The 55,054-nt window shown below is 65.9% G+C and carries 60 protein-coding genes (2 of these 60 cut by a window edge); 38 read left to right on the plus strand and 22 right to left on the minus strand.

Annotated features, from left to right (window positions below; all coding sequences use genetic code 11):
• Together MO486_RS14485 and hemF are read left to right on the plus strand one after the other, a co-directional pair.
• A protein-coding gene (locus tag MO486_RS14485) for a hypothetical protein (RefSeq protein ID WP_242909221.1) crosses the window boundary here: on the plus strand, positions 1 to 547 show its 3' portion. It extends 542 nt beyond the left edge of the window; only the last 547 of its 1,089 coding nucleotides appear in the window; the start codon falls outside the window, past its left edge; its stop codon occupies positions 545 to 547.
• Between the two features lie 85 nt (positions 548 to 632).
• Positions 633 to 1,550 carry an oxygen-dependent coproporphyrinogen oxidase gene (hemF, locus tag MO486_RS14490; protein WP_242909223.1) on the plus strand — a complete coding sequence of 306 codons (918 nt, stop codon included), beginning with the start codon at positions 633 to 635 and terminating at the stop codon, positions 1,548 to 1,550.
• Positions 1,551 to 1,619: 69 nt separating this feature from the next.
• On the opposite strand, the gene MO486_RS14495 is transcribed toward hemF, so the two are convergent.
• Both MO486_RS14495 and polA read right to left on the minus strand, forming a co-directional pair.
• Complete coding sequence (locus MO486_RS14495) at positions 1,620 to 2,090, minus strand: YetF domain-containing protein (RefSeq protein WP_242909225.1); 471 nt, start codon at positions 2,088 to 2,090, stop codon at positions 1,620 to 1,622.
• A 385-nt stretch (positions 2,091 to 2,475) separates the two neighbouring features.
• Positions 2,476 to 5,286 (minus strand): DNA polymerase I, encoded by a 2,811-nt coding sequence (polA, locus tag MO486_RS14500; RefSeq protein ID WP_242909227.1) that lies wholly within the window; start codon positions 5,284 to 5,286, stop codon positions 2,476 to 2,478.
• 87 nt (positions 5,287 to 5,373) lie between these two features.
• Between polA and MO486_RS14505 the strand changes: the two genes are divergently transcribed.
• The 4 genes from MO486_RS14505 (at position 5,374) to MO486_RS14520 (ending at position 6,656) form a co-directional block, all read left to right on the plus strand.
• On the plus strand, positions 5,374 to 5,670 hold the full coding sequence (locus MO486_RS14505) for a DUF2782 domain-containing protein (RefSeq protein WP_242909241.1): 297 nt from the start codon (positions 5,374 to 5,376) through the stop codon (positions 5,668 to 5,670).
• A gap of 23 nt (positions 5,671 to 5,693) precedes the next feature.
• A complete protein-coding gene (locus MO486_RS14510) occupies positions 5,694 to 5,885 on the plus strand; it encodes a hypothetical protein (RefSeq protein WP_242909243.1) in 192 nt (63 codons plus the stop codon).
• A 92-nt stretch (positions 5,886 to 5,977) separates the two neighbouring features.
• The gene (locus MO486_RS14515) at positions 5,978 to 6,220 is read left to right on the plus strand and encodes a hypothetical protein (protein ID WP_242909245.1); all 243 of its coding nucleotides are present in this window, start codon (positions 5,978 to 5,980) and stop codon (positions 6,218 to 6,220) included.
• A 67-nt stretch (positions 6,221 to 6,287) separates the two neighbouring features.
• The gene (locus MO486_RS14520; RefSeq protein WP_242909247.1) at positions 6,288 to 6,656 is read left to right on the plus strand and encodes a DUF6404 family protein; all 369 of its coding nucleotides are present in this window, start codon (positions 6,288 to 6,290) and stop codon (positions 6,654 to 6,656) included.
• 16 nt (positions 6,657 to 6,672) lie between these two features.
• On the opposite strand, the gene uvrD is transcribed toward MO486_RS14520, so the two are convergent.
• Positions 6,673 to 8,847, minus strand: a complete 2,175-nt coding sequence (gene uvrD, locus MO486_RS14525) for a DNA helicase II (protein WP_242909249.1) — start codon at positions 8,845 to 8,847, stop codon at positions 6,673 to 6,675.
• 77 nt (positions 8,848 to 8,924) lie between these two features.
• Between uvrD and MO486_RS14530 the strand changes: the two genes are divergently transcribed.
• On the plus strand, positions 8,925 to 9,839 hold the full coding sequence (locus tag MO486_RS14530) for a hypothetical protein (RefSeq protein ID WP_242909251.1): 915 nt from the start codon (positions 8,925 to 8,927) through the stop codon (positions 9,837 to 9,839).
• 32 nt (positions 9,840 to 9,871) lie between these two features.
• Here the strand turns inward: MO486_RS14530 and MO486_RS14535 are convergent, their stop codons facing one another.
• The 3 genes from MO486_RS14535 to MO486_RS14545 all read right to left on the minus strand — a co-directional run bounded on the left by MO486_RS14535 (position 9,872) and on the right by MO486_RS14545 (position 14,154).
• On the minus strand, positions 9,872 to 10,516 hold the full coding sequence (locus MO486_RS14535; protein WP_242909253.1) for a TIGR00645 family protein: 645 nt from the start codon (positions 10,514 to 10,516) through the stop codon (positions 9,872 to 9,874).
• A gap of 149 nt (positions 10,517 to 10,665) precedes the next feature.
• Positions 10,666 to 11,712 (minus strand): saccharopine dehydrogenase NADP-binding domain-containing protein, encoded by a 1,047-nt coding sequence (locus tag MO486_RS14540; protein ID WP_242909255.1) that lies wholly within the window; start codon positions 11,710 to 11,712, stop codon positions 10,666 to 10,668.
• A gap of 111 nt (positions 11,713 to 11,823) precedes the next feature.
• Complete coding sequence (locus MO486_RS14545) at positions 11,824 to 14,154, minus strand: S9 family peptidase (protein WP_242909256.1); 2,331 nt, start codon at positions 14,152 to 14,154, stop codon at positions 11,824 to 11,826.
• 142 nt (positions 14,155 to 14,296) lie between these two features.
• Here MO486_RS14545 and MO486_RS14550 point away from each other — a divergent pair, with 142 nt between their 5' ends.
• From MO486_RS14550 to MO486_RS14570, 5 genes are read left to right on the plus strand one after another with little or no spacing between them, the layout of a single operon-like run.
• Positions 14,297 to 15,475 (plus strand): beta-ketoacyl-[acyl-carrier-protein] synthase family protein, encoded by a 1,179-nt coding sequence (locus MO486_RS14550; protein WP_242909258.1) that lies wholly within the window; start codon positions 14,297 to 14,299, stop codon positions 15,473 to 15,475.
• Entirely contained in the window at positions 15,472 to 16,305 is an 834-nt protein-coding gene (locus tag MO486_RS14555; RefSeq protein ID WP_242909260.1) for a beta-ketoacyl synthase chain length factor, read from the plus strand. Before MO486_RS14550 ends, MO486_RS14555 begins: the two co-directional genes overlap by 4 nt.
• Complete coding sequence (locus tag MO486_RS14560) at positions 16,298 to 17,104, plus strand: glycosyltransferase family 2 protein (RefSeq protein WP_242909262.1); 807 nt, start codon at positions 16,298 to 16,300, stop codon at positions 17,102 to 17,104. Before MO486_RS14555 ends, MO486_RS14560 begins: the two co-directional genes overlap by 8 nt.
• On the plus strand, positions 17,101 to 18,732 hold the full coding sequence (locus MO486_RS14565) for a tryptophan 7-halogenase (protein ID WP_242909264.1): 1,632 nt from the start codon (positions 17,101 to 17,103) through the stop codon (positions 18,730 to 18,732). Before MO486_RS14560 ends, MO486_RS14565 begins: the two co-directional genes overlap by 4 nt.
• 15 nt (positions 18,733 to 18,747) lie before the next feature.
• Complete coding sequence (locus tag MO486_RS14570; RefSeq protein WP_242909266.1) at positions 18,748 to 19,989, plus strand: cation:proton antiporter; 1,242 nt, start codon at positions 18,748 to 18,750, stop codon at positions 19,987 to 19,989.
• On the opposite strand, the gene fabG is transcribed toward MO486_RS14570, so the two are convergent.
• The 8 genes from fabG to MO486_RS14610 form a co-directional block, all read right to left on the minus strand.
• Positions 19,986 to 20,720: a 3-oxoacyl-ACP reductase FabG gene (gene fabG, locus MO486_RS14575; RefSeq protein ID WP_242909273.1), complete on the minus strand. Its 735-nt coding sequence runs from the start codon at positions 20,718 to 20,720 to the stop codon at positions 19,986 to 19,988. The genes MO486_RS14570 and fabG overlap by 4 nt on opposite strands.
• On the minus strand, positions 20,713 to 21,159 hold the full coding sequence (locus MO486_RS14580; RefSeq protein ID WP_242909275.1) for a phosphotransferase: 447 nt from the start codon (positions 21,157 to 21,159) through the stop codon (positions 20,713 to 20,715). Before MO486_RS14580 ends, fabG begins: the two co-directional genes overlap by 8 nt.
• The gene (locus MO486_RS14585) at positions 21,146 to 23,488 is read right to left on the minus strand and encodes an MMPL family transporter (RefSeq protein ID WP_242909277.1); all 2,343 of its coding nucleotides are present in this window, start codon (positions 23,486 to 23,488) and stop codon (positions 21,146 to 21,148) included. Before MO486_RS14585 ends, MO486_RS14580 begins: the two co-directional genes overlap by 14 nt.
• A gap of 10 nt (positions 23,489 to 23,498) precedes the next feature.
• Positions 23,499 to 24,140, minus strand: a complete 642-nt coding sequence (locus MO486_RS14590) for a LolA-related protein (protein ID WP_242909279.1) — start codon at positions 24,138 to 24,140, stop codon at positions 23,499 to 23,501.
• On the minus strand, positions 24,085 to 25,032 hold the full coding sequence (locus MO486_RS14595) for an acyltransferase (protein WP_242909281.1): 948 nt from the start codon (positions 25,030 to 25,032) through the stop codon (positions 24,085 to 24,087). Before MO486_RS14595 ends, MO486_RS14590 begins: the two co-directional genes overlap by 56 nt.
• 13 nt (positions 25,033 to 25,045) lie before the next feature.
• Complete coding sequence (locus MO486_RS14600; protein ID WP_242909284.1) at positions 25,046 to 25,321, minus strand: hypothetical protein; 276 nt, start codon at positions 25,319 to 25,321, stop codon at positions 25,046 to 25,048.
• Between the two features lie 305 nt (positions 25,322 to 25,626).
• Positions 25,627 to 26,316, minus strand: coding sequence for a ketosynthase (locus MO486_RS14605; protein WP_242909286.1), 690 nt, complete (start codon positions 26,314 to 26,316; stop codon positions 25,627 to 25,629).
• Positions 26,313 to 26,582, minus strand: coding sequence for a phosphopantetheine-binding protein (locus MO486_RS14610; protein ID WP_242909288.1), 270 nt, complete (start codon positions 26,580 to 26,582; stop codon positions 26,313 to 26,315). Before MO486_RS14610 ends, MO486_RS14605 begins: the two co-directional genes overlap by 4 nt.
• Before the next feature lie 99 nt (positions 26,583 to 26,681).
• Here MO486_RS14610 and MO486_RS14615 point away from each other — a divergent pair, with 99 nt between their 5' ends.
• From MO486_RS14615 to hemB, 13 genes are all read left to right on the plus strand, one after another.
• Positions 26,682 to 28,025 (plus strand): NAD(P)/FAD-dependent oxidoreductase, encoded by a 1,344-nt coding sequence (locus tag MO486_RS14615; protein WP_242909290.1) that lies wholly within the window; start codon positions 26,682 to 26,684, stop codon positions 28,023 to 28,025.
• Complete coding sequence (locus tag MO486_RS14620; protein WP_242909292.1) at positions 28,022 to 29,038, plus strand: pteridine-dependent deoxygenase; 1,017 nt, start codon at positions 28,022 to 28,024, stop codon at positions 29,036 to 29,038. The genes MO486_RS14615 and MO486_RS14620 overlap by 4 nt, the downstream gene beginning before the upstream one ends.
• Before the next feature lie 43 nt (positions 29,039 to 29,081).
• Entirely contained in the window at positions 29,082 to 29,330 is a 249-nt protein-coding gene (locus tag MO486_RS14625; RefSeq protein WP_242909294.1) for a hypothetical protein, read from the plus strand.
• A gap of 172 nt (positions 29,331 to 29,502) precedes the next feature.
• Complete coding sequence (locus MO486_RS14630) at positions 29,503 to 29,898, plus strand: hypothetical protein (RefSeq protein WP_242909296.1); 396 nt, start codon at positions 29,503 to 29,505, stop codon at positions 29,896 to 29,898.
• Positions 29,895 to 31,550 carry a PA domain-containing protein gene (locus tag MO486_RS16450; RefSeq protein WP_305037380.1) on the plus strand — a complete coding sequence of 552 codons (1,656 nt, stop codon included), beginning with the start codon at positions 29,895 to 29,897 and terminating at the stop codon, positions 31,548 to 31,550. Before MO486_RS14630 ends, MO486_RS16450 begins: the two co-directional genes overlap by 4 nt.
• Before the next feature lie 160 nt (positions 31,551 to 31,710).
• Positions 31,711 to 32,181: an Rrf2 family transcriptional regulator gene (locus tag MO486_RS14640; protein ID WP_242909298.1), complete on the plus strand. Its 471-nt coding sequence runs from the start codon at positions 31,711 to 31,713 to the stop codon at positions 32,179 to 32,181.
• On the plus strand, positions 32,178 to 32,399 hold the full coding sequence (locus tag MO486_RS14645; RefSeq protein WP_242909300.1) for a YezD family protein: 222 nt from the start codon (positions 32,178 to 32,180) through the stop codon (positions 32,397 to 32,399). Before MO486_RS14640 ends, MO486_RS14645 begins: the two co-directional genes overlap by 4 nt.
• A 65-nt stretch (positions 32,400 to 32,464) precedes the next feature.
• On the plus strand, positions 32,465 to 33,928 hold the full coding sequence (locus MO486_RS14650; RefSeq protein ID WP_242909302.1) for a porin: 1,464 nt from the start codon (positions 32,465 to 32,467) through the stop codon (positions 33,926 to 33,928).
• A gap of 19 nt (positions 33,929 to 33,947) precedes the next feature.
• Positions 33,948 to 34,955, plus strand: coding sequence for a sulfate ABC transporter substrate-binding protein (locus MO486_RS14655; RefSeq protein ID WP_242909305.1), 1,008 nt, complete (start codon positions 33,948 to 33,950; stop codon positions 34,953 to 34,955).
• A gap of 204 nt (positions 34,956 to 35,159) precedes the next feature.
• Positions 35,160 to 36,029, plus strand: coding sequence for a sulfate ABC transporter permease subunit CysT (gene cysT / locus MO486_RS14660; protein ID WP_242909307.1), 870 nt, complete (start codon positions 35,160 to 35,162; stop codon positions 36,027 to 36,029).
• Positions 36,026 to 36,892, plus strand: a complete 867-nt coding sequence (gene cysW, locus MO486_RS14665) for a sulfate ABC transporter permease subunit CysW (protein ID WP_242909309.1) — start codon at positions 36,026 to 36,028, stop codon at positions 36,890 to 36,892. Before cysT ends, cysW begins: the two co-directional genes overlap by 4 nt.
• A 115-nt stretch (positions 36,893 to 37,007) precedes the next feature.
• Positions 37,008 to 38,057 (plus strand): sulfate/molybdate ABC transporter ATP-binding protein, encoded by a 1,050-nt coding sequence (locus MO486_RS14670; RefSeq protein WP_242909311.1) that lies wholly within the window; start codon positions 37,008 to 37,010, stop codon positions 38,055 to 38,057.
• Positions 38,058 to 38,367: 310 nt separating this feature from the next.
• The gene (gene hemB, locus MO486_RS14675; protein ID WP_242909313.1) at positions 38,368 to 39,357 is read left to right on the plus strand and encodes a porphobilinogen synthase; all 990 of its coding nucleotides are present in this window, start codon (positions 38,368 to 38,370) and stop codon (positions 39,355 to 39,357) included.
• A gap of 33 nt (positions 39,358 to 39,390) precedes the next feature.
• On the opposite strand, the gene MO486_RS14680 is transcribed toward hemB, so the two are convergent.
• Positions 39,391 to 40,266 (minus strand): TolB-like protein, encoded by an 876-nt coding sequence (locus MO486_RS14680; RefSeq protein WP_242909315.1) that lies wholly within the window; start codon positions 40,264 to 40,266, stop codon positions 39,391 to 39,393.
• An 82-nt stretch (positions 40,267 to 40,348) separates the two neighbouring features.
• Between MO486_RS14680 and aroE the strand changes: the two genes are divergently transcribed.
• On the plus strand, positions 40,349 to 41,191 hold the full coding sequence (gene aroE, locus MO486_RS14685) for a shikimate dehydrogenase (protein ID WP_242909317.1): 843 nt from the start codon (positions 40,349 to 40,351) through the stop codon (positions 41,189 to 41,191).
• Between the two features lie 80 nt (positions 41,192 to 41,271).
• The gene (locus MO486_RS14690; RefSeq protein ID WP_242909319.1) at positions 41,272 to 41,526 is read left to right on the plus strand and encodes a YkgJ family cysteine cluster protein; all 255 of its coding nucleotides are present in this window, start codon (positions 41,272 to 41,274) and stop codon (positions 41,524 to 41,526) included.
• 4 nt (positions 41,527 to 41,530) lie between these two features.
• Here MO486_RS14690 and MO486_RS14695 read toward each other — a convergent pair whose 3' ends face one another.
• The 3 genes from MO486_RS14695 to MO486_RS14705 are packed head-to-tail and all read right to left on the minus strand — an operon-like array spanning position 41,531 to position 44,093.
• Positions 41,531 to 42,067, minus strand: a complete 537-nt coding sequence (locus tag MO486_RS14695) for a GDYXXLXY domain-containing protein (protein ID WP_242909321.1) — start codon at positions 42,065 to 42,067, stop codon at positions 41,531 to 41,533.
• Positions 42,064 to 43,101, minus strand: a complete 1,038-nt coding sequence (locus MO486_RS14700; RefSeq protein ID WP_242909323.1) for a DUF4401 domain-containing protein — start codon at positions 43,099 to 43,101, stop codon at positions 42,064 to 42,066. The genes MO486_RS14695 and MO486_RS14700 overlap by 4 nt, the downstream gene beginning before the upstream one ends.
• Complete coding sequence (locus MO486_RS14705) at positions 43,098 to 44,093, minus strand: DUF2157 domain-containing protein (protein ID WP_242909326.1); 996 nt, start codon at positions 44,091 to 44,093, stop codon at positions 43,098 to 43,100. Before MO486_RS14705 ends, MO486_RS14700 begins: the two co-directional genes overlap by 4 nt.
• Before the next feature lie 56 nt (positions 44,094 to 44,149).
• Here MO486_RS14705 and MO486_RS14710 point away from each other — a divergent pair, with 56 nt between their 5' ends.
• Positions 44,150 to 44,851: a hypothetical protein gene (locus MO486_RS14710; RefSeq protein WP_242909328.1), complete on the plus strand. Its 702-nt coding sequence runs from the start codon at positions 44,150 to 44,152 to the stop codon at positions 44,849 to 44,851.
• 47 nt (positions 44,852 to 44,898) lie between these two features.
• Here the strand turns inward: MO486_RS14710 and MO486_RS14715 are convergent, their stop codons facing one another.
• The gene (locus MO486_RS14715; protein ID WP_242909330.1) at positions 44,899 to 45,432 is read right to left on the minus strand and encodes a gamma carbonic anhydrase family protein; all 534 of its coding nucleotides are present in this window, start codon (positions 45,430 to 45,432) and stop codon (positions 44,899 to 44,901) included.
• A 505-nt stretch (positions 45,433 to 45,937) separates the two neighbouring features.
• Here MO486_RS14715 and xth point away from each other — a divergent pair.
• Positions 45,938 to 46,729: an exodeoxyribonuclease III gene (gene xth, locus MO486_RS14720; RefSeq protein WP_242909332.1), complete on the plus strand. Its 792-nt coding sequence runs from the start codon at positions 45,938 to 45,940 to the stop codon at positions 46,727 to 46,729.
• A 116-nt stretch (positions 46,730 to 46,845) separates the two neighbouring features.
• Here the strand turns inward: xth and MO486_RS14725 are convergent, their stop codons facing one another.
• A complete protein-coding gene (locus MO486_RS14725) occupies positions 46,846 to 47,112 on the minus strand; it encodes a GlsB/YeaQ/YmgE family stress response membrane protein (RefSeq protein WP_242909334.1) in 267 nt (88 codons plus the stop codon).
• A gap of 123 nt (positions 47,113 to 47,235) precedes the next feature.
• Positions 47,236 to 48,597, minus strand: coding sequence for an AMP-binding protein (locus MO486_RS14730; protein WP_242909336.1), 1,362 nt, complete (start codon positions 48,595 to 48,597; stop codon positions 47,236 to 47,238).
• A gap of 84 nt (positions 48,598 to 48,681) precedes the next feature.
• On the opposite strand from MO486_RS14730, the gene MO486_RS14735 reads away from it, so the two are divergent.
• The 9 genes from MO486_RS14735 (at position 48,682) to rpmG (ending at position 54,534) form a co-directional block, all read left to right on the plus strand.
• Entirely contained in the window at positions 48,682 to 49,257 is a 576-nt protein-coding gene (locus MO486_RS14735) for a 4'-phosphopantetheinyl transferase superfamily protein (protein WP_242909487.1), read from the plus strand.
• Between the two features lie 23 nt (positions 49,258 to 49,280).
• Positions 49,281 to 49,961, plus strand: coding sequence for a 16S rRNA (guanine(527)-N(7))-methyltransferase RsmG (gene rsmG / locus MO486_RS14740; protein WP_242909338.1), 681 nt, complete (start codon positions 49,281 to 49,283; stop codon positions 49,959 to 49,961).
• Positions 49,962 to 50,021: 60 nt separating this feature from the next.
• The gene (locus tag MO486_RS14745; RefSeq protein ID WP_242909345.1) at positions 50,022 to 50,840 is read left to right on the plus strand and encodes an AAA family ATPase; all 819 of its coding nucleotides are present in this window, start codon (positions 50,022 to 50,024) and stop codon (positions 50,838 to 50,840) included.
• Positions 50,837 to 51,739: a ParB/RepB/Spo0J family partition protein gene (locus MO486_RS14750; protein ID WP_242909348.1), complete on the plus strand. Its 903-nt coding sequence runs from the start codon at positions 50,837 to 50,839 to the stop codon at positions 51,737 to 51,739. Before MO486_RS14745 ends, MO486_RS14750 begins: the two co-directional genes overlap by 4 nt.
• A 51-nt stretch (positions 51,740 to 51,790) precedes the next feature.
• Complete coding sequence (locus MO486_RS14755; RefSeq protein ID WP_242909350.1) at positions 51,791 to 52,756, plus strand: SDR family NAD(P)-dependent oxidoreductase; 966 nt, start codon at positions 51,791 to 51,793, stop codon at positions 52,754 to 52,756.
• On the plus strand, positions 52,753 to 53,493 hold the full coding sequence (locus MO486_RS14760) for a glycosyltransferase family 2 protein (RefSeq protein ID WP_242909352.1): 741 nt from the start codon (positions 52,753 to 52,755) through the stop codon (positions 53,491 to 53,493). Before MO486_RS14755 ends, MO486_RS14760 begins: the two co-directional genes overlap by 4 nt.
• A gap of 3 nt (positions 53,494 to 53,496) precedes the next feature.
• Complete coding sequence (locus tag MO486_RS14765) at positions 53,497 to 53,838, plus strand: lipid-A-disaccharide synthase N-terminal domain-containing protein (RefSeq protein WP_242909354.1); 342 nt, start codon at positions 53,497 to 53,499, stop codon at positions 53,836 to 53,838.
• A 284-nt stretch (positions 53,839 to 54,122) separates the two neighbouring features.
• Complete coding sequence (gene rpmB, locus MO486_RS14770; RefSeq protein WP_242909356.1) at positions 54,123 to 54,359, plus strand: 50S ribosomal protein L28; 237 nt, start codon at positions 54,123 to 54,125, stop codon at positions 54,357 to 54,359.
• Positions 54,360 to 54,369: 10 nt separating this feature from the next.
• Positions 54,370 to 54,534, plus strand: coding sequence for a 50S ribosomal protein L33 (gene rpmG / locus MO486_RS14775; RefSeq protein ID WP_242909358.1), 165 nt, complete (start codon positions 54,370 to 54,372; stop codon positions 54,532 to 54,534).
• 81 nt (positions 54,535 to 54,615) lie between these two features.
• Here the strand turns inward: rpmG and MO486_RS14780 are convergent, their stop codons facing one another.
• Positions 54,616 to 55,054: the 3' portion of an AraC family transcriptional regulator gene (locus tag MO486_RS14780; RefSeq protein WP_242909360.1), read on the minus strand. It continues 323 nt past the right edge of the window; the window shows 439 of its 762 coding nt (coding positions 324–762); its start codon lies beyond the right edge, outside the window — the gene reads right to left on this strand; it ends in the stop codon at positions 54,616 to 54,618.

The following is a 55,054-nucleotide window of genomic DNA, read 5'->3' on the forward strand; positions in this document are numbered from 1 at the left end:
CATTGTCGTCTCCATGCTCGTGTCCATCGTGCTCTCCGAAGTCGAAAGAATGTCGCAACCGCGACTTCCGGGACAGATTCTGTTCTTGGGTGTCGATCTCCTGTTGTGGGCGGTTGGATTGTTAGTGGGCGCATGCGTGTTGACCGCATGGTTGAAGCGGTCCCGATGGGGCAGCCTGTGGAACGACATGAAGGGATCGCTTAACGCGCATCACTTGTTCCCACTCGCAGCGAGCGACATCGTGGTGAGCTTCGGGCTGCTCATCCTCGTCGCACCTCCGGTACTTGTCGGCGCGATCAACAACATCTTCATCGCTCCCCAGATCAATGAACTGTTTGAGGCGAAAGGGCTTGCGCTACCGGCATACTTGTCCTACTACGCTGCCGCATCTCGCTGGCTAACGAGCTGGTGGTGGTTGTGCTCCATCGTGATTGGCCTTTGGCTCGGCGGAGCGATGGCGCGCAGCCTCAAACTGACCGGCGCACTAGACGAACGGCGAGTCAGGGAAGGCTCCGCTGTCATCCAGCCCCCGCCTTCGCGAGACTGACGACAAAGGGTAGGCGGACCTGTCGCCCGCCTTCGGCTCTTCTCCCCGCGGCGGAAGGGAGGCAGGGCAAAGCTAGAATGGACGCATGACCGACTTCGACCGCGTCCGCGATTACCTCACCGGCCTGCAGGACCGTATCTGCGCGGCGATCGAAACCGCCGATGGTGGTGTCCGCTTCACCGAGGATGCATGGACGCGTGAGGAAGGTGGTGGCGGGCGCACGCGGATCCTGCGCAATGGCGGTGTGTTCGAGCAGGCGGGGGTCGGTTTCTCCGACGTCTCGGGCACGAAGTTGCCGCCCACGGCGACCGCCGCGCGGCCGGAACTGGCAGGCGCTTCCTGGCGCGCCGTCGGCGTATCGTTGGTGCTGCACCCGAAGAATCCGTACATCCCCACCACCCATGCCAACGTGCGCCATTTCCGTGCGTTGAAGGATGGCGAGACCGTGGCGTGGTGGTTCGGTGGCGGCTTCGACCTGACCCCGTTCTATCCGTTCGACGAGGACGTACTGCACTGGCACCGCACCGCGCGGGCGCTGTGCGAACCGTTCGGGGGCGCCGCGCGTTACGCAGCGCACAAGCAATGGTGCGACGACTATTTCCTGCTCAAGCACCGCGGTGAAACCCGCGGCGTCGGCGGCTTGTTCTTCGACGACCTGCACGAGAACTTCGAACGCGACTTCGCCTACCAGCGCGCGGTCGGCGACGGGTTCCTCGACGCTTACCTGCCGATCGTCGAGCGCCGTCGCGACACGCCGTTCGACGAACGCGAGCGGCAGTTCCAGCTGTACCGGCGCGGTCGCTATGTCGAGTTCAACCTCGTGTTCGACCGCGGCACCTTGTTCGGCCTGCAGTCGGGCGGGCGCACCGAATCGATCCTGATGAGCCTGCCGCCGCTGGTGCGGTGGGAGTACGGCTACGTGCCGGAACCGGGTTCGGCGGAGGCACGGCTCGCCTATTACCTGCGGCCGCGCGATTGGTTGAACGAATTGGGGGGGCGGTAGCGGGCTTACAACCGCGGGTCGTTCGCACGCGTGCAAAAGCTCGCGGCTGTAAGCGCTCCTACACATGCATTAGCGTTTGATGATGCTGATCCTGCCGTTGGTTTCCAGCAGGGCGATGCGGATCTCGTCGACTCGCTCACAGTCCGCTTCGCGCATGGCTTCCTCGAAATCGGCCTCGCTGATGTTTTCGCGCTGCAACACCTGCCGGTAGACCTCGCCATCGCGCGCCAGCAGCACGGGCACGCCGGCGAAGAGCCGGTCCATGCGCTGGCTGCGCGAACTCAACAGGCCGACCAGCCAGTTCAGTCCGATCAGCGTCGCCGCCAGCAGCAGGCCACCGAATAGCGAGACGTCCTTGCCGAGCAACGAGTTCTGCACCGCGTTGCCGAGCAGCACCACCAGGATCAGGTCGAACGGTGTGTACTGGCCTACTGCGCGCTTGCCGGACAGACGCACCATCGCCAGCAACACGAAATAGACCACACCGGCGCGCAGCACGAATTCCCACCACGGCATCGCGAGCGCGAACAGATCGGTCACTGGCGTCTCCCTTCGATTGCACGATTGTCAGCCGGCGCCGTGATGAGCGCACAGCGGGGCCCAAGGTTTGCGCAGCAAATCTCGGGTTTTTATTGCCTGCGCAAAAAGCGCAGGCAATAAAAAGCCCCGCAGGCCAGGGGGGGACCAGCGGGGCCGGGGAGCGAGAACTTGGGGAGGAGTCTCGCTCCTGGATCGCTCCAGGGGAGGGAGAGATCGTGCGACAGACGTTGCATCTGTCGCGGGTTATATGACCACCCTGTGCATTGATAGTTCGTGAAGATGGAAGTTAAAAAACTGTTGAGTTCAGGAATGATTCATTCCTACGGCCAGACTGGATTCTTGCAGAGCGTCCTCAGGCGCGGAATTTGTTTTGCGCCGCAAGTTCCTAATGCGCCTCATCCCAGTTATCGCCGACACCGGAATCCACCACCAGCGGGACTCTCAATTCGGCCGCAGCGGCCATGCGCTGGCCGACTTCACCCAACAGGGTGTCTACGAAGCCGGTCTCGACTTCGAACACCAGTTCGTCGTGCACCTGCAGGATCATCAGCGCCTGCGCGTGCAGCGGCGCCAGCCAGCCGTGGATCGAAACCATCGCGCGCTTGATGATGTCGGCGGCGGTGCCCTGCATCGGCGCGTTGATCGCGGCGCGTTCGGCGCCGGCGCGCAGCCCTTGGTTACGCGCGCTGATGTTTTCCAGATATAGGCGACGGCCGAACACGGTTTCGACGTAGCCCTGCTCGCGCGCCTGCTGGCGCGTGCGTTCCATGAAGTCGCGCACGCCGGGATAGCGCGAGAAGTACAACGCGATGTAGTCCTGCGCCTCGCCGCGGCCGATGCCGAGCTGCTTGGCCAGGCCGAATGCGCTCATGCCATACATCAGGCCGAAGTTGATCGCTTTCGCCGCGCGACGTTCGTTGCCCGAGACGGTGTCGATGGTCTTGCCGAACACTTCCGCCGCGGTGGCGCGATGGATGTCGGCGCCGCTCTCGAACGCGCGCAGCAGGCCGGCGTCCTCCGACAGGTGCGCCATGATCCGCAGTTCGATCTGCGAGTAGTCGCAGGCGACGATCTTGCGGCCCGATGGGGCGATGAACGCCGTGCGGATACGGCGACCGTCTTCGGTGCGGATCGGGATGTTCTGCAGATTGGGATCGTTCGACGCCAGGCGACCGGTCGCAGCGCCCGCCTGGTGGTAGCTGGTGTGCACGCGTCCGGTGTCGGGATTGATCATCTCCGGCAACTTGTCGGTGTAGGTGCTGCGCAGCTTGGCCAGCCCGCGGTACTCGAGGATCACGCGCGGTAGTTCATGCAGCTCGGCGATTGCTTCCAGTGCTTCCTCGTTGGTCGACGGTTGCCCACTCGGTGTCTTCACCATCGCCGGCAGTTTCAACTCGTCGAACAACAACTGGCCCAGCTGCTTGGGCGAATCGAGGCTGAAGGTGCGCCCGGCGAGTTCGGTCGCCTGTTGCTGCGCGGCGAGCATGCGCTTGCCGAGGTCGGCCGACTGCCGGCGCAACTCGTTGCCGTCGATCAGCACGCCGTTGGCCTCGATGCGCTCCAGTACCGGCACCAGCGGCATCTCGATCTCGCGATAGACCTTCTGCAGTGACGGTTCCGTGGCGAGCTTGGCCGACAGCACGCGATGCAGGCGCAGGGTGACGTCCGCGTCTTCGGCGGCGTAACAGGTGGCATCGTCGAGCGCGACCTGGGAGAACGGAATGGCTTTCGCGCCCTTGCCGGCGACCTGCTCGTACTTGATGGTGTCGTAGCCGAGATAGCGCATCGCCAGCGAATCCATGTCGTGGCGCGTGGTGGTGGCGTTGTAGACGAAGCTCTCGAGCATGGTGTCGTCGGCGTAGCCGTTGACCTCGACGCCATGGCGACGCAGCACGTGCAGGTCGTACTTGCCGTGCTGGCCGATCTTCTTCTTGTTCGCATCGGCGAACAGCGGTTGCAGCGCGGCCAACACGTCGCTGCGCTGCAGCTGCGGCGGCGCACCAGGATAGTTGTGCCCGAGCGGCACATAGGCGGCCTTGCCGGGTTCGACAGCGAAGCTGACACCCACCAGGCTGGCGCGCATCGGGTCGAGCGCATCGGTTTCGGTGTCGAACGCGAAGGCCTCGGCGGCTTGCAGCTGCGCTATCCATGCATCCAGTTGCATCCCAGTGAGCACGCATTCGTAGGCGCCGGGCAGGGACAACGCGGGATCGAGGTCGGCATCCGGTTTCGCCACTGCGCGCGCGTAACCGGCTTCGGTGCCGCGTACGCTGATCTTGTCGCCCCGAGTCTTGTCACCCATGGGCGTCGCCGGCGTTGCGCCGCCCTGCTCCGAACCGCCCTGCAGTTCGCGCAGCGCCTGGGTGAAGCCGTAGCGCGAATACAGCGCGCGCAAGGCTTCGGTATCGCGTGCACGCAGCTTCAGTTCGCTCGCCGGAAGTTCCAACGCGACATCGGTCTTGATCGTCACCAATTCGCGATTCAGCGGCAATCGCGGCAGCGCCGCGCGCAGGTTCTCGCCGATCTTGCCGCCGATGCGCTCGGCATTGGCGATCACGCCATCGAGGCTGCCGTATTCCGCCAGCCACTTGGCCGCGGTTTTCGGTCCGCACTTCTCCACCCCGGGGACGTTGTCGACCGCGTCGCCCATCAGTGCCAGCAGATCGATCACCTGCGAGGCATGCACGCCGAACTTCGCGAACACCGCCTCGTCGGTATCCAGCATGCTGCCGCTCATGGTGTTGACCAGGGCAATGCCCGCGCCGTTATCGAGCCGGCGTACCAGTTGCGCGAAATCCTTGTCGCCGGTGGAAATGGTCACCTCGGCGCCATCGCTGGCCGCTTGCAGGGCCAGCGTGCCGATCACGTCGTCGGCCTCGACGCCGTCGATGCGCAGGATCGGGAACCCGAGCGCTTGCACGATCTCGCACATCGGCTGCACCTGTGCACGCAGGTCGTCCGGCATCGGCGGGCGGTTGGCCTTGTATTGGGGATACAGCGCGTCGCGGAAGGTCGGCCCGGGCGCGTCGACCACGAACGCGGCACAATCCGGCTGCTCCTTCAGGTGCGCGCGCAGCATGTTGACCACGCCGAACAGTGCGCCAGTGGGTTCGCCAGCGGCGTTGCTCAGTGGTGGCAGCGCATGGAAAGCGCGGTAGAGGTAGGAAGAACCGTCGATCAGGACTAGTCGTGGCATCCGCCGATTCTACGCCGCGACCTGCACACCGGATCGCGACAGGGGGCTGGCGCATAATCGCGCCAAACCCGCAGCCGGAGGTGCGTCATGCGAACGTCATGTATTCGAGCGTCATGGATCCCCGCGATCTTGCTGCTCTCTGCCTGTGCCACCCTCAACGGCGAACCCGCGGTTCCCGCCGGCGCCGTCGAAAGCACCCGCACCGAGTCCAACGGCGATGTGATTTCCGAATACCGCGTCGGCGGCCAACTGACCATGGTCAAGATCACACCCGCGCGCGGCCCGACCTACTACCTGATGGATACTGACGGCGACGGCCGCCTTGACCGCACTAAAGGCGGCGGCCGCGATGTGCCGGTGTACTACAAGCTCTACAGCTGGTGAATTGATCCCAACAGGAGCACGACATGACCAAACTCGACAAACCCCTGCGTCGCGAAGTGGACATCGGCGACAAGGCCTACACGCTGACGATCGCGCCCGAGGGGCTGAAGCTGGTGGAGAAAGGCCATCGCAAGGGCATCGAGTTGGCGTGGTCGGCCCTGGTCGGTGGCGATGCGTCGTTGGCTGCGGCGTTGCAGGCGTCTGTCGCTCCCTAGATCCGCGGCAACCCATTCTTGACGTGATCGAGTGCGCGCCGGAACATCCGGCGTTGCACCGAGTCCGGATGCTGCGCGTCAGGGGGCAGGGAATGATCCAAGTTCTCTTCGGCATCACTGTGGCGATTGCCGGTGTTGCGATGCTGCTTGAGCGCAGCTGGGTGCCCGGTGTTGCATTGCTCGTCGTCGGGGGAGCGCTCGCCAATGGCGCACAACACGGGGTCTGGCTTTCCTTCCACTTCGGCGGCTCTGACGGCGGGTCCACCGACGATTGGGGTGGCGATGGCGATGGCGATGGCGATGGCGACGGCGGCGGCGATGGTGGTGGCGACTGACGCATGCCCCCGGCATCTATTCCAACCAACGCCGCTTCGCGGCGCTTGATCGAGGGTAGGTATCGCAATGACACACGCGCAGAAGCTGCAACGCATGCACCAGCATCTACCCATGCTCGGCATTCCGGAGAGCGTTTTTGCGCCACCGCTTTACGCCATGTTCTGGAAACTCGGGATGCCGCTCGCACCGCCGCTCTTCGCCAGTTTCTGGTCGCTGACGCTGCTCTTCAGCATCATCGGCGCACTGGCATTCGCGCTCCTGCAGGCGTTTGTTCCCTTGCCGATCGAGGAGCAGGTAGCCGCAGCCGCCGGGGCCCATGCGTTGCCGCTCGCGCTGGGACTGATCGTCGGCCTGGGCATGGCGTACTACTACCGACGCCTCGCCAGGACGCATGACTTGCCGGCCTGGTCGGATTACCGCGGGCAGCCCGCGTAAGCGTCCTTTTTCGACGTCACGCCGGCTGCAGGTTGGCATACGCCAATACCAGCCATTTGCTGCCGACATCGTCGAAATTCACCTGCACGCGTGCGTGCGCACCGCTGCCTTCATAGTCGGTGACGATGCCGGTGCCGAAGGTAGGATGGCGGACGTTGGCACCGAGTTTCACCGCAGGCACTTCGATCGCGGCACTCACGAACTGACGGCGTGGTTGCGGTGAGTACGGCCGCGACACCTGCACGCGCGGCCGCACTTCGCTGAGCAGTCCGGAGGGAATCTCCCGCAGGAAGCGCGACGGGATGCCGTACATGTCCTGGCCGTGCAGGCGCCGCGCCTCGGCGTAGCTGAGGATCAGTTTCTGCCGCGCACGAGTGATGCCGACGTAGGCGAGGCGACGTTCCTCTTCCAGGCGACCTGCTTCCTCGGTGGAGCGGCTGCTGGGGAACAAGCCTTCTTCCAGCCCAGCCAGGAATACCAGCGGAAATTCGAGACCTTTCGCACTGTGCAGCGTCATCAGCTGCACGCCGTCTTCGCCGGCCTGGGCTTGACCTTCGCCCGCTTCGAGCGCCGCGTAGGCGAGGAAGGCGACCAGTTCGGTCAGGGCCGCAGCCTCTTCGTCGTCGCCGCGGACGAAGCGCGAAGCCACCGACACCAGTTCGTCGAGGTTGTCGGTGCGCGAGTCGAGCTGGCCTTTCGATTCGTTCTCGTAGTGCAGGCGCAGGCCCGAGCGTGCAAGCACATGGTCGATCTTTTCCTGCAGCGACAGCTCGGCGGTTTCGCCGGCGAGGCCGTCGATCAGTGCCAGGAAGCCCGCCAGCGCGTTGCGGGCGCGTCCGGTCAGTGTAGTTTCCGCGACGATGCGGATCGAAGCATCCCATAACGACAACGCGTCCATGCGCGCGCGCTTGCGCACTTCGTCCAGCGTGCGCTCGCCGATGCCGCGCGTGGGTGTGTTGACCGCGCGTTCGAACGCGGCATCGTCGGCGCGGTTCGCCACGAGGCGCAGGTAAGCGAGTGTGTCCTTGATTTCGGCGCGTTCGAAGAAGCGCACGCCGCCGTAGACACGATACGGGGTCTGCTCGGCCAGCAACGCTTCTTCGAAGGCACGCGACTGCGCATTGCTGCGATAGAGGATCGCGCATTCGCCATGCGAACCGCCATCGCGCACCCACTGGCGGATGCGTTCGACCACGAAGCGCGCTTCGTCGATCTCGTTGTAGGCCGCGTAGAGGTCGATCGGATCGCCATCGCCGCTGTCGGTCCACAGCTTCTTGCCGAGCCGATCCGGGTTGTGGGTGATCACCGCATTGGCGGCATTGAGGATATTGGCGCTGGAACGGTAGTTCTGTTCCAGCTTCAGCGTGACCGCGCCCGGATAGTCGCGCAGGAAGCGCTGCACGTTCTCGACTTTCGCACCCCGCCAGCCGTAGATCGCCTGGTCGTCGTCGCCGACCACGAACACGTGGCCGCTGTCGCCGGCCAACAGCCGCACGAAGCCGTACTGGATCGCGTTGGTGTCCTGGAATTCGTCGATCAGCAATTCGGTGAAACGATGGCGGTAATGCGCCAGCAACGCAGGGGTATCGCGCAGCAATTCGTGCGCGCGCAACAGCAACTCGGCGAAATCGACGAGGCCGGCGCGATCGCAGCGCTCCTGGTACGCGGCATAGGCGCGACGCATGGTGTCGAGGAACCAGTCGTCGCCAGGTTGCAGGTGGTGGGGGCGGCGGCCTTCGTCCTTCTGCGCGTTGATCCACCAGGCGATCTGCCGCGGCGGGAAGCGCGCTTCGTCCAGTTCCAGTTGCTGTACCACGCGTTTGACCAAGCGCAGCTGGTCGTCGCTGTCGAGCACCTGGAAACCTTCCGGCAATTTCGCGTCCTGCCAGTGCAACCGCAACAGGCGGTGCGCGAGGCCGTGGAAGGTGCCGATCCATAGCCCGCGGCTACCGTGGCGCAGCTGGTGCTCGGCGCGATGCCGCATCTCGCCGGCGGCCTTGTTGGTGAAGGTCACGGCGAAGATCGCGTGCGGCGGCACGCCGTGCACTTCGTTCAGCCAGGCGATGCGGTGCGTCAGCACGCGGGTCTTGCCGGAACCGGCGCCGGCGAGGACGAGGTAGTGGCCGGGCGCTGCGGTGACGGCCTCGCGCTGCGCGGGGTTCAGCGCGTCGAGCAAATGCGATACATCCATTGCGGCATTGTACCGGGCAGCTCCGATCCGCACGTCCTTCACGGAACCTTGCCCGCTGTGCGACGTCCAATCCGCCCATGCGCCTGCAACTATCGCTTTCACTGCTGCTGGCCAGTGCTGGCGTCGTCGCTGCGCCGATCGACGAGCGCACGGTGCACGCTGGAGATACCGAATTGCGCATCATGGTCGACGCGGCGGACCACGCCCGCGCCGATACGCTCCATCGCTGGCTTGCCGAAGTCGCCAAGGCCGAGTTGGCGGTATCCGGACGTTTCCCCCTCGCCAGCGCACAGGTGCGGGTGGAGGAAATCCGCAGCGACGATCCAAGCCCGGTGCCGTGGGGCCAGACCTCACGTCGTCGCAACGTCGCCGTGCTGCTCTACGTCCGCGACGACGCAACCTTGGAAGAACTGCGCAGCGACTGGACTGCGGTGCACGAACTTGCGCATCTGTTCCATCCCTATCTCGGCATGCGTGGCCGCTGGCTGGCGGAAGGGCTCGCGAGCTACTACCAGAACGTGTTGCGCGCCCGCATCGGCTTGCTCAGCCAGGAGCAGGCGTGGCAACGACTCGATGCCGGCTTCGGCCGTGGCCGTGGTGCCGTGACCGGCATCCGTCTGGACGAGCTGGGGCGGCGCGGCACCATGCGGGTCTACTGGGCCGGCGCGGCCTATTGGCTCGAGGCCGACCTGGCTTTGCGCGTGCGCGACAGCAGTCTTGATGCGGTCCTGGCGGAGTACGCACGCTGCTGCCTGCAGGGCACGGCCACGGTTGCACCGGAGGCGTTTGTCGCGGAGCTGGATCGCATCGCCGATGCCGATGTCTTCAGCAGCCTTTACCAGCGCTATGCGGCGGCGCGCGAATTCCCGTCGCTGGATGCCGCGTACCGGCAGTTGGGCATTACGACTGACGATGGCCGTTTGCGCTTCTCGCAACAAACGGCCGCATCGCGGTTACGCCAAGCGATCATGGGTCGCCGGTCCGCCAATTAGGGCGGAGCTCCCTCCGCCTTCCGTACGCACTATCAGTGCGTGACGTGCTCGCGCTTGCTCGAGGTGTAAGTCATCAGTTTGTCGGTGTAGGCGATGCCGATCGCCGACAGGATGAAGATGGTGTGGATGATGGTTTGCCACATCACGCCGGTGGCAGTGATGGAAGTGCAGGCCTTGAGGTTGGCACCGGCATCGATCAGCGGCTGCATCACCTTCACCGCTTCGATGCCTGCCAGTGAGCTGCATAGCGGCAGGCCATCGACCATGCCCACCTCGATGAAGCTCTTCAGAAGATGGATCGAAGAGATGCCGATGATCGCCATCGCCAGTTTCACCTTCAGCACGCTGGCGTTGACGTGGCTGAGCCACTCCGGCTGGTCCGGGTGTCCCTGCAATCCCAGCCGCGAGACGAAGGTTTCGTAACCGCCGACAATCACCATCATCAGCAGGTTGGAGATCATCACCACGTCGATCAGGCCAAGCACGATCAGCATGATCTCCTGCTCACTCAGGTGCGCCGTCTCCTGGATCAGGTGCCACAGGTCCTTGCCGAACAGGAACACATACACGCCCTGAGCCACGATCAGCCCGAGGTACAGCGGCAGCTGCAGCCAGCGCGAGCTGAAGATCAGCGCGGGCAGCGGTTGGAGTCGAGTGGCGGAGCGGGCATCGGTCATGGGTGCAGAAAACCTTGGGCAAACGAAGCGCGCAGGTTAGCGGGCATGGCCCACGCTGCCAAGCACGAATCCGCCTGTAGGAGCGGCTTACAGCCGCGAGCTTTACGTTCCTGGGCGACGCAGCAAGAGCTCGCGGCTGTAAGCCGCTCCTACGGGGCCGGATCCATCGACACGCCCGGCAGCGACAGCACGTATTCGGGGCCCATCAGCAGCGACGGCGTGTAGTAACCCGGCGCGGCGGTGTGCTGGAGCAGGTGCTCGACGATGCCCAGCGCCGCGGTCACGGTGAGCGCATAGCCGTTGGGCGTACGCAATTGCAGTTTTTCCTCGCGACCGCCGCCGCGCGCTTCGCCCCACAGATAGGTCTGCGTCGCCGCGCGGGTCGTCTCCGACGGGCCGCGCACGTTCTTCTCGACGCGGCGCTTCAGGAACGCCTGCACTGGTGCCCAACCCAGGAGCGGGCCGAGCATGCGCAGACGGCGGATGCGTGCGATCGAGGACGGCGGCACCGTTGTGTACACCTCGATGTCGGGAATGCCGGTGCTGACGAAGGCGGTATAGACGTCGCCCCAGGGAATCGTCATCGCCGTGCGCGTTTGCCCGTCACGCTCGAACGTGCGCGACTTCCACGCCAGTGGCACGCGCTGCAGCACGCCGTCCTTGCGCACGCGGCCGCCCTTGCCCAGGCCCTCGACGCTGCTCTTCGCCGTGCCCGGGCTGAAACCGCCGCCGGCGTCGAACGCGAGCACCAGCGATTCCGCCTGCGGCAGTCGCCGCTTCAGCATCGCCGCGAGGCAATCGGTCGGCACCACATCGAAACCGGCGCCGGGCAACACCACGATGCCGGCTTGCTTCGCGCGTTCGTCCTGCGCGTGGCAGTGCGCGAACACATCGACCTCGCCGGTGATGTCGAGGTAATGCGTCTTGGCCTCCAGGCAAGCTTCCAGCATCGGTGCGGCAGTGGCGGAGAACGGGCCGGCGCAATGCAGCACCAGGCCTACGCCGCGCAGACCGGCGTGCATGTCCTCGCTGCGATCGAGCGTGAAGACGCGCCACGGCAGGCCGAGTTCGGTGGCGAGCGCCTGCACGGTCTCCGCGTTGCGCCCTGCGAGGATCGGCTGCAACCCACGCTGCCGCGCTTCCTTCGCGATCAGGCGGCCGGTGTAACCGTTGGCGCCATAGATCATCCACTGCATGGGGGGTTGCCTCCGTCTGTCCACGTCGCAGCATAGCAACGCCCGGGCTTTCACGGCGCGAACAAAAAAGGGCCAATTGCTTGGCCCTTTTTTGCTTTAGCGGACGATTGCTTAGTTCGCCGGCGGCTTGATCCGGTATTGCGCCGGCGGTTCGGCACCTAGCAGGTGGCGGACGAAGTAATCCCAGCGCCGGCGCATCACGTAGTAACTGTCGGCGCCATAGCCATGGCGTGCATTCGGCAGCATCAGCAGGTCGAAATCCTTGTTCGCCTTCATCAGCGCGTCGACCACAAGCAGCGTCATGGAGGGTGGCACGTTGTCATCCATCATGCCGTGGATCAGGAACAGATGACCCTGGAGTTTGTCGGCGAAACGCTGGTTGGCCTGGTCGTCGTAGTTGGTGGTGCCGTCCTTGTTGGTCACCAGCAAACCCTGCCACTTCTCCGCCCAGTCGTCCTCGTAGTTGCGGTTCTCGTGGTTGCCGCTTTCGCTGATGCCGACCTTGAAGAAGTCCGGATAACGGAACATCGCCGTCGCAGTGGCGTTGCCGCCGCCGGAATGGCCCCAGATGCCAACACGATCGAGGTCGATGAACGCGTGCCGCTTGGCCAGCTCCTTCATGCCGGCGACCTGGTCCGGCAGCGTGTTGTCGGCAATATCGGCAAACCAGGCGTCGTGGAACGCCTTGGAGCGATACGGCGTGCCCATGCCGTCGATCGCGACGACGATGAAGCCGAGTTCGGCCAGCGCCTGGTGGTCGCCACGCGCCGGTGCGAAGCCGCGGCGGCCGACCGAGCCGACCTGCGGGCCCGGGTAGATGTAATTGATGATCGGGTACTTCTTGTTCGGGTCGAAATGCGACGGCTTGAACATCAGTCCGTACAGGTCGGTCTTGCCGTCGCGGCCCTTCACCGTGATCGACTCCGGCGCAACCCAGCCAGCCGCCTTCAATCGGGTGATATCGGCGCGCGCGATCTCGGCGGCGACCTTGCCGTCCTCAGCATCGCGCAACACGCTGACCGGCGGCATGGTCGTCGTCGAATACGTATCTACGAAGTAACGGCCGTCAGGCGACAGCTTCACCGTGTGGGCGGCGTCTTCCGGTGAGAGCAAGGTCACCTCGCCATTGTCGAGGCCGACCTTGTACAGATGCTGGTAGTAGGGATCGCGCCTCGCTTCGCGGCCGGTCCCGATGAACCACAGCGTGCGCGTCTTCTCGTCGAGGCGCAGCACTTCGGCGACGTTCCAGTCGCCCTTGGTCACCGCGTGCTTGAGCTTGCCGGTGGTGAGGTCGTACAGATACAGGTGCCCCCAGTTGCTGCGCTGGCTCCACCACAGCACTTCGTTGCTTTCCGGCAGGTAGCGCCAGTTGATCGCGTTGATGCCGCTCTCGAACCAGGTCTTCACCTTCTCATCGAACACATCGCGTACCACGCCGGTCGCGGTGTCGGCGATGCGCAGCCACGTTTCCTGGTGATCGCGCGAGGTCGAAGCGAACGCCAGCGTCTTGCCGTCCGCCGCCCACTGCACGTCTTCCCAGCCGCCGAAGCAGCTGACGTCGTCGCACTGGGTGGAGCGGTGCTGGTCCGGTGGCATCTTGAAGCGCACGACCTTGCGCGCGGGCACGTCGATGACGACGCGCTCGATCATCGTGATGTCCTTGTCGCCAACCAGTGGATATTTCCAGGTCTCGACTTTCGGGTGCCCGACGTTGGTGCCGACCAGCGTCATCTCGCCGGTCTTGCGCTGGTCCTGCTGGAAGGTGGCGATCTGTTTCGAATCCGGCGACCACACCAGGATCGCACTGTCGTCATGCACCCAGCCGGCATTGTTGGTGGCGTAGCCGTAATCCTTGACGCCGTCGGTGGTGAGCTGCGTTTCCTTGCCGGTGGCGACTTCGCGCAGCCACAGGTTCCAGTTGCGGATGAAGGCTTCGTGCGCCTTGTCCGGCGACCGCACGCCCGGGCCATCGCCCTCCTTGACTGCAGCCTTTTTCGCCGGCTGGCAAACGCCCTTGCCACCGAGATCGCACAGGTAATGCTCGCCGCGCGCGACGATATCGAAGCGGCCATCGGCCTGGACTTCGAAACCGGTGACGGCTTTATCGAGTTTTTTCGCATCGACCGGCTTGCCGGTCGCCTTGGCCAGCGCCTTGGCGAGCTTGGCATGATCGAACGCAGGCGCCGCCTTGCCGCTGGCGACATCCATGCGCAGGATGCGGGCGCCGTTGACGTCGGAATCGACGTAGACGAAATGCCCGTCGTCCAGCCACCTGACGCCCTGCACGGCGTGATCGACCAGGGGCGATGTGTTCTGGCCGAGGAAGCGCTCCGCTCGCGCGTAATCCTCCATGCCGACTGTCCGTGTCTGCGCCACGGCGCTCAGCGACAGCAGACCCACCACGGCGCCCAGCAGGCGCGTCTTGTTCAGCATCGAACCCATAGCCACCCCTCGCTCACATGAATCCGGCCATGCTAGCGCGGCTCGGACGACAGGCACCCCTGCCGGATGTCCCGGAAGCGCTCGTTATACTCGGGCGATGATTGAATCGGAGTTGCGTGTGCCCCCAGCGTCGCCATCCCCAATGCCATCGCTGGCGATCCGCGCATATACCGCCACCACCGCGCTCGGTCGCGGCCGCGGCGCGCAGTTATCGGCATTGCGTGACCGTCGTAGCGGTTTGCGCCACAACGATTTCGGCAACGAGCGGCTGGATTGCTGGATCGGCCGTGTCGACGGACTCGAGGCTGCGCCCGTGCCGGATGCCTTCGCGCAGTGGGATTGCCGCAACAACCGCCTTGCCTGGTTGGCGCTGCAACAGGATGGCGTGCTCGAAGCCGTCGCCGCGCTGCGCGAGCAGTACGGCGCCGCACGCGTGGCGGTCGTGCTCGGCACTTCCACCGCCAGCATCGGTGCCAGCGAAGAGGCCTACGCCCGGCTCCACAACGGAGCCTTCCCGCACGATCTCGCCCGACCCGTCGTGCACAACCCGCACTCGCTCGGCGACTTCGTGCAGCAGGTGACGGGGCTGCGTGGCCCGTGCATGACGGTGGCGACGGCATGTTCCTCCAGCGCCAAGGTGTTCGCGCAGGCGGCGCGCCTGATCAACGCGGGCATCGTCGATGCGGCGCTGGTCGGCGGCGTCGATACGTTGTGCGGCAGCGTGCTGTTCGGGTTCAACGCGCTGCAACTGGTGTCGTCGCAACCGTGCCGGCCGTTCGATACGGCGCGGGATGGCCTGTCGCTGGGCGAGGCCGGTGGCTTCGCGGTGCTCGAGCGCGCAACGGAGCGTGATCGTGGGCTGCAGCTGCGTGGCTACGGCGAATCCAGCGACGCCCACCACATGTCCTCGCCGCACCCGGAAGGCCTCGGCGCGCAGTTGTCGATGCGCGATGCCTTGGCGCGCGCCGACATCGGTGCCGCCGAGGTGGGCTATCTCAACCTGCACGGCACCGCCACCCCCGCCAACGACAGCGTCGAAGCGCTGGCGGTGTCGGCGTTGTTTCCCGATGCACTGCACGCGAGTTCGACCAAGGGCTGGACCGGGCACACCCTCGGCGCCGCCGGGATCGTCGAGTCGGTATTCGCGATGCTGGCGCTTGAACACGGCCTGCTCCCGGGCACCCTCAACAGCAATGAGCGTGATCCCGCCTGCGGCGCGCAGATCCGCTTCGACAATGCCGAGGCCGGCATTCGCTATGCGATGAACAATTCGTTCGGCTTCGGCGGCAACAACTGCTCTCTCGTGTTCGGTGTCGCATGAGCGGCCTCTCCGCGACGATTGAAGGCATCGGTTATTGGAGTCGCGGCCTGCCTTCGTGGGATGCCGCGCGCGATTACGTGCGCGATGGCACGTTGCCCGAAGCCGCCCCGCCAAGGCCTTCGCCCCAGCTGCTCGCGCCAAACGAACGCCGGCGCGCGCCGGAAACCGTCGCCGTCGCCCTGGAAGTCGCACTCGCCGCCTGTGCCGCCGCCGGTCGCGAACCGGCGACGTTGCCATCGGTGTTCGCCTCGGCCCATGGCGACCTCGCCATCACCGATTACATGTGCGCCACCCTCGCCGTCGAACCGGCGACGATCTCGCCGACCAGGTTCCACAACTCCGTACACAACGCCGCCGCCGGGTACTGGACCATCGGTGCCGGCTGCATGCAGGCCGCGACCGCGATCAGCGCGTTCGACGCCAGTTTCGCCCAGGGCCTGATCGAAGCGCTGGTGCAACTCGCTGCCGGCAGCGAGGCGGTGCTGCTGGTGGCTTATGACAGCGAAGCGGTCGGTCCGCTGGCCATGGTCTCGCGGAGTGCCGGACTGCTCGGCGGCGCACTGGTGCTCTCGCAACGCGAATTCACGGGTGCGCCACGCCTGCGCCTGTCGCTGGTCGATGCGGATGCGCCCGTGCCCGGCGGCGCGTTGGCGCGGATGGTCGGCGACAACGCCAGCGCGCCGATGCTGCCTGTGTTCGAGATGCTGGCTTTGCAGCAGGATGCACGGGTCATGTTGAAGGCCGGGCCCGGACGCGCGCTGCAGGTGGAAATCATGCAAATGGAGACCATGCACATGGAGAGCATGCATACGGAGAGCCCGCATGCCTGATCGCAACGACATTGCGGTCGTGATTCCCGCGCTGAACGAGGCGCTGCGCATCCGCGACGTGGTCCAGGCAGCCCTGCGCGAATGCCCGCAGGTGATCGTGATCGACGATGGGTCCGACGATGGCACAGCCGAGCGCATCGCCGACCTGCCTGTGACCGTATTGCAGCACACGCAACGCATGGGCAAGGGCGCAAGCCTGCGCGACGGCTTCCGCGAGGCCCTGCGCCGCGGCGTCGCCGGCGTGCTGACCATGGATGGCGACGGCCAGCACGATGCCTCTGACATCCCGCGCCTGCTCGATGCCGCCGCGCGTCATCCCGGGCACATCGTGATCGGCGCGCGCCTGCGCAAGCGCTCGCAGCAGCCGACCTATCGCCGCCTCGCCAATGAATTCGGCGACTGGGGCATCGCCTGGGGCACCGGCTACCAGATCGCCGACAGCCAGAGTGGCCAGCGCTATTACCCGGCGGAAGTCTGCGCGCTCGACGACGTCCCGGGCGAGGATTTCGTGTTCGAGGCACAGATCGTGATCTCCGCGGCGCAGCAGCTCGGCACGCGCTGCGTGTCGGTGCCGATCGAGTCGCGTTACAAGCAGACCCACACCGGCGAGCAGATGCGCGCCAGCCACTTCAAGCCGGTACGCGATTTCACCCGTATCACCCTGCACATTGTGCGCGGGTGCCTGCGCCGCGGCGGGGTCCCGGCGGTCTATCGCAGCATCCGCGCCAATCCGCCACTGATCGACGACACCAGCGGCGAGTTCGCTCCGCCTCCGGTCACTGCCAAGCAGGCGACATGAGCGCCAGCGCCGCTGCCGATGTCGTGATCCTCGGCGGCGGCCTCGCCGGACTCACCCTGGCGATCCAGCTCAAACAACGCGATCCGGCGATGGCAGTGACGGTGCTGGAGCGGCGCACGCATCCCGTGCGCGAAGCCGCGTTCAAGGTCGGCGAATCCACGGTCGAAATCGGTGCGCATTACTTCGCGGACGTGCTCGGCTTCCGCGAACACCTGGAAACGCGGCAGCTGCGCAAGTTTGGTTTCCGCTTCTTCTTCAGCGAAGGGCGCGAGGATCTCGATCGCTGCACCGAACTGGGCGTCAGCGAACTGCTGCCGACGCCATCGTGGCAACTCGATCGCGGACGCTTCGAGAATTTCCTCGGCGAGCAGGCGCGCGCGCTCGGCGTGCAGTTCATCGATGGTGCGGTGGTGCGCGACGTCGCGCTCGGTGATCTGCACCAGGTCACTTACCAGCACGACCATGCGACGCTGACCCTGGCGACGCGCTGGGTCGTCGACGCCGCCGGCCGTGCCAGCCTGCTCAAGCGCAAGCTCGACCTCGGCCAGCCGAACGACCACGACGCCAACGCGGTGTGGTGGCGCGTGGACGGCTACATCGATCCGCAGGACTGGTCGGGCGACAGCGACTGGCTGCAACGCTGCAATCCGCCGGCGCGCTGGCGTTCGACCAACCACATGTGCGGGCCCGGGTACTGGTTCTGGCTGATCCCGCTGGCCTCGAATGCGCATTCGCTGGGCATCGTCTGCGACGCGAAGATGCATCCGCTGGAGACGATGAACACGCACGAGAAGGCGATGGCGTGGCTGCGCGAGCACCAGCCGGGTGTCGCACGCGCGGTCGCCAAGCCCGAGCATACGTTGCAGGACTTCCTGTTCTTCCGACACTTTTCCTATGGCTGCAAGCAGGTGTACAGCGGCGATCGCTGGGCGCTGACCGGCGAGGCCGGGTTATTTCTCGACCCGTTCTATTCGCCAGGCAGCGATTACATTGCGATCAGCAACAGCTACATCTGCGACCTGATCGGCAAGGACCGCGCGGGCCAGTCGTTCGCGCCGTATGCGGAGCTCTACCAGCAGCTGTATTTCTCCTTCTACGAAAACACGCTGACGCTGTTCCAGGACCAGTACCCGATCTTCGGCGACGCGCAGGTGATGCCACTGAAGGTGGTCTGGGACTACACCTTCTACTGGGCGCTGCTGGCGCCGTTGTTCTTCGCGCAACGGCAGACCGATATCGCGATGCTCGGCAGGCTGCGTGATGAGTTCACCCAAGGCCGCGCCCTGAACCTGACGATGCAGGCCCTGCTGCGCGACTGGTACCAGCGCAACACCGCGCCGCTGCGGCCGGACGGACGCTGGCTCGACCAGTTCAAGCTCGACTGGTTCCACGAGATGAACCGCGCGCTCAACGACCGCCTCGACGACGCGGCGTTTGCGCAGCGCATCCGCGACAACGTCGCGCGCATGCACTGGTTGGCGCGCGAGATGCTGGGCGAGGCGCGGCGGAACCATCCGACGATTCCGGATCAAGGGCTGGATGCATTGCTTGATGCCAGCGAAAATCCTCCGCCCTCGCTCGACGCGAGCTGGTATGCCCGCACGGCGGCGGAAGCCACTGCAGCCTGACGAACCGACACCCGCATGCCCCATTCCAATCTCCTGCTGCAACTCGTCATCATCCTCGTCACCGCGCGTGCCTGCGGCCTGTTGCTGCGCTACGTCGGGCAGCCATCGGTGATCGGCGAGATAGCGGCTGGCATCGTGCTCGGGCCGATCGTGTTCGGCGCGCTGTTTCCCGGATTCCATGCCGAACTGTTCGCGCCGGCCTCGCTCGGCGGACTGTCATCGCTCTCGATGCTGGGCCTGGTGCTTTTCATGTTCATCGTCGGCGCAGAACTGCGCGCACCCAATGGCGTGCGGGCGCAGATGAAGGCCGCCGGTGCGGTCGGTGCGCTCGGCGTGCTGTTGCCAATGGCGCTCGGCATCGCGATCTCGCCGTGGCTGCATCCGCTGGCGCCGGCCGGTGTCGGCTTCTGGCCATTCGCATTGTTCATGGCGGCGGCGATGTCGATCACCGCGTTCCCGGTGATGGCGCGCATCCTCAAGGATCGCGGCATGACCCAGACGCGGCTCGGCCAGCTCGCGCTCAGCAGCGCGGCGATCGCCGATGTGTTCGCGTGGATCATGCTGGCGCTGGTGGTCGCGCTGATCGGTTCCGGCGATGGCCGCGCCGGCTTCCTCAAGACCACGCTCGGCCTGGTTGCCCTGGTGGCATTGGTGTTCGGTGCACTGAAGCCGCTGTACGCATGGCTGCTGCGTCGCTATGCACCCGACAGCCGGCCCTCGGTGATGGTGCTGGCCGCGATCGTGATCGGCGCACTGGGCTGCGCGGCATTGACCGAATGGCTGGGGTTGCATGCGGTGTTCGGCGCGTTCCTGTTCGGCGCCTGCCTGCCGCGCGACGACCGCCTGCTGCAGTGCCTGAGCGAACGCCTGGAATACCTCGCGATCGTGGCGCTGATGCCGATCTTCTTCGCACTGGCGGGCCTCAACACCACCGCGGATGCCTTCACCAGCACCGGACTCGGTGCGCTGGCGCTGATCCTCGTCGCCGCGGTGTTCGGCAAGATCGCCGGCGGCGCCGCCGGTGCCCGCCTCGCCGGTTACGGATGGCGCGACAGCCTCGCTGCCGGTTCGCTGATGAACGCGCGCGGCCTGATGGAACTGATCGTGATGAAGGTTGGCCTCGACGCCGGCCTGATTGGACCGGAACTGTTCACCATGCTGCTGGTGATGGCGTTGCTGACCACGGTCATGACGGGACCGCTGTTGAACCTGTTCGCGGGACGCCGCGCACGCGCGCCAGAACCGGTGGCGCCCTAGCTCATCCCGCCGTCGACACCGATCACCTGTCCGTTGATGTACGCGGCGGCATCGGAGCACAGGAATCGCACCAGCGCGGCGACTTCGTCCGGCGTGCCGGCTCGTGCGGCGGGAACGAGTTGTTTGATCGTGTCCGGCGTGAATGTCGCGTCGGTCATGCGCCCCGCGATCACGCCGGGCGCGACGACGTTCGCCGTGATGCCGCGCGAAGCCATCTCGCGGGCCAGAGATTTCGTCGCCCCATGCAATGCGGATTTCGCCGCGGCGTAATTGGCCTGGCCGCGATTGCCGAGCACAGCCGCCACCGACGACACGCTGACGACGCGGCCCCAGCGCGTGCGCGCCATCGGCAGCAGCAGCGGCTGGGTCACGTGGAAGAAACCGTGCAGCGACACGTCGATCACACGCTTCCATTGCGCATCGCCCATGCCCGCCAGCGGCGCGTCGTCGTGGATGCCGGCGTTGTTGACCACGACCTGGATCGGGCCGGCGGCCAGCAGGGATTCGATCGCGGCGCGCGTGGCGTCGCCATCGGCGACATCGAACGCGATGGCTTCGGCGCTGCCGCCGGAGGCGACGATCTGCGCGACCACCGTCTCGGCGCGCGCCAGGTTGCCGTTCGCGTGCACGATCGCATGCAGGCCATCGGCGGCAAGCTGTCGGCAGATCGCGCCGCCGAGATCGCCACTGCCGCCGGTCACGATCGCGCGACGCCGGGTGCTTTCAGTCATGGAGTGTCTCCGTGGATTGCAGCATCACCGCGGCGCGACCTGTGGCCAGCAACACGCCATCGTGGGTAATGCGGAATGCATACTGCTGGCCGCTGTCGCCAACCACCAGGGCTTCGGCTTCGCATTCGAGCGCACCCGGCAAGTCGTCGATGCTGACGACGTGCAGTTCGACGCCGCGCAGTGCCACCAGCATGCCGGGGGGCGCACGACCACCGCCCTGTTGCGCGAGGAGGCCACCATGGACCGCCATCGCTTGCGCGCCGTATTCGCACAGGTGCACGGCACGGAGCCTGTCGTGGCTGCACAGCGGATGCGCCGGATCGCGATGGTTGTGCGCGCGCAAATGGATGCGTCCTGCATCCCAGCTGACGACTTCATCCCACAGGCACATGCTGCCCGCGTGCGGGACCAGGGCGGCGATCTGCTCACGCAGCAGCATGGGCTACCTCGCGTCGTGGGTGCCGCGCGATCAGCAGGCCAAGGACGAAATTGCACACGACGCCGAGCGCGACCGTCGAACCGATCGCGCGCAGCACCGGGATCGTCGACAGCGCCAGCAGGCTGAACACCAGCAGCGTCATCAGGCTGCAGACGATGATCGCGTGCAGGGTACGCAACTGCTCGGCGCGATCGTCGCCGGCATGTTCGAAGAACAGCGCGTAGTCGAGGCCGAGTCCAGCAGCGAGGATCAGCGCGACCAGGTGGAACAGGGTCAATTCGATCCCGCAACCGCGCAGCACGGCGATCACGATCAGCGTGGTCAGCGCCATCGGCAGCAGCACCCGCCACACCCGCCGCGGCGAGCGCAATGCCGCCCACACCGTCGACGCCAGCAGCAATGCCGCGAGTGCCAGCGCCCACAGCACGCGCTGGCGATATTCGCCGACCAGCGATTCCGAAGCCTGCTTCAGGTCGAGCAGTTGCGCGCCGTGTTGCTGTCCCAGACGCGCGATCGCGGCAGGATCGTGCAGTCCGCTCAGTGATACCAACGCGGTGGCGTGACCGTCGCGCTCGAGCAACAGGCCACCAATGCTGGCGGCGAGCGGCGTGCCGTCGAGGTCGCTCACGCGCAGGGGCGCGGCACGCCTGGCGACGGCCACGTCGGCAACGAATGGGGTGAAGGCGTCGGGCTGGAATGGCGTCGCCGCGACGGCGGCATCGAGCGCGGCCTGCAATGTCGGCGCATCGGGCAACCGCGCCTGGCGTTGTCGCTGGTTTTTTGCGCTCGGCAGATAACGCGCTGCCAGGTCGTAGCCTTCGAGCGCGTGTTTGCCAACCAGCACATCGAGCTGCGGCCGCAGGCGTTCGGAAGCCTGAAGGACCGTTTCCGTGTCGGGGCCTTGCAGCACCAGCACATAGCGCACGTCCGGCGCGCCAAGTTCTGCGCGCAGTTGCGCGTCTCGCGCGAGCGCATCGGCCGGCACCGGGGTCAACTTCGCCAGGTCGTTCTGCCAGAACGGGCCCGGCGCGAATACGGCAACAGCGAGCGCGGCCGCGGCCAACAACACCAGCGACCAACGCGGTTGTGGCCAACGTTCGATCCGCGCCCACAATCGCGCCAGGCGCGACGATGCCGCGGGATCGCGATGCGCGTCGGCGTCGATCAGCGCCGGCAGCAACCAGCGCGTGCTCGCCGCAGCCGTCGCAAGGCCGACGATGGTGAACACCGCCAACTGCTTGAGCCCGTCGACGCCGGAGACGAAGAAGGTGAGGTAGGCGATGCAGGTCGAGGCCACGCCGGTGGCCAGCGTCGGCCACAGCGTACGCACGCTCGACCATGGCGACTGGCCAGCGCGCTGGTGGCTGAACAGATGGATCGGGTAATCCTGCGCGACGCCAATCAGGGTGAAGCCGAACGCGACGGTGATGCCATGCACGCCCTCGAACAGCAGTGCGACCGCACCGAGCCCGGCGAGACCGGCGCTGGCCAGCGGCAATGCGCCGAGCAACGGCGTCTTCCAGTTGCGATACGCGATGTACAGCAACAGCAGCAAACCGATGGTGTCGACGAGGCCGATCCAGCTCGCCTCGCGCTCGGTGCGCGTGCTGATCTCGACCGAGAATGCGCCCGGACCGGTGAGATCGAGCGTGCTCCTACTGTCGCCACGCACGGTGGCGAAGGCCTGGGTGATCGTCGCGACCGCGGCTTGTTGTCCTTTCGGGTCGAAGCCGGCGGCGGCGGTCTGTACGGCCAACAGCGCCTCGCGGCCGCCGCGATCGAACCAGACGCCGTGCAGGCGTTGCGGTGCCTGCGCCGGCTGCCAGCTTTCCGCCAGCACCAGGGTTTCGAGCGTGGGGTCGGCCGGGATCAGCGGTTCGACCAGGGACGCCGCGGGCGAACCGAGGTCCTGCACGCGCGCGTCGAGTTGTTCGCGCAGGAACTCCTCGTCAAAAGCTGCGGTCGCTGTGTCCAGCGTCGGCGACAACAGGTAGCGGTACGGGCGCAGGCGCTCGGGAAAATCTTCGAGGCCGCTGTCGCCGTTGGCGACCAGTTTGAATTGTGGATCGGCGGCGAGCTTCGCGCGCAAGGCCTGCGATTGCGCCGCCAACATTTCCGCATCGTCTCCGGCCAACGCCAGCAACAACAGGCGCGAACCCGGGCCTTCGCCAAGTTCGTCGATCAGCAGTTTCTGCGCCGGCGTCTCGGCCGTCGGCATGAAGCGGCGCAGGTCGCCGCTGACCTGCAGCGTGCGCGACACCCACCAGCCGGTGAGCAGCAGTGCTGCCAGCCACAGCAACGCCAGCGCCAATCGCGAACGTGGCGTCATCGGCATGCGATCAGGAGCCGTGGCATAACGCAGTCATCGCATTGGTGTCGGCTACGCCTGCTGCAGCGCGCGCGGCGCCGGCAAGCAGCGTGCGCTGCAGATCGCCCGATTTCGCAGGCTCGGTTTCGATGCAACGCAGTTCGGCGCCGCGGCCATACAGGGTGATCGTGCGCACCTTCGCCGCGAGCGCGCCATCCTTCGGCGTCAATGCCAGCGCCCACTGTTGGCGCGTGCCTTGCGTGGCGAGACGGTAGTGGCGTTCGAGCAGCAGGCGGTCGCCAGCGAGCAGCGCGCCGAAACTCGCCTGCAAACCCACGAGTTCCGGTGAGCGTGACAGGGAGAACGTGCGCGGCGATTTTCCGACACGCGCGATCGTCACTTCGCCGGCACGGATCGTGGTGGTTTCGCTGTACGGCGCACGCACTTCGCGCACCAGCGTGTCATCGCGTGGACGCAGGTACTCGCCTTCGATCCGCAGCGGTGTTTTCAGCAGCTTGGAACCGCGCAGTTCGACGAAGGACGTGCGCATCGGCGCCGGCCGCGCCAGCTTCGCCAGGATCCAATTGGCGTCGACGCCAGACTCGACCGCCGCGGCGCTAAGCGACGCGGCGCCGAGCAGCAGTGCGAGGAGTCCGTACTGGGTGGTTCGCATCGTCGGTCTGCCAATAGTCGTAGAAGTTGAACCAGTTGTAGGGCGCGGAACGGGTGTGGTGCTCCAACCGCGCCGCGTAGCGTTGTACCAGTTCGCCCAGCACCGCCGGCCGATCCTGCCGCGCGATACTGATCGCGTCGCTGAACGGCTCGAATGTCAGTTCATAGTGTTTGCCACCGCGGTACAGGCCGAACGCGAGTACCACCGGCGCCCGCAGCGCCGAGGCGATCAGCCAGGGTGCGGCGGGGAACATGGCGCGTTCGCCGAGGAACGTGGCCGGCACACCGACTTCGCCGGGATGGGCGCGGTCGACCAGTAGCGCCACCAGTGCGCCTTCCTGCACGGCCTGCTGGATCGCCAGCACGATCGATGGCCCGTCCTGGCCGGCGTCGATCACGGTCGCGGCGATCTCGGGATTGAGCGCATCCAGCAACTCGGTGATCGCCTGGTTATGGCCCTTGTCGAGCAGCACCCGGATTTTCACGTCGGGGCGTGTCCGTGCCAGCACGCGCAGCACTTCGAAGCTGCCGAGGTGCGAGCCGAACAGCAGCACGCCGCCGCGGTCGAGCTGCGTATGCAGCGCGTCCACCCCACGCAGGTCCACGTCGAAGCGGCGCAGCTGCTCGCTGAGCAGGAACACGCGATCGAGAATGGTGGCGGCGAAGGTGTGGATGTGCCGAGCGACCGCGAACCACCCCACACGGTGCCCGAACACGCGCTGCAGGTAATCGCGCGAAGCGCGCCGCTCCGGCCCGCGCATCAGCAGGAAGTACAGCGTGATCGGATACAGGCACAGCCGCCCGACGACGCGACCGCCACACCGGGCGATGGTGCGGATCAACCACAACGCGAACCGGCCGCCACCCTCGGGACGCTGCTTCCAACCGCTCATGCCGGCAGGCTCATCAGGCCACGACCTCACCGCTGGCCAGCAGCGTATCGCCACGCAGCACGCGGAACCGCCAGCGTGGCGTTTCGCCAGCCAGTTCGATACGCGCGGTTTCGCCAGGCAACAGCGGCTGCGCGAACTTCACCTGCGGCAGGCGCAAGGCACCCAGCGGACCATGCGCGGCTTCGATGGCTTCGAGCACACGTTCGAGCACCACCACGCCAGGGACAATCGGCCGCCCGGGGAAATGTCCAGGCAGGCTGGGGTGGTCAGCGGGGATCACGAATTGCATGCGGCAAGCATAAGCCACCGAGATGCTTTGCCTTGCTTCAAGCAATGACGAACCGACATCCTTCCCAACCCGGAGGGCGGCGCACAGGACGTGCGCCGTTTTTCGACCGAGGCAGGGATGCCGAGTCGAAAAATCTCCATGACCTCCACGCCGCGAGCTGTGCTCTTGCCAAGGAGGCCATTTCTTTTGGTTACTTTTCTTTGGGCCAGCAAAGAAAAGCACTGGATCCCCGCCTTCGCGGGGATGACGAGCAAGAGCACTCGCGCTCACTTTGATTTTCGGCCACTTCCCCCAGCGCGAAGCGATCAGTCGAACAACCGCCGCCAGAACTCCGGCCCCAACGCGCCCATCTGCCGCAGAAATTCGGTGAAGTTGCGGTACGGCCGCTGCGGGAACAATCGCCGCCGCAGCACGTACTCGCCGCAGAAAAATCCGCCGATCAAACCGTAGTTGAGCAGGTTCGCGAACCACGACCACTGGTTTTCGCTCACCGTCACCGGTGGGACGATGCCGAAGCTGGTCAGCAAACCGTCCGGCACGGCGAGCAACGCCAGCACCAGGTTCGCCAGCGCCAGCGCCGCCAGCAGCAGCGCCCAGCCTGCGGTCAAACGCCGCGTGTAACGCTGCAGGCGTGGTTCGAGCGCCGTAGCCGGCTTGCGTTCGAGCGCAGAGACGATCTTGCTGATCAGCGGCACGCGTCCGGCGCGCAGGGTCCGTGCGAACGCCCACGCCACAAAGGCGACGAATGCGACCGGCACCAGCAGCAACGGCAGTTGCGCATGGCGCGATTGCGCCAGGGCGACCAGCCCCACCCCCAGCAGTGCGGCCACGCCCCACGCCCATGGCCGTCGCAGCAACAGCGGCTGCAGCAACACGATCACACCAATATCGGCAAGCGCCACTGCGGCGAGCGCACTGCTGCCGTGACTGCTGGCGAGATGCGCCAGCAGCGGATACGCCAGCGCCAGCAACAGCCGCAGTGCGGCCGTGTTCAAGTGGTCTTGTGCTGTTCGACGTGCGCCGACAGCGCGCGCAGCGAGGCGAAGATGCGGCGGTTGGCGTCGTTGTCCGAGCGCAGCTGGAAGCCGTATTGCTTCGAGATCGCCAGCGCCAACTCGAGCGCGTCGATCGAGTCGAGGCCCAGTCCGTCGCCAAACAGCGGCGCCTCCGGATCGATCTCGGCGGCGGCCACGCCTTCCAGGTTCAGGCTGGCGACCAGCAGTTCGGCGAGATCGTGTTCGGCAGGGCTTTGCGGGGACATCAGGGGTTCCGTTGCTGCGGTGAGGGCGCAACGATCCGGCATCGGGCGCCGGGGCGCAAGCCAGCCGGGCCGATGCGGCGCCGCGATATCATGCGCGGCATGACTGAACCCGCCTCCGATCCGAACACCACCATTGATACAGATGTCCTGGTCGTCGGCGGTGGTCCGGCCGGCTCCACCGCCGCGACCCTGCTGGCGCGCAAGGGCTGGCGGGTGCTGCTGCTGGAGAAAGGCCGTCATCCGCGTTTCCACATCGGCGAATCGCTGTTGCCGATGAACCTGCCGATCCTCGAACGCCTCGGCGTGCTCGAACAGGTGCGCGCGATCGGCACCCACAAGCCGGGGGCGGAATTCCCGGTCGACGACCACAACTACAACACTTTCCGCTTCGAACGCGCGCTCAATCCGTTGTTCGGTTACGCCTTCCAGGTCAAGCGCGAAGAGTTCGACCAACTCCTGTTCGAACACGCCAAGGCCAACGGCGTCGACGCGCGCGAGGAAGTGAAAGTCGAACGGATCGAATTCGGCGCCGACGGCCGCCCCGCCCTTGCGCATGCGAGCGATGCCGCCGGCAATGTGCTGCAAGTTCGAGCGCGCTACTTCGTCGATGCCAGCGGCCGCGACACTCTGTTCGGCAGCCAGCTCAAACTCAAGCAGAAGAACCAGCTGCACCAGTCAGCGGCGATCTTCAGCCACTTCAAGGGCGTGCAGCGCCGCGACGGCGAGGACGCCGGCAACATCACCGTGCAACGTTTCGCGCATGGCTGGATGTGGCTGATCCCGCTGCAGCACGACGTGATGAGCGTCGGCGCGGTGTGTTTCCCCGAATACCTGAAGACGCGCCGCGGCGACAACGAAGGCTTCCTGTTGAAGACGCTCGAATCCGAACCTTCGGCCTGGACGCGCATGCAGGGCGCCGAGCGCGTGGCGCCCGTGCACGTCACCGGCAACTACTCCTATACCTGCACGCAGATGACCGGGCCGGGCTGGGTGATGGTCGGCGACGCCTACGCCTTCGTCGATCCGGTGTTCTCCTCCGGCGTCTACCTGGGCATGAACAGCGCCGAGCACGCCGCCGAGGTCGTCGACGGCACGCTGCGCGATCCGGCGCGTGAAGCGGCGTTGCAACGGGCGATGGCCAAGCGCATCAAACGCGGGCTGAAGCACTTCCAGTGGTTCATCTACCGCTTCACCACGCCGGTCATGCGACACCTGTTCAACAATCCGCGCAATGTCTGGCAGGTGGAGCAGGCGGTGATCTCGATGCTGGCCGGTGACGTGTTCGACAACCGCGCGGTGCTGCGGCGCCTGCGCGTGTTCCGCGCGATCTACGCACTCACCGCCGTGCAGCTCGCGCCGCAGGCATTCCGCGGCTGGCTGCGCCGGCGCCGCCAGGTGCGCGTGGCGATCAGTGGCGACACCTTGCAGCCGGGTAACCCGTGAGCGCCGTGCAGCCCCTCGAGCGCAGCGGCAACGTACCGCGCCTGCAGGTCGATTACTTCGGCGCGGATGCATTGCCTGCCGTGTTGTCGCAACCGGACACGCTGGCCGTGCTGGGCTTCGGCACCGATGCGGCGGCCAGCACCGACCCGCGCTACCTGCATGTGCCGCTGCAACCGCATGGCGCCGCGACACTGGAAGTCTGGCGCAGCCAGGGTCCGGTGACCTCCGGCATCGACGATGGCATCCGCTGGTCCGCAGACGGCATGCTGCAATTCGGCGCCATCGAAATCGACGAGACCCACTTTGACGCGCACGGCAACGGTATCGAAGCGGCCAGCGCCGCCGCGTACGCCCGCCTGCATGCCTTCGTGCGCAGCCACGGCTACCCGCACCAGTTGCGCATCTGGAACCACCTCGACGCGATCACCGCCGGCGATGGCGACGAGGAGCGCTATCGACGTTTCTGCCTCGGTCGGGCCGCCGGGCTCGGTCACTTCGACCCCACTGCGTTGCCGGCGGCGAGCGCGATCGGTCGCCGCGACGGCGTGCGCACGCTGCAGGTCTACTGGTTGGCCGCGCGTACACCGGGCACGCCGATCGAGAATCCGCGCCAGGTCAGCGCCTACCGCTATCCGCGCCAGTACGGCCCGCAATCGCCGAGCTTCGCCCGCGCGATGCTGCCGCCGTCAGCGCAGATGCCGCTGCTGCTGTCCGGCACGGCCAGCGTGGTCGGACACGAATCGCGCCATCACGACTGCGTCGAATCGCAATTGGCCGAGACCTTCGCCAATTTCGACAGCCTGATCACCGCCGCACGCGAACTACGCCCGGCGTTGCCCGCGCATTTCGGTCCCGGCTCGCGCCTGAAGGTGTACGTGCGCGATGCCGAACACCTGCCGCGGATCGCCGCCGCGCTCGATGCCCTGCTTGGCCCGGCCGTGCCACGCCTCCTGCTGCACGCGGCGATCTGCCGGCGCGAACTGCAGGTCGAGATCGACGGCGTGCATAGTTGAACGTACGCTCGCACCTAATCGATTCCGCAACGGAGTAACGACCATGGGTTTGATCAGCTTGCTCTGGGGCATCATCGCAATGATCTGGATGGTGGTCGCGTTGATCCCGGTGATCGGCATCACCAACTGGCTGCTGATCCCGTTCGCCGCAGCGGGCGCGGTCATCGCCGCCATCGGCATCGCCATCACCTCCCGCGAAAAGCGCGGCCGCGCCAAGGCCGGCCTGGTGCTCAACGGCATCGTCATCATCGTAGCGATCGTGCGCTTGAACCTCGGCTTTGGCGTGATCTGACCGCGTCCCGCGGTCGTCCCGGAGCATTGCTGCACTGCGGTTTGAACCCCGAGGGTGGCGGGCGCAGACTCGGCCGACCCGGTCGCGGGGTGCGCCCGGGCTTCCCTGTACCTCCGCATTCGGCCCCCGCCGGACGGAGGATGTTCAACCCATCCGATCAAGGGGTCACACGATGAAGCGTCGAGTCAGCCCATGGTGGCTGCTGTCGGGCATGGTTTTCGGCTGCATGGCCGTTGCCGCCGAACCACAGACAGCCGCAACGCAGGACGTTACTTTCAACGGCATCAAGGTGGCGGTTGATTCCGCGACGGGCAGACTGCGCCCATTGACGCCCGCCGAAGAAAGAGCGCTTTCGGGCGCCCTGCTCAAATCCGGCAAGCCCTTCCCGGGCCAGCCGCGCGACGAAAAAGAAGCGGCCGCGACCAAACGCGTGCACCCCGACGGCACCGTGCAAGTGCAGGTGCCTGCCTCCGTGATGTCCGAAGTGCGTGCGGTCCAGGACGCGGACGGGACATTGCGCCTTTATGAAGGGGACGTCGCCATCGACCATGAGGAGGCCAGCCAATGAAAACCCGCCTCCTGACTGCCTGCGTGCTGGCCGGCCTGCTCGGCGCAGCCACCGCGCACGCCGCCGTCATCACCCCGCTCAATCGCGATCCGGCCGGCAGCGGCCTCAACGATCCGACCGCCGCCGCACCGGTCGGCGGTAACCCCGGCACTACAGTCGGCGAACAGCGTCGCATCGCCTACCAGTTCGCCGCCGACCTCTGGGGTGCCGTGCTGCAGAGCAACGTCGAGATCCGCGTCGCCGCCAGCTTCCAGCCGTTGGCCTGCACGGCCACGTCGGGCGTCCTCGGTTCTGCCGGTCCCTGGTGGGTGTTCCGCGACTTCGACAATGCACCACTGGCCGGCGCCTGGTATCACTCGGCGCTGGCCGATGCGTTCGCCGGCGAAGACCTGGCCGCAGGTGCACCGGCCCCGGGCGACATCGACATTTCCAGCCGCTTCAACGCCAACCTGGGCACGCCCGGCTGCCTGCAGGCCTCCGGCTGGTATTACGGCCTGGACGGCAACACGCCCGCGGGAAAGATCAATTTCCTCGACGTGGTGATGCATGAGATCGGCCACGGCCTGGGTTTCTCCGGCTTCCTCAACAAGACCACCGGGGCACTGGCGAATTTCGACGGTACGCCACGCACCGACGTCTATACCCATAACGCCTACGACAACGTCGAGAACAAGACCTTCGACGACCCGGCCATGACCGATGCGTTGCGTGCCACGGCGATGAAGACGCCGGGGCGCACGGTGTGGGTGGGTGGGGAGGTCTTGGCGCAAGCGCCCATCGCGCTGAACCCATTGCTCCAGCTCAACGCCACCGGCACGCTGACGGCGTCCTATACCGCTTTCGGCACCGCAGCTTTCGGGCCGAAGGTGACCGACGCCAACTTCAGCGGTGAGGTGGTGGTGGTGAACGACGGCGCCGGCGACACCGCCGATGCCTGCGAACCCCTCGCCGCCGGCACCCTCACCGGCAAGATCGCGTTCATCAACCGTGGCACCTGCAGCTTCGAGCCGAAGACGATCAACGCGGCGGGCGCCGGCGCGATCGGCGTGATCATCGGCAACGTGGCCTCGTCCGGCACCCCGGGCACTGCCCCGGGCATGGCGGCCGTCACCAACACCGCCACGATTCCGGCGATCAGCCTGAACCTCAGCGATGCGGATGCGTTCCGTGCGGCCTCCCCGGGCATCAACGTCAACATGACCACGATCCCCGGCCGTTACGCCGGCACAGACCCCAGCGGCCGTGTGCAGTTGTATGCACCGACCGTGGTCGCGACGGGCTCGACGTTCTCGCACTTCGATACTTCGCACACGCCGAACGCGGTGATGGAGCCGGCGATCAATTCGGATCTCGACGCCAACCTGCGGCTCGACCTCACGCCGGCGCTGTACCAGGACGAAGGCTGGGCGTTGAACGCGGGCAATGCGCGCATCGGCAACTGCACGACCAATGTCGACGTGGTCGAGGAAGGCGGCCTGATCGTCGGCGCGAACGTGCAGGCCTGGAGCAACATGTGCCTGAGCACCACGCCGGACAAGGCGGCCTATCAGGCCTGCATGGCAGCCTACAAGGACAGCGCGATCGCCAGCGGCGTCCTGACCGGCAACCAGGGCGGCAAGGTGGTGGCCTGCGCGGCGAAGATCACCAAGTAACCCGCATCGTTGCAGCACTCGAACCGGCGCCCCGTGGCGCCGGTTTTTTTATGCGGCCACGCAGCGTCGGCACATGCCCGACAGGCATAAGCTCATGACACGCCGTCCTTTCCTTCACATCGTCGACGCAGGCGAGCATTTCCTATCTACCGACTAGGACATGGTCACCCGGGACATGCTGACGATGCGGGCCAAATACGCGTTGCGGGCGATGTGCGCACTTGCGCGAGCCGACCAAGTCAGGCTGCCGGCGCACGCCATCGCCGCCGACAGCCGCGCGCCGGGGAAATTCCTCGAAGCGATCCTGCTCGACCTGCGCACCGCCGGTTTCGTCGACAGCCGGCGCGGCCACAACGGCGGCCACGCCCTGGCACGCCCGGCCGAGGAGATCATGGTCGGCGACCTGATCCGTGCCATCGACGGCCCGTTGGCGCCCGTGCGCTGCGCCAGCGTCACCGCCTACCAGCCCTGCCACGACTGCCCCGACCCCCACGCCTGCGGCCTGCGCCTGTTGATGCGCGAGGCGCGCGACGCGCTGTGCTCGGTGCTCGATCGACGCAGCCTGCGCGACCTCGCACTCACCTGGTCCACCAGCACGCCGCTGCTCGCCCTCGACGGAGAAGCCGCATGAATCGTGCCCCCATCGATCATCTCGCCATTGGAACGAAGCCCGTCTCGCGCGAGGACCAGGTCTTCTATGCCGCCAGCCTCAGCGATGGCGAAGCCGCGGTGCTGCGCGCATTGCGCGAGATCGCCTACGGACACGTCGAAGTCGTCGTGCACGGAGCGCGCATCGTCCAGATCACCCGCAGCCAGAAGCTGCGCGTCGATGGTGGCAACCACCGATGAGTCCGCCCCTCCCCGCGCCGACCGGACAACCGGAAGCGTTTTTCCTTTCGCCCCGAGGAATCACCATGGCCGTCCATCACTCCCGCCTGCGCCTGTCGACATTGGCGCTCGCGCTGTTGAGCGCACCGGCGTTCGCGCAATCCCCCGCTCCTGCACAAAGCAATCCTGCGCAAACCAATCCACCCACCATCGAGGAACTCGCCCGCCGCCTGCAAGCGCTGGAGCAACGCCTCGGCGGCGAAGCGACGACGACCGATACCAACACCGTCGCCGACATCGACCAACGCTTGCGCGTGCTCGAACGCAAGCTCGAACTGCAGGCGGAGGAAGCCGCGGCCAAGGCGGCGAAGGATCCGGTCGTCGCGTTGAGCGCCGCCAAGGGTTTGTCGGTCAAATCGCCCGCGGCGGAAGGCGTCGAAGTGAAGTTCAAGGGCCTGGTGCAGGCCGATGGCCGCGTCTTCATCGATGACGAACAGCAACCGCAGAACGACGGCTTCCTGTTGCGCCGCGTCGAACCCACGATCGAAGGCAGTTGGGGGCCGCTGGTCGGTTTCCGCATCCAGGCGCAACTCGCTGGCGACAACGCGACGCTCAATGACGCGTATGCCGATATCAAATTCGATCCGCGTGCGACGGCGCGTGTCGGCAAGTTCAAGGCACCAGTCGGCCTGGAGCAGCTGCAGTCCAGCAGCGGCCTCGCCGGGATCGAACGCGGCCTGCCGACCGAACTGACCCCCGCCCGCGATTACGGCGTGCAGCTGCAGGGCGAATTCAACGACAGCACGCTCAGTTACGCCGTCGGCCTGTTCAACGGCACGCCCGACGGCCGCGATGGTCCCAGTTCGAATCCCGACAACGAATTCGAAATCGCCGGGCGCGTGTTCTGGGAACCGTTCAAGAACGATGCGAGTGCGTTGTCTGGCCTCGGCTTCGGCGTCGCCGGCAGCGCCGGCGAGAAGCGCGGCAGCGGCAACAGTTTCCTGCCGCGTTATCGCACGCCGGGACAGGTGACGTTCTTCAACTATCGCAGCGCGGTCGTCGCCGATGGCGACCATGTGCGCTGGTCGCCGCAGGCGTACTACTACCGCAATGCCTTCGGCCTGCAGGCCGAGTACATCAGTTCGAAACAGGAAGTGCTGCTGCCCGCGACCAACGCACGCGACGATCTCGACCATCGCGCCTGGCAAGTCACTGCGGGTTATGTCCTCACCGGCGAAGACGCCGGCTACAAGGGCGTGGTCAAGCCTAACCATTCGTTTACGTTCGATGGGGCAGGCTGGGGCGCCTTCGAATTGGTGGCCCGCTATGGCGAACTGACGATCGACCGCGACGCGTTCCCGCGCTTTGCAGATGCAAACACCGTTGCGGCTGCGGCGACGACGTGGGGTTTGGGCTTGAACTGGTATCTCAACAGCAACCTGAAATTCGTCGCCAACTACCTGCAGACGGATTTCGAAGGCGGTGCGGCCGACTACGCCGATCGCGAAGACGAAAAAGCCTTCTTCACCCGTGCGCAGTTCTCCTTCTGATCGAGACGAGTCCCCCACCATGAAAACCACGCTCCACAATGTGTTGCTCGGTCTGGCACTGGTGACTGGCGCCGCTGCCGCCAAGGGCCCTACGCTGCTCAACGTCTCCTACGATCCGACCCGCGAGTTGTACGCCGACGTCAACCAGGCCTTTGCCGCGCAATGGAAGCAGCAGACGGGCGAGACGATCGAAATCCGCGCCTCGCACGGCGGCTCCGGCAAGCAGGCGCGCGCGGTGATCGATGGCCTCGAGGCCGATATCGTCACGCTCGCGCTCTCCGGCGACATCGACGCGATCGCCAGCAACAGCAAGCTGCTTCCGGCGAATTGGCAGGCGCGGTTGCCGCACAACAGCGCCCCCTACAGCTCGACGATCGTGTTCCTGGTGCGCAAGGGCAATCCGAAAGGCATCCACGACTGGGGCGATCTCGCCAAGCCCGGCGTCGGCGTGATCACGCCGAATCCAAAAACGTCAGGCGGCGCGCGCTGGAACTACCTCGCCGCATGGGCCTGGGCGTCGCAGCAGTATCGCGACGGCGACAAGGTGATCGGTTTCCTGACCAGGTTGTTCAAGAACGTGCCGGTGCTCGACACCGGCGCGCGCGGTGCGACCACGACGTTCGTCGAACGCGGCATCGGCGACGTGCTGATCGCGTGGGAAAACGAAGCATTGCTGACCCTGGCGGATGCCGACACGCGCGCGAAGTTCGAGATCGTGGTGCCGTCGTTGAGCATCAAGGCCGAGCCACCGGTGACCTGGATCGACAAGAACGTCGCCAAGCACGGTACACGTAAGCAGGCGGAAGCCTACCTGCGCTTCCTGTATTCGCCCGATGGCCAGCGCCTGATCGCCAAGCACCACTATCGTCCGGCCGAGCCGGACAAGGTGCCGGCGGCAGACTTGGCGCGCTTTCCGCAGGTGAAGCTGGTCACCATCGACAACGCGTTCGGTGGTTGGAAGAAAGTGCAGGCGGAACACTTCGCCGACGGCGGGTTCTTCGATCAGATTTATCTGCCGGGGAAGTGAGTCGCTTCGCTCCCTCCCTTTCGCCAAAGGCGAAGGGGAGGGCTGGGGAGGCGTGCTCTTGATCTTGCGTCTCCGGCTGTTCTGGATTCAGCGAAACCACTCCAACTGACTCACATGCGAAAACACCAGCAACAACCAAGGCAAAAGCACCCCTCCCCAACCCTCCCCTGCACGCTTCGCGCGCAAGGGAGGAAGTGAAAGCAAATGACCACCCGCACCCTGCCACTACCGAGCTTACCCATCCCCCGCTGGCGCCGACCGCTGCCCGGCTTCGGCCTCAGCCTGGGCCTCGGCCTGACCTGGCTCAGCCTGGTCGTGCTGCTGCCGTTGCTGGCGTTGACGATCAAGGCCGCCGGCCTCGGCTTCGACGGCTGGTTGCGTGCGATCCAGGACGAGCGCGTGCAGGCGGCGTTGAAACTCAGCTTCACCGCATCGCTCGCCGCCGCGGTGATCGCCTTGTTCGCCGGTGCGCTGATCGCCTGGGTGGTGACGCGCTATCGCTTCCCCGGCCGGCGCCTGCTCGATGCGCTCGTCGACCTACCGTTCGCGTTGCCAACCGCCGTTGCCGGCATCGCGCTGACCGCGATCTATTCGGCCAATGGTTGGGTCGGACGCCTCACCGAGCCGCTGGGCCTGAAGATCGCCTATACCCAGATCGGCATCATCATCGCGCTGGTGTTCATCGGCCTGCCGTTCGCGGTGCGCACGGTGCAACCGGTGCTGGAGGCACTGGGCCGCGAACAGGAAGAAGCGGCCGCGTCGCTCGGCGCCTCGCGCCTCACCACGCTGCGCCGCGTGATCCTGCCCGAACTGTTGCCAGCGTTGCTGACCGGCTTCTCGCTCGCGTTCGCGCGCGCACTGGGCGAATACGGTTCGGTGATCTTCATCGCCGGCAACAAACCGTACGCGACCGAGATCGCGCCGCTGCTGATCACCATCCGCCTCGAGGAATACGACTACAACGGCGCGATCGCGATCGCCGCGCTGCTGCTGTTCGCCTCGTTCGTCTGCCTGCTGGCGATCAATGCAATCCCGTTGCTGTTCGCGCATGAGCGCCGGGAGCGTGGCCGATGAACCGGCGCGATGATCTGCAGCGTGACCTGCTGCGAGAGCCGGCCTGGCTGCGCTGGACGCTGATCGCGCTGGCGGTGATCGTCACGGCGTTGCTGGTGCTGATGCCGCTGCTGATGGTGCTGGGTGCGGCCTTCGGCGACGGTTTCCAAACCTGGTTAGCTGCGCTGAACGAACCTTACGCCGTCGACGCGCTGAAGCTCACGCTGTTCACCGCGGCCATCGTGATCCCGGTCAACGCGATCTTCGGCACGATGACCGCATGGGCGGTGACCCGCTTCGAATTCCGGTTCAAGCGTGTGCTGCTGGCGCTGATCGACCTGCCATTCGCGGTGTCGCCCGTGGTTGCCGGCCTGTGCCTGGTCCTGCTGTTCAGCACCACTCACGGCTGGTTCGCGCAGCTGCTCGAGCATTACGACATCAAGATCCTGTTCGCGCGGCCCGGAATCGTGCTGGCGACGTTGTTCATCACGTTCCCATTCGTGGTGCGCGAGTTGATCCCGCTGATGCAGCAACAAGGTGCGGACGAAGAGCTGGCGGCCCGTTCGCTCGGTGCCAGTGCGTGGACGATGTTCCGCCGGGTGACGTTGCCGAACATCAAGTGGGGCCTGCTCTACGGCGTGCTGCTGTGCGGCGCGCGTGCGATGGGAGAGTTTGGTGCGGTGTCGGTGGTATCCGGACACATCCGCGGCCTGACCAACACGCTGCCGCTGCATATCGAGATCCTCTACAACGAGTTCGACAGCACCGCGGCGTTCGCTGCGGCGTCATTGCTGAGCGGACTCGCGCTGATCACCCTGATCCTCAAGTTCTGGCTGGAAGCACGTCACGGCGACGCGCTTGCGCAATCACATAGGCGTCACTGACATGAGCAACGTCGCAAGACTCGACCGCCACCCGGACTTCCATCCTGCCGACGCGCATGCATCCGCAAGACCGCGGATAGTCCATGATGCGGACGCGAGCAAACCGAGGCATGGCATGGACCTGCACATCCAGGGCATCAGCAAGCAGTACGCCGACGTCGCCGCGCTCGACGCGATCGACCTCGACGTCGCCGCGGGCGAGCTGGTTGCGTTGCTGGGGCCCTCGGGCTCCGGCAAGACCACGCTGCTGCGCGTGATCGCCGGTCTGTTGCACCCGGATTCCGGCCGCCTGCTGTTCGGCGACGACGACGCCACGCGCCTGAGCCTGCGCGAACGCAACGTCGGTTTCGTGTTCCAGCACTATGCGCTGTTCAAGCACATGACCGTGGCTGAAAACATCGCCTTCGGCCTGCGCAGCCGCCCGCGCAGCAAGCGCCCCAACAAGGCCACGATCGCGCGTCGCGTCGACGAGTTGCTGACGCTGATCCAGTTACCGGAACTCGGCGGGCGTTATCCGGAACAATTGTCCGGCGGCCAGAAGCAGCGCGTCGCGCTCGCACGTGCGCTCGCGATCGATCCACACGTGCTGCTGCTCGACGAACCCTTCGGCGCCCTCGATGCCAAGGTGCGCGTCGAACTGCGCCGATGGCTGCGCCGCCTGCACGAACAGACCGGGCAGACCACGCTGTTCGTCACCCACGACCAGGAAGAAGCCCTGGAACTGGCCGATCGCGTCGTCGTGCTCCGCGACGGTCGCATCGAACAGGTCGGCACCCCCGATGAAATCTATCGTGCGCCGGCGTCGGCCTACGTGTTCGATTTCATCGGTCGCGCGAATGCGATCGAAGGCCGCATCGACGGCGACCACTTCATCGCCCACGACCAACCGCTACGCCTGGGCAACGGCAACGCCGACGTGACCACCGGCGACGCACGCCTGTACGTGCGCCCGCACGACCTGGCGCTGGTCGCGCCCGACGAAGGCTGGCCGGCACGGGTCATCGCCGCGCATCGCCTGGCCGATCGCCTGACGCTCGAGTTGCAGGTCGACGGGCAAGCCAAACCGCTCGAACTCGATCTGTCCGCCGCTCCCGACGCCGAACTGCCCGCGCCAGGCAGCACGGTTGGCCTGAAGCCACTGCGATACCGCATCTACGCCGCGTAAGTTCTTGCTCGAGCCTTTGCTCCGAAAGAAACACGAACGGCCGAGACCCACACAACCCGAAGGGCGGCGCACAGGATGTGCGCCGTTTTTCGACCGAGGCAGGATGCCGAGTCGAAAAATCTCCGCAGCCTCCCACGCCGCGGGGTGTGCTCTTGCCAAGGAGGCCATTTCTTTTGGTTACTTTTCTTTGGGCCAGCAAAGAAAAGTGACCCGCTGCGAAGCAGTGGAATGCTCTGCTTCTAAGAGCAAAGTCATTGGATCCCTGCTTCCGCGGGAATGACGGGCAAAGGGCGGCGTAGAATGCCGCCCCATGAGCTACCCCTATACCCGCCCCCGGCGCATGCGCCGCGACGACTTCTCGCGCCGCCTGATGCGCGAGACCGTGCTCACCGCGAACGACCTGATCTATCCGGTGTTCGTCCACGAACCCAAGGGCCGCGAAGCTGTCGCCTCGATGCCCGGCGTCGAACGCCTCTCGATCGATGAACTATTGAAAGTCGCCGAGCGCGCCAGCGAACTGCGCGTGCCGGCGCTGGCCCTGTTCCCGGTCACCGCACCGGAAGCGAAGTCGCTCGACGCCGCTGCAGCCTGGGCCGACGACGGCCTGGCGCAGCGCGCGGTGCAGGCGCTGAAGCAGCGCTTCCCCGAGCTCGGCGTGATCACCGACGTCGCCCTCGATCCCTACACCACGCATGGCCAGGACGGCCTGATCGACGACAGCGGCTACGTGCTGAACGACGCCACCGTCGAAGCACTCGTCAAGCAGGCGCTGTCGCATGCACGCGCCGGCGCCGACGTGGTCGCCCCCAGCGACATGATGGATGGCCGCATCGGCGAGATCCGCGCTGCGCTCGAACTCGACGGTTTCGTCCACACCCGCATCCTCGCCTACAGCGCCAAGTACGCCAGCGCCTTCTATGGTCCGTTCCGCGACGCCGTCGGCAGCGCCGCCGCACTCGGCAAGGGCAACAAGTACACCTACCAGATGGACCCGGCGAATGCCGACGAAGCGTTGCGCGAAGTCGCGCTCGACCTCGACGAAGGCGCCGACATGGTGATGGTCAAGCCGGGCCTGCCGTACCTCGACATCGTGCGCCGGGTGAAGGACGAATTCGGTGCGCCGACGTTCGTGTACCAGGTCAGTGGCGAGTACGCGATGTTGAAGGCCGCCGCGCTCAATGGCTGGATCGATGAGCGCGGTTGCGTGCTGGAGGCGCTGACTTCGATCAAGCGCGCCGGCGCCGATGGCGTGTTGACGTATTTCGCGCTGGACGCGGCGCAGTGGCTGCAGGATAAGTAACGGTGCTGTCCGGCTGAACCTCGCCGGACGCGACTATCCGATGCAACCTGGTTTGCCCGTCACGGCGGGCGCCTTGATCCGGTAGATGTCCATTTTCCCGGCTCGCGGCGCCTTGGCCGTGCCGTTGACCAGGAGTTCGCCAGGCTTGCTCCAGTCGAGCGTCGGTCCGTAGGTGAACCCGTCCTCGGTGTTGAACGACAGCGCCAGCGGCGTCGCCTCGCCGTAGCGCGCGCCATCGCACTGAGCGACGTACAAGCGGACCGGCGCCTCCTTCACGTTTTTCGAACGCGTGAACACGATCGCCTCGCCATCGCCGAGCCAGGCCGCGTCGAATTCGTCACCGGCGGTATTCACGCCGGGAAGCGGCTTGGCGTCGACGAAGGCCTTGCCGTTCCAGGTGGCGACCAGCAAATCCTGGCCGCCGGCGCCACCGAAACCATTACTCGCGAACAGCAGATGGCGGCCGTCGCGGCTCGGTGTCGGCGCCCATTCGGCACCCCCGCTGTTGACACCGGGGCCGAGGTTCTCTGCGCGGCCGAAACCGCCATCGGCCAGCACCGCTGCGCGGTACAGATCGTCGCCACCCTGGCCGCCGGGGCGATCGGAAAAGAAATACAGCCAGCGGCCGTCGGCACTGAACATGGGGTCGTAATCCTTGGACGGACTGTTGATCGACACAGGCCTGGCGTCCTGCCAGCGTCCATCGACCCGATCCGCCTGCCACAGGTCGCGACCGCCCGGGCCACCCTCGCGATCGGTGCTGCCCCAGACGATGCGCTGTCCATCCGGGCTCACCGCGCCGCGCACTTCGCTGTGCGGCGTCGACACCACGTGCATGCCTTCAATGCCAAATTCCGACAACGCGACCACGGGGCCGGCGACGGCCAGGAGTAGACTGGCCGCGAGCAAGTTCGATACTCGTTTTGACCGAGAAAGTTTCATCACACTATCCACGGCGTCAGGACGACGCGAGTGTAGAGGGAGAACGGCGATGAGCAAGCATTACGCGGTGTTCGGACATCCTGTCGCGCATTCGCTGTCGCCATTGATCCATCTCGCCTTCGGTCGACAGACCGGTATCGCGGTCGATTACCACGCCATCGATGTGGCGTCCGGGCAGTTCGCCCAGACGCTGCTCGATTTCGCCGAGCGCGGCGGCGCCGGCGCCAATGTCACCTTGCCGTTGAAGCAGGCGGCGTTCGCGTTGTGCGACGACGTCACCGAACGTGCGCGCCGTGCCGGTGCGGTCAACACGCTGGTGCGCAACGGCGAGACCTGGCATGGCGACAACACCGACGGCGTCGGCCTGGTGCGCGACCTCACCGAACGCCACGGCCTCGACCTGCGCGCGCGCCGCACCCTGCTGATCGGTGCCGGCGGCGCCGCACGCGGCGTGGCGCCTGCCTTGCTCGACGCCGGCATCGGCGATCTCTACATCGTCAACCGCACACCGGAACGCGCCGATGCGCTGGCCGATGCACTCGATGCCCCCGGTCGCGTGCATTCACGCTACCTCACCGACCTCGCCACGCTCGGCGAGTTCGACCTGATCGTGAATGCGACTTCTGCCGCACGTGACGGTGCCTTGCCGATATTGCCGCGCTCGCTGGTCGGACGCCGCTGCGCTGCGGTCGACCTCAGCTATGGCGAGGCGGCGATCCCGTTCCTGGCCTGGGCGCGCGCGGCCGGCTGCCACGATACGGTCGACGGCCTCGGCATGCTGGTCGAACAGGCCGCGGAAAGTTTCGCCCGCTGGCACGGGACGCGCCCGGAAACCGACGGAATCTACACGCAGCTGCGCCAGCGCGACGCGGTGCTGGTCACCGCAGATTGAGAACTGTAGGGTGGGCTTTAGCCCACCGCATGCCGCCAGAGCGGTGGGCTAAAGCCCACCCTACGCACCGAGTTCCGTCGATGCAGTGCCGTGAACACTGCGGTGCCTGTTGCACCGCGCCTTCGATCACATCAAAGATTCCCGGCATGCCTTATGGCAAACCCGCGGGCATGCCCTGCGTGCAACTCGATGCCGATCTGCGCTGCATGTTGTTCGGCAAGCCGGAGCGCCCCGCGTTTTGTGCTTCGTTGCGGCCGCAGGCATCGATGTGCGGGGCGACGCGCGAAGACGCATTTGCAATCCTCGACGCGCTGGAATCTGCGACGCGCCCCTGATCCGTCAGAGCGGTTTGCGTGCCGCGTCGCGCAACCCGGTCAACAACGCCGCACCATCATCTGCCACGCGCAGCTCGCCATAACGCGCCGGCGCGTAGCGCTCGGCCTGGCCTTCGGCGAAGAAGAATGCATTGCTGGCGATGCGCACGTCGGAGCCGCGCTGGCGGTAACGCACGGCGACTTCGGTGTTGGCGCGCGGGGTGGGGGCGTTTTGTTCACGGATGAATCGGCCCACGCCATCGGCATCGCGAGCGAAGATCGCGTAGCCATCATTCGCACCTCCGGGGGTCGCACGCCAATCGGAATCGACGCGTGGCATGCGGCCATCGGCACGCAGGGCGTCGGTGATGTTGTCGCCGGCGGCGAAACGCAACGCCATGTAATCGCCCTGCATCAGCGAGCGCGGATCGACCGGGGCGAGTTCCAGCAAGACCACCGTGCCATCGCGCAGCAGCTGTTCGCGCTGGGCTATGCCGCGATTGACGACAAGCAGCACCAGCGCCAGCCCGGCCCACAACAACACAGTGCGCCAACGGTTCATGCCGACCTCCCGACCACGCGCAGGTATACGAAGCGCGCCAGCAACAACGCGGCGCCACTGAGCGCCAGCCACTGGGCTTTCTGTAGCAGCGGCACGTCGAGTTGGTAGTAGTAACGCAGCAGATACACGCCGACGCCACCGAGGCCGACGACCAGCAGCGCGACCCGGCTCGTCGCGAAACCAGCGAACGCCAGCGCCAGGCCCACGGCGATCCCTGGCGCCCGCAACCACAGCAGGGCCAGTGCGAATGCGCCCAGCAGTAGCAGTACATCGTGCCGACGACTTGCGCTTGCGTCTCCAGGCGGCAACAGGGCGGCGACGGTGGCCGGCAGCAATGCGGCCGTGGCGAGTTGCGCGCCTACGCGCCATGCAGGATCGAGGGCGTCACGCATGAATTCGCCGGCATTGCCGAACCAGGCCAGCAGCAACGCCGCCAGGCTCAACGCCCACGCCATCGGCGACAGGCGTGCGCTGGAGCTGTCGCGTCGTTCATTCCACCACCACAGTACGAGCGCCGCCCATGCCAGCACTGGCAACGACAGCGCTAGCCCGCGGTCGTCGATTTCCGTGCAAAAACCGACGAGCGACGCCGCGAACACCGCGCCGCAGAGGAAGCGATGCATCGGCGTGGCACCGAGCGCATACAACAGCAGCGCGACCGCGCCCAGGCCAAACCAGGCGAGACTGTCGCCGACCAGGTCGTGCAGCGCCATGCCGATCAGGATCTGTCCGGCCAAGCTCAACGCGATCGCGCCCTGGCCGAGGAATTCGCCACCGCGCGCGACGCGCAGCAATGCCAGCGCGCCGGCGCAACACAACGCGCCGATCACCAGTGCGGTACCACCATGGCGCCACAGGTCGTCGAACAACGCGGCAAAGAACCCGAACAACAGCAGTGCCGCGATCCAGGCCGACACGCCGACCAGGGCGGCGAGATACCACGGCGTGCCCGACGACGACGCCGGCATTTCGCCGGTCACGAGACCGGCGTCGCGCAATTGCGACCACAACGCATTCGAGGTTTGCGGATTCATCCGGCCTCCTGCTGCGCCAGCCGGCGCAAGACGATCGCCGCCACGGCCGCCTGTCCAATCACCAGCAGCGCGAGGATCAACCAGGCGCCGATCGCCTCGTCCGAACCATCAAGCAGCGCCCGACCGAACCAGCAGGTGCTGATCGCGATCACGCTCAACGCCAGCATGGCGAGGATGGCGAGATCGCGACGCTGGCGCAGGTAGACGTAGCCCAGCGCGAGCACCGCCAGCAGCCATACGCCGGTGGCCGCACCGACGTGGAAGCGTTCATCGTCGACGACATCGACGATCCCGTTGATGGTCAAACCAAGCAATGCCGCGGCCGCAAGCAAGCGCGGTCCGGCACGACCGTGGAATTCCGACCAACGATTCGCGGCGAGTTCCCAGCCGGCCAACAACGCGAGGTTCAGCACGCCGACCAGCGCCGCCATGTCCCAATCGCCGAACCAGAATTGCGGCCGCAGGCCCAGCCACAGCGCCACGGCGACGTTCAATACCGCCGCCCACAGCAACCACAGGGCGGCATTGCGCCCGGCGAGCGCCCATGGCAACGCGAGCGCCGTCCACAGCGCGAACAATTCCCAGGTGTCGGCGCCGGTCTGGTAGGTCTGGCCGATCAATGCAAGCAGGCCGCCGAGCAACACCGTGGCGAGGAACAGGGCGGCCTGCGCCGCGACGCGCACGATGCCCAGCCAGGCCGCGGCGATCACCGCGCCGACCAGCACCACCTGCATGCCATACAGGCGCGCGAACTTGCCCAGATGCTCCCAGTTGGCGGCGATGAAGCAGACCGCGCCGGCAGCGAGCAGGGCCACGCCCAGCCACAGTGCCAATCCATCAAGGAACCGTCGCCACTGTGCTGCATCGGGGATGGGGCCCAACAATTGCTGCGCACGTGTGAATGTGGAGGCATCCAGCACGCCATCGCGTCGCCAGGCGACAAGCCGATGCTGCTGCGCGATCCCGTCGGTCCAACGCTTCCATTCGGCCATGGCGCCCCCTTTGTCTCAGCTTAGCGCACACGCCATGCGCCATCTCCCCGTGGGCGATGGCATCGCGCCGCGAAGATTTGGCACTATTCCCCCGCCATCAGGCGCTCACAGGGGAGGCAACGATGTTGATTTGGGGATCGGGTGGAAACACCCTGCAATTGGGGGATGCCGGAGTCGCGCATTGCCCGGCGTGCGAGAAGGACCGCATGTTCAAGAACGTGCTGGTCTATCGCTATGCGCACATTTGGTACCTGTTCAACTGGGTCACCAAGAAGGCGTACTTCAAGGCCTGCGAAATTTGCGGGCGTGGGCCGGAACAGGATGCCAAGGCCATCGAAGCAAAGCTCGGCAAGTCGCCGATTCCCGCTTTCCGCCGCTATGGCGGCTTCGTCCTGCTCGGCTTGATCGCACTGGCCATTGTCGGCGGTGTAGTGGCGTCAAAGCAGTCAACCGCAGAAGAAAATGCGCTGCTCGATCATCCGCAGGTCGGCGACCTGTATACCGTCTACGTAGATGAAATCGTGCCGGACGCCTTCGACCAGCGCACCTATGGCGTGATGCGCGTCGCCCAGATCAACGGCGATACGGTTTCGTTGCAGGTGCCGAACATTGGTTACGACAAACTCAAAGGTGTATTCGCCGATCTTCGCGGCGATGCCAAGAACGAAAGTTATTACGCACCGGGCACAGTGCAACTGTCGCTGGACAAGCTGAAACAACTGCATGACGCCAACAGCCTGATTGACGTCACGCGCTGACGACCAGGACAGGCAGCGGTGCTGCGGCACCGCTGCCTGTGCATGCGTCAAGGCGCCAAGTACTGGTCCTTCAGGCGCACGTAATGCTGCGCCGAGTAGTACAGCGCTTCGATTTCGGCATCCGAAAGCACGCGGACCTTCTTGGCCGGATTGCCTAGCCACAACTCACCCTCGCCGACGACCTTGCCCGGCGCGACCAAGGCGCCGGCGCCGACGAACCCGTGCTTCTTCACCACCGCACCATCGAGCACGATCGCGCCCATCCCGATCAGCACCGCGTCTTCGATCCTGCACGCGTGGATGATGGCCTTGTGGCCGATGGTGACGTCGTTGCCGATCACCGTCGCGAACCCGCCGAGCTTGGCGTGCGGACCATCGTGACTGACATGCACTACGGTGCCGTCCTGGATGTTGGTGCGCGCACCGACGCGGATGAAGTTCACATCGCCGCGCACGATGGTGCCAGGCCAGATCGAAACATCGTCTCCCAGGACCACGTCGCCGATCACGCTGGCGGCGGGATCGACATAGACGCGTTCACCAAGGGTAGGCAGGGTGCCGAGATAGGGGCGGATATGCATGGCGGGATTTTACAAGCCGTCGCCAGGAAAAGGGCTCATCTTTTGCTCTGAAGCTATTGCTTCCTGCTTCTAAAGAGCATCGATTGACGATCACCTGCACAACCCGGAGGGCGGCGCACAGGACGTGCGCCGTTTTTCGACCGAGGCATGGATGCCGAGTCGAAAAATCTCCGTGACCTCCACGCCGCGTGCTGTGCTCTTGCCGAGGAGGCCATTTCTTTTGGTTACTTTTCTTTGGGCCAGCAAAGAAAAGTGACCCGCTGCGAAGCAGTGGAATGCTCTTGCCCTTAAAAGCAAAACGGCAAAGTCAAAATGGATCCCGGCTTTCGCCGGGATGACGAGCAAGGGCAGAAGCAGAGCAAAGTCACTGGATCCCCGCCTTCGCGGGGATGACGAGCAAGGGCAGGAGCAAGGTCACCGCTTCGTGGGGATGACGGGCAAGAGCTCGCGCCCGATGCGTGCGGCTTCGCTGGAATGATCGAATGCACCCGCTACACTCCCGCCCATGAAAATCGCCAGCTGGAACGTCAACTCGCTCAATGTGCGCCTGCCGCACCTGCAGCAATGGCTGCAGGACTTCGCCCCGGACGTGGTTGCATTGCAGGAAACCAAACTCGAGGACCCCCGCTTCCCCGACGCCGCACTGGCCGAACTCGGCTATCGCAGCGTTTTTTGCGGGCAGAAGACCTACAACGGCGTCGCCCTGCTCAGCCGTTTGCCTTTCACCAGCGAATGCATCACCGCGATCCCGAATTTCGATGATCCGCAGAAGCGCGTGCTCGCGGCGACCGTTGGCGACGTACGCATCGTCGACCTGTACGTTGTCAACGGCGAATCGGTCGGCAGCGAGAAATTCGAATACAAGCTGCGCTGGCTTGCCGCGGTGCGCGAGTGGCTGGCGGAAGAACTACGCCAGCATCCGAACCTGGTTGTACTCGGCGATTTCAACATCGCGCCGGAAGACCGCGACGTGCACGACCCGAAACGCTGGCGCGAAAAGATCCTGTGTTCGACGCCCGAGCGTGTGGCGCTGAATGATCTGCTCGGCCTTGGCCTGCACGACAGCTTCCGCCTGCACCACGAAGACGGCGGCCATTACAGCTGGTGGGATTACCGGCTGGCCGCCTACCAGCGCGGCTGGGGCTTGCGTATCGACCTGGTGTTGGTCAGCGAAGCGCTGCGCGCGCGTTGCGTTGCGGCAGGGATCGATGAGGTGCCGCGGACGTGGGAGCGACCGAGCGATCACACGCCGGTATGGGTGGAGTTGGATCTGCCCGGGTCACCGCACGCTGGATAAAAAAGTGCCGGGCACGGCCCGGCACCAGCGTGTGTGGAATCGGAAATCGCCGTCGGCGATTCCCGATTCCCCGTTCTTGATGATTTCGTCTCAGTGCCACGTCTCAGTGCCGCGCCTCAGCGCACGCGACCGCGGCGGAACAGATTGACGATCGCGAGCAGGATGATCGCGCCGATCAGCGAGACCACCAGGCTCATGATGCTGAAGCCTTCGTTGATCGAGCCTGCGCCGACCAGCGGCCCGATCAGCCAGCCGCCGATGAAAGCGCCGACGATTCCGACCACCACGTTCAGCAGGATGCCCTGCTGCGCATCGGTCTTCATGATCATGCTGGCCAGCCAGCCGATGACACCGCCTACGATCAACCAGATGATGATGTTCATGCACCAGCTCCTTTGCGGATTACCACGTCGCTCCCGGCATTGGGGGCTCGCGCAAAGTCTCGCCAGCAGAGTGTGATGGCTGTGTCAGAGCCCAATTCAGCCCCATGACGGGGCAGAAAATCCTTACGAATCCGTGCCTTGCAGCAAGGTCGCCAGCGCCTGTCGGGGCAGCTTGCCGGTGTCGTTGCGCGGCAGCGCAGCCACTCGTTTGAGCGGGCGCGGCAGGAACACCGGGTCGATCTCGCGCCGCAATGCAGCGAGGATTGCGGCTTCGTCCAGCCCTGGCGCGACCGCGAGTGCAGCGATGCGGCGCACACCGTCGCAGCCGGCCTGATCGAGCTGGAACACCACCCCGTCCTCGACCCCGGGAATCGCCAGCAGCTTGCGGGTCAGGTCGCCGAGGGAGGCGCGTTTGCCGGCGATCTCGAGCAGGTCGGCGTTGCGTCCGCAAAGAAGGAAGCGGCCGTCACCCCCGATGATCTCGACGAGGTCGGCCAAGGTGACCGACGCCACCAGATGCGGCGCATGGACCGCGGTGCCATCCGGTTGCGGCGCCAAGCGCACACCAGGCAGCGGCGTCCATGCGGTTTCGTGCGCGGTGCGGCGACGGGCGATCACGCAGGTTTCGGTGGAGCCGAACAGCTCGCGCACTTCGCAACCGAAGCGTGTTTCCGCAGCTGCGGCGAGTTCGGGCGCCAGCGGCGCCGTCGCCGAGACGATGCCGGCGAGCGGCGGCAACACCACGCCGGCTTCGACCAGGGCGCGCAGGTGCACGGGCGTGGTCACCAGCACGCGCGGTGCCTGCGCGTCGTGCAAGGCGCGGGCGATGTCTTCGGGGAAGAAGGGCCGCGCCGCATGCACGGCAGCCACGCCAAGCAACGGCAACAACACCGAGAGTTCCAGGCCATACATGTGTTGCGGCGGCACGGTGGCCACCAGGTGCGGCGCCTCGTCGCCCCACAAGTCGCCGAGCGCGACCAGGTTCTGCGCCGTGCTCGTGCGGAAACTGCCCCAGGTTTTAGGATTCGGTTGCGGGCGGCCGGTACTGCCGGAGGTGAAGCCGATCGCGACCAGCGCATCGTCGGCCAGCATCGGCACCGACCCGGTCGCATTGGGCAACACGTCCGGCAGGCGCCAGTAATGCGGCGGCGGGGATTCCAGATCGCAGTCGCCCAAGCAATAACTGTCGGCATGCCGGGACAACACGTCCGCAACCACCGCCGGCGCGCGCGAGGGCGGCAACAGATTGACCTGCCCGCGCAGCGCCACCGCGCAGAATGCGACGAGGAAGCGGTAACGGTCCTCGCACAGATTGATCGCATGGCGCCCGGCCGGCAGCGCCGCGGCGACACCACGGACCTGGCCGAGGAAAGTGGCAAGCGCGATCTGACCGTCTTTGTCGAACGCGACCGCACGGGCGTCATCGCCCTGTGCGATCGGCGTCGGCGACACGACATTGGCGCTGGTTTCGATGACTGCCGACATGGTGTGTTCCCGCGGCCGCAGCCGCTCCCCTGCGATTACTTTACGCTGCGACCGTCCCGTGCCGCGAACGCGCCTTTCATGTCCCTGACTGCCGACCACGCCTCGCTCGGCCCGATCCGCTGGACCTGGCGCCCGCATGCGCACGGCATTCCCGCCGAGACCGAGGTGCGACGGTGGCTCGCAGGATTGCTGGACATCGCGCCGGAGTCCTTGCCGCTGCACCGCGACTTGCACGGCCGGCCGCGGCTGGAGACACCCGACATCGACCTGAGCTGGAGCCACAGCGGCGACGGTTTGCTGATCGCGCTCGGTACCGGCGTCGAAGTCGGCATCGACCTCGAGCGCCTGCGCCCGCGGCCGCGCGCGCTCGACCTGGCACAGCGCTACTTCACTGCCGCGGAAAATGTCTGGCTGGCGACCCAGGCCGATGCTGCGCGCGAACTCGCCTTCGTCCGCCTCTGGTGCGCGAAGGAATCAGTGTTGAAGGCGCACGGGCGCGGCATCGCGTTCGGCCTGGACAAGCTCGAATTCGTTGAGCGCGACGGCGTGCTGCGCCTTCGCGCCTGCGATCCGGCGCTCGGTACGCCGGCGCAATGGCAGTTGCACGAATTCGCGCCGCAACCCGGCTATCGCGCCGCGCTGGCGTGGCGCACCGTGTAGGAGCCGCTCCTACAATGGTGCGCATGGCTGACACCTTTTCCCCCGACCTCCACGCCGAACTCGACGCTGGCCTCACCGCGCTCGACCTCGACGCGCCCTCGCTGGCGCCACCGTTGCTCGCCTACCTGGCCCTGCTGGCGCGCTGGAACCAGACCTACAACCTGACCGCGATCCGCGATCCGCGCGAGATGGTGGCCAAACACCTGCTCGATTCGCTGGCGATGCATCCGCTCCTGGACAAGATCACCGTTGAGAACGGCTCCCTGGCTGACCTCGGCACTGGCGCGGGCCTGCCGGGCATTCCGCTCGCCATCGCCAAACCCGGGCTGCAGGTGACGCTGGTCGAGTCGAACGGCAAGAAGGCACGCTTCATGCGCGAGGCGGTGCGCCAGCTCGGCCTGGGCAACGCCCGTGTGGTGGAATCGCGGATCGAGGCCTTCGCCGCACCCGGCCAGTTCGACGCGATCACCGCACGGGCCCTGGCCACGCTGCCGCTGATCCTCGAACTCGGCGGCAGCCTGCTCAAGCCCGACGGCAAGCTGCTGGCGATGAAAGGCACCTATCCCGCCGAAGAGATCGCCGGACTTCCTGCCGGTTGGCGGCTGGAAAGCGTGCATCCGCTGGCCGTGCCGGGGCTGAACGCGGAACGGCACCTGGTCGTGGTGGGACGCGACGCCGGCAACGGCGAGCCGCTGCGGGCATAATCCCCCTTCGGCCTGCCGTACCTCCTTGGCGCCGACACTCCTGCAGGGGACACACGCGCCGTGACGGCCCGCATCATCGCTATCGCCAATCAGAAAGGCGGGGTCGGCAAGACCACCACCGCGGTCAACCTGGCCGCGGCGTTGGCGCGCACGCCCAAGCGCGTGCTGCTGGTCGACCTCGATCCACAGGGCAACGCCACCATGGGCAGCGGCATCGACAAGCGCGAACTGCGCGCTTCGTCCACCGACGTGCTGCTCGAGGAGATGCACGCGCACAGCGCGATCGTGAAGACGCCGGAAGACTTCGACCTGCTCCCCGGCAATATCGACCTGACCGCCGCCGAAATCGAACTGATGGACGAGGAAGGCCGCGAACAACGTCTCAAGCGCGCACTCGAACCACTGCGCGGCGACTACGACTTCATCATCGTCGACTGCCCGCCCGCGCTGTCGCTGCTCACCCTCAACGCGCTGACCGCGGCCGACTCGATCCTGGTGCCGATGCAGTGCGAGTACTACGCGCTGGAAGGTCTGAGCGCGCTGCTGCAAACCATTGACGCGCTGAAGCAGCGCCTGAACCCGGCACTGGAAATCGAAGGCGTGCTGCGCACCATGTTCGACGTGCGCAACAACCTCGCCAACGCGGTGTCGGCCGAACTCACCACCCATTTCGGCGACAAGGTGTTCCGCACCATCGTGCCGCGCAACGTGCGCCTGGCCGAAGCGCCGAGCCATGGCCAGAGCATCATCGGTTACGACAAGGCCAGCCGCGGCAGCGTCGCCTACCTCGGCCTCGCCGGTGAAGTGCTGCGGCGCCAGCGCGAACGCGAGCAGGCCGCGCGCGTGCCGAAACAAGAACAGAAGGAGACGGCGGCATGACCGTTGCGAAGAAGCGTGGCCTCGGCCGCGGCCTGGAAGCCCTGCTCGGCCCGAAAGCGGCCGCCGAAACCGTGCCGCTGGAAGCGCAACCGGGGGAAACGCTGCGGCGCCTGCCGATCGCGCAGCTGCAACCGGGCAAGTACCAGCCGCGCACCGGCATGGACCAGGGCAAGCTGAGCGAACTGGCCGAATCGATCAAGGCGCAAGGCGTGATCCAGCCGATCGTCGCGCGCGAGATTGGTCGCAACCAGTACGAAATCATCGCCGGCGAACGCCGCTGGCGCGCCTCGCAACTGGCCGGCCTGAGCGAGATCCCGGCAGTCGTGCGCGTGGTCGACGACCATGCCGTGATCGCGATGGCGCTGATCGAGAACATCCAGCGCGAAGACCTCAACCCGCTCGAAGAAGCCACCGCGCTGCAGCGCCTGATCGACGAATTCGACCTCACCCACGCGCAGGCTGCCGACGCGGTCGGCCGTTCGCGCGCCGCGGTCTCCAACCTGCTGCGCCTGCTGGAATTACCGACCGAGATCCGCGTGCTGGTCGAAACCCGCGCACTGGAAATGGGCCACGCCCGCGCGCTGCTGACACTGACACCGCAAGCGGCGATCGCGCTGGCGCGCCAAGCCGCCGAACACGAATGGTCGGTGCGCGAAGTCGAACACCGCGTGCAACAGCTGACCGCCGGCCACGTGCCGGGCAACAACAAGAAGAACAAGCCGGCCAAGGCCAAGCCGCAGGCGGATATCGCCTCGCTGGAACGCGAGCTGTCGGAAACGCTGAGCACCCGCGTCAATGTGCTGCACGGCCGCGGCGGCAAGGGGCGGCTGGTGATCCATTACTCCGACCTCGAATCGCTCGAAGGCGTGCTGGAGCGGTTGCGCGGCAAAGTGGATTAAGTCCTCGAAACCGCGGGACAATAGAGCGATGCCCGCACGCATCGACCTCGCATGACCGTCCTCGTCACCGGCGCCGCCGGCTTCATCGGCGCCTATGTTTGCCGCGCGCTTGCTGCACATGGCGAGGCCGTGGTCGGCCTCGACAACTACAACACTTACTACGACCCGCAGCTTAAGCACGATCGCGTCGCCGCACTGTGCCCGGACGCGCGCATCGTCGAGCTGGACCTGACCGACCGCGACGGCCTCGCCGCGCTGTTCGACGACGTCAAGCCAGCGCAAGTGGTCCACCTCGCCGCGCAGGCCGGCGTGCGCTATTCGCTGGAAAACCCGCAGGCCTACGTCGACAGCAACCTCATCGGGTTCGTCAATCTCCTGGAGCTGTGCCGGCACCGCGGCGTGCAGCACCTGGTGTACGCGAGTTCCTCATCGGTGTACGGCGATTCGGCGACCCCGCCGTTCTCCGAAGACCAGCGCATCGACCAGCCGCGCTCGCTGTACGCCGCGACCAAGGCTGCGAACGAACTGATGGCGCACACCTACGCGCACCTGTACGGGTTGCGCGCGACCGGGCTGCGATTCTTCACCGTGTACGGCCCCTGGGGCCGGCCGGACATGGCACCGCTGCTGTTTTCGCGCGCGGTGCTGGCGGGACGGCCAATCACCGTGTTCAACCACGGCGCGATGCGCCGCGACTTCACCTGCATCGACGACATCGTCGCCGGCGTGCTCGGCGCGCTGGCGCATCCTTCAAGCGACGATCCACCGCATCGTGTATTCAATCTCGGCAACCACACGCCCGTGGAACTCGAGCACTTCATCGCGGTCATTGAGCAGGCCGCCGGCAAGCCGGCGCAGAAGGTGTACCAGCCGATGCAGCCGGGCGACATGGTTGAGACGATGGCCGATACCTCGCGTGCGGAAGCGGCGTTCGGATTCGAGCCGACCACGGCGATCGAAACCGGCATGCCGCAAGTGGTCGAATGGTGCCGCCAGTATTTCGGAGCAAATGCGTGAACGAAGCACTGCAACTTTCCGTTGTCGTTCCCGTGTTCAACGAGCAGGACAACGTCGGCCCGCTGCTGCGCGAAATCCTCGCGGCCTTGCGCGGCAGGATTGATTTTGAAGTTGCTGCCTTTGAAGTGATTTTCGTCGACGACCATTCGCGCGACGGCACGCTGCAGGCATTGCAAGCGCTGAAGGCGGAAGCGCCAGAGCTTCGTGTTCTGCATCACGTGCAGCAATCCGGCCAGAGCACCGCGATCCGCACCGGCGTGAAAGCCGCGCGCGGCGCATGGATCGCCACGCTCGATGGCGACGGCCAGAACGATCCGGCCGATATCCCGAAGCTGCTCGATGCGCGCGCCACCGCACAGCCAACGATCAAGTTGTTCGCCGGTTGGCGCGTCAATCGCCAGGACTCCGGCAGCAAGCGCTGGGCGTCGAAGTGGGCCAATGCGATCCGCTCGCGCATGCTGCGCGACGACACGCCGGATACCGGCTGCGGCATCAAGCTGTTCGAGCGTGAGGCCTTCCTCGACCTGCCTTATTTCGACCACATGCATCGCTACCTGCCGGCACTGATGCAGCGCGCCGGCTGGCAGACCGTCAGCGTGCCGGTCAATCACCGTCCGCGTTCGGCCGGAGTGTCCAAGTACAACAACCTCAATCGCGCCCTGGTCGGCATCCGCGACCTGCGTGGCGTGGCGTGGCTGATCCAGCGCAGCAAGCGCACCGCGGTCGAAGAGGTCTGAACCATGCCCGTCGATTTCATGAATACCCCGCTCGTCTGGCTGGAATGGACCGGGCTGCACATGTCGCCGTGGAAGCTGATCGGCCTGACCGGCGCGCTGATGTTCGGCGGCCGCTGGCTGGTGCAGTTCCTGGCCTCGCGCAAGCACGGCAAGCCGGTGATCCCGCGGCTGTTCTGGTACATGAGCCTGGTCGGCAGCGTGATGACGCTGAGCTACTTCATCTTTTCGCAGAAGCAGGACTCGGTCGGCGTGGTCCAGAACCTGTTCCCGGCCTTCACCGCCGCCTACAGCCTGTGGCTGGACATCAAGCACCGCGGTTGGCACCGGGACCGGGCGACGCATTAAGTAGGGCGGGTCTTGACCCGCCTTGGGCCGCCTTGTCGCACCGGCCCAGAGCAATGGCGGGTCAAGACCCGCCCTACACACCCCTGTGGATAAGTGCTTGCCGGGGCTGGCCTTCCCGGGCATAATGCGCGGCTCGCTGCGTCCGGCTCACGCCCGGACCGGGCTGGAAACGCGATTCCGCCCGCCTCCGCACAGCAAGGTTTTCTTCTCGAATCGCGTGGCGCACAACGCCGAGGCCGCCGTCCCCCTGGCTAAGGGCGACAACAATCATTTCGAGGTGCGTTATGTCCCGCGTATGCCAGATTTCCGGCAAGCGCGTGCAGACCGGCAACAACGTCTCGCACGCCAACAACAAGACCCGTCGTCGTTTCCTGCCCAACCTGCATGAGCGTCGCTTCTGGGTCGCCAGCGAAAACCGCTGGGTCAAGCTGAAGGTTTCCGCGCATGCCCTGCGCACCATCGACAAGAACGGCATCGACTCCGTTCTGGCCGAACTCCGCGCCCGCGGCGAAAAGGTCTGAGGAGGACATCATGGCAAGCAAGCGCGACAAGATCCGTCTGATCTCCTCGGCCGCAACCGGCCACTTCTACACGACCGACAAGAACAAGAAGAACACGCCGAACAAGATGGAGGTCAAGAAGTACGACCCCGTCGTCCGGAAGCACGTGATCTACAAGGAAGGCAAGATCAAGTAAGCCTTCCGGCCGGCTCCAATCCGGCTTGTTCGATGTAGCAAACGAAACCCGCCGCGAGGCGGGTTTCGTGTTTTCCGGGCCTTACTTCGCCGCCCGCATCAGCTGCCGGTATTCCCGCGGCGCGAACCCGGTGACCTGCCGGAACTGCCGCGACAGCACGCTTTGATCGGCGAAACCGGCCTGCAGCGCGACCTCGGCGATCGGCAGTTCGCTGTCGGCGAGCAGGCGCGCGGCCTGGTCGATGCGGGTCTTGATCAGGTACTGGCCGGCGGAGAGCTGGAAAATCTTTTTCATGCGCCGCTCGAACTGCGCCTGCGACAGCCCCGCGCGGCGGGCGAGATCGTCGAGGCGCAGCGGCTGCGCGGAGTGCTCGAGCATGTAGTCGACGGTGTCGGCGAAGCCGGCGTCGATGTAACCGGCGCGGCTGGGTTCGACCAGGTCCTTGGAGATGCAGGCCAGCCCGATGATGCGGCCGCGCGCGTCGCGCAGCGGTTCCTTGGTGCTCAGGCACCAGCCGGCA

Source organism: Lysobacter sp. CFH 32150, from assembly GCF_022758295.1.
Classification (GTDB): Bacteria; Pseudomonadota; Gammaproteobacteria; order Xanthomonadales; family Xanthomonadaceae; genus CFH-32150.

Coding starts and splice junctions, on each gene's coding strand:
- MO486_RS16450 (WP_305037380.1), top strand. CDS start 29,895: ATGAAAACCCGCCTCCTGACTGCCTGCGTGCTGGCCGGCCTGCTCGGC.
- MO486_RS14695 (WP_242909321.1), bottom strand. CDS start 42,067: ATGAACCGTTGGCGCACTGTGTTGTTGTGGGCCGGGCTGGCGCTGGTG.
- MO486_RS14690 (WP_242909319.1), top strand. CDS start 41,272: ATGCAGTGCCGTGAACACTGCGGTGCCTGTTGCACCGCGCCTTCGATC.
- hemF (WP_242909223.1), top strand. CDS start 633: ATGACCGACTTCGACCGCGTCCGCGATTACCTCACCGGCCTGCAGGAC.
- MO486_RS14600 (WP_242909284.1), bottom strand. CDS start 25,321: ATGCAATTCGTGATCCCCGCTGACCACCCCAGCCTGCCTGGACATTTC.
- MO486_RS14630 (WP_242909296.1), top strand. CDS start 29,503: ATGAAGCGTCGAGTCAGCCCATGGTGGCTGCTGTCGGGCATGGTTTTC.
- MO486_RS14515 (WP_242909245.1), top strand. CDS start 5,978: ATGATCCAAGTTCTCTTCGGCATCACTGTGGCGATTGCCGGTGTTGCG.
- MO486_RS14655 (WP_242909305.1), top strand. CDS start 33,948: ATGAAAACCACGCTCCACAATGTGTTGCTCGGTCTGGCACTGGTGACT.
- MO486_RS14565 (WP_242909264.1), top strand. CDS start 17,101: ATGAGCGCCAGCGCCGCTGCCGATGTCGTGATCCTCGGCGGCGGCCTC.
- xth (WP_242909332.1), top strand. CDS start 45,938: ATGAAAATCGCCAGCTGGAACGTCAACTCGCTCAATGTGCGCCTGCCG.
- MO486_RS14510 (WP_242909243.1), top strand. CDS start 5,694: ATGACCAAACTCGACAAACCCCTGCGTCGCGAAGTGGACATCGGCGAC.
- MO486_RS14595 (WP_242909281.1), bottom strand. CDS start 25,032: ATGAGCGGTTGGAAGCAGCGTCCCGAGGGTGGCGGCCGGTTCGCGTTG.
- MO486_RS14560 (WP_242909262.1), top strand. CDS start 16,298: ATGCCTGATCGCAACGACATTGCGGTCGTGATTCCCGCGCTGAACGAG.
- MO486_RS14520 (WP_242909247.1), top strand. CDS start 6,288: ATGACACACGCGCAGAAGCTGCAACGCATGCACCAGCATCTACCCATG.
- MO486_RS14535 (WP_242909253.1), bottom strand. CDS start 10,516: ATGACCGATGCCCGCTCCGCCACTCGACTCCAACCGCTGCCCGCGCTG.
- MO486_RS14545 (WP_242909256.1), bottom strand. CDS start 14,154: ATGGGTTCGATGCTGAACAAGACGCGCCTGCTGGGCGCCGTGGTGGGT.
- MO486_RS14755 (WP_242909350.1), top strand. CDS start 51,791: ATGACCGTCCTCGTCACCGGCGCCGCCGGCTTCATCGGCGCCTATGTT.
- MO486_RS14555 (WP_242909260.1), top strand. CDS start 15,472: ATGAGCGGCCTCTCCGCGACGATTGAAGGCATCGGTTATTGGAGTCGC.
- MO486_RS14550 (WP_242909258.1), top strand. CDS start 14,297: ATGCCATCGCTGGCGATCCGCGCATATACCGCCACCACCGCGCTCGGT.
- MO486_RS14505 (WP_242909241.1), top strand. CDS start 5,374: ATGCGAACGTCATGTATTCGAGCGTCATGGATCCCCGCGATCTTGCTG.
- MO486_RS14590 (WP_242909279.1), bottom strand. CDS start 24,140: ATGCGAACCACCCAGTACGGACTCCTCGCACTGCTGCTCGGCGCCGCG.
- MO486_RS14585 (WP_242909277.1), bottom strand. CDS start 23,488: ATGACGCCACGTTCGCGATTGGCGCTGGCGTTGCTGTGGCTGGCAGCA.
- MO486_RS14650 (WP_242909302.1), top strand. CDS start 32,465: ATGGCCGTCCATCACTCCCGCCTGCGCCTGTCGACATTGGCGCTCGCG.
- MO486_RS14540 (WP_242909255.1), bottom strand. CDS start 11,712: ATGCAGTGGATGATCTATGGCGCCAACGGTTACACCGGCCGCCTGATC.
- cysW (WP_242909309.1), top strand. CDS start 36,026: ATGAACCGGCGCGATGATCTGCAGCGTGACCTGCTGCGAGAGCCGGCC.
- aroE (WP_242909317.1), top strand. CDS start 40,349: ATGAGCAAGCATTACGCGGTGTTCGGACATCCTGTCGCGCATTCGCTG.
- rpmB (WP_242909356.1), top strand. CDS start 54,123: ATGTCCCGCGTATGCCAGATTTCCGGCAAGCGCGTGCAGACCGGCAAC.
- MO486_RS14765 (WP_242909354.1), top strand. CDS start 53,497: ATGCCCGTCGATTTCATGAATACCCCGCTCGTCTGGCTGGAATGGACC.
- MO486_RS14625 (WP_242909294.1), top strand. CDS start 29,082: ATGGGTTTGATCAGCTTGCTCTGGGGCATCATCGCAATGATCTGGATG.
- MO486_RS14610 (WP_242909288.1), bottom strand. CDS start 26,582: ATGTCCCCGCAAAGCCCTGCCGAACACGATCTCGCCGAACTGCTGGTC.
- MO486_RS14570 (WP_242909266.1), top strand. CDS start 18,748: ATGCCCCATTCCAATCTCCTGCTGCAACTCGTCATCATCCTCGTCACC.
- MO486_RS14645 (WP_242909300.1), top strand. CDS start 32,178: ATGAATCGTGCCCCCATCGATCATCTCGCCATTGGAACGAAGCCCGTC.
- MO486_RS14580 (WP_242909275.1), bottom strand. CDS start 21,159: ATGCTGCTGCGTGAGCAGATCGCCGCCCTGGTCCCGCACGCGGGCAGC.
- MO486_RS14725 (WP_242909334.1), bottom strand. CDS start 47,112: ATGAACATCATCATCTGGTTGATCGTAGGCGGTGTCATCGGCTGGCTG.
- polA (WP_242909227.1), bottom strand. CDS start 5,286: ATGCCACGACTAGTCCTGATCGACGGTTCTTCCTACCTCTACCGCGCT.
- rpmG (WP_242909358.1), top strand. CDS start 54,370: ATGGCAAGCAAGCGCGACAAGATCCGTCTGATCTCCTCGGCCGCAACC.
- MO486_RS14705 (WP_242909326.1), bottom strand. CDS start 44,093: ATGGCCGAATGGAAGCGTTGGACCGACGGGATCGCGCAGCAGCATCGG.
- uvrD (WP_242909249.1), bottom strand. CDS start 8,847: ATGGATGTATCGCATTTGCTCGACGCGCTGAACCCCGCGCAGCGCGAG.
- MO486_RS14730 (WP_242909336.1), bottom strand. CDS start 48,597: ATGTCGGCAGTCATCGAAACCAGCGCCAATGTCGTGTCGCCGACGCCG.
- hemB (WP_242909313.1), top strand. CDS start 38,368: ATGAGCTACCCCTATACCCGCCCCCGGCGCATGCGCCGCGACGACTTC.
- rsmG (WP_242909338.1), top strand. CDS start 49,281: ATGGCTGACACCTTTTCCCCCGACCTCCACGCCGAACTCGACGCTGGC.
- MO486_RS14530 (WP_242909251.1), top strand. CDS start 8,925: ATGCGCCTGCAACTATCGCTTTCACTGCTGCTGGCCAGTGCTGGCGTC.
- fabG (WP_242909273.1), bottom strand. CDS start 20,720: ATGACTGAAAGCACCCGGCGTCGCGCGATCGTGACCGGCGGCAGTGGC.
- cysT (WP_242909307.1), top strand. CDS start 35,160: ATGACCACCCGCACCCTGCCACTACCGAGCTTACCCATCCCCCGCTGG.
- MO486_RS14640 (WP_242909298.1), top strand. CDS start 31,711: ATGGTCACCCGGGACATGCTGACGATGCGGGCCAAATACGCGTTGCGG.
- MO486_RS14710 (WP_242909328.1), top strand. CDS start 44,150: ATGGCATCGCGCCGCGAAGATTTGGCACTATTCCCCCGCCATCAGGCG.
- MO486_RS14615 (WP_242909290.1), top strand. CDS start 26,682: ATGACTGAACCCGCCTCCGATCCGAACACCACCATTGATACAGATGTC.
- MO486_RS14715 (WP_242909330.1), bottom strand. CDS start 45,432: ATGCATATCCGCCCCTATCTCGGCACCCTGCCTACCCTTGGTGAACGC.
- MO486_RS14670 (WP_242909311.1), top strand. CDS start 37,008: ATGGACCTGCACATCCAGGGCATCAGCAAGCAGTACGCCGACGTCGCC.
- MO486_RS14750 (WP_242909348.1), top strand. CDS start 50,837: ATGACCGTTGCGAAGAAGCGTGGCCTCGGCCGCGGCCTGGAAGCCCTG.
- MO486_RS14700 (WP_242909323.1), bottom strand. CDS start 43,101: ATGAATCCGCAAACCTCGAATGCGTTGTGGTCGCAATTGCGCGACGCC.